The sequence below is a fragment of the Xylanibacter rarus genome (assembly GCF_001275135.1).
Lineage (GTDB): Bacteria > Bacteroidota > Bacteroidia > Bacteroidales > Bacteroidaceae > Prevotella > Prevotella rara.
Genome location: NZ_LFQU01000004.1, coordinates 1 through 57671, shown reverse-complemented (window position 1 = coordinate 57671; position 57671 = coordinate 1). Strand labels below are relative to the sequence as shown.

General features: G+C 52.1%; 37 protein-coding genes, 1 tRNA gene and 1 pseudogene (1 of these 39 running past the window's edge). 28 read left to right on the top strand and 11 right to left on the bottom strand.

What is annotated here, in order from left to right:
• The 3 genes from ACU52_RS03650 to ACU52_RS03640 form a co-directional block, all read right to left on the bottom strand.
• A protein-coding gene (locus ACU52_RS03650; RefSeq protein ID WP_147630753.1) for a choice-of-anchor J domain-containing protein crosses the window boundary here: on the bottom strand, positions 1-3071 show its 5' portion. Its footprint begins 1075 nt before the window's first position; only the first 3071 of its 4146 coding nucleotides appear in the window; it begins with the start codon at positions 3069-3071; the stop codon falls past the left edge of the window.
• Positions 3072-3096: 25 nt separating this feature from the next.
• Positions 3097-5466 carry a C10 family peptidase gene (locus tag ACU52_RS03645; protein ID WP_082335152.1) on the bottom strand — a complete coding sequence of 790 codons (2370 nt, stop codon included), beginning with the start codon at positions 5464-5466 and terminating at the stop codon, positions 3097-3099.
• A 236-nt stretch (positions 5467-5702) separates the two neighbouring features.
• Positions 5703-7223 carry a helix-turn-helix domain-containing protein gene (locus ACU52_RS03640; RefSeq protein WP_082335151.1) on the bottom strand — a complete coding sequence of 507 codons (1521 nt, stop codon included), beginning with the start codon at positions 7221-7223 and terminating at the stop codon, positions 5703-5705.
• Between the two features lie 553 nt (positions 7224-7776).
• Between ACU52_RS03640 and dapB the strand changes: the two genes are divergently transcribed.
• The 5 genes from dapB (at position 7777) to ACU52_RS03610 (ending at position 13253) form a co-directional block, all read left to right on the top strand.
• Positions 7777-8532 carry a 4-hydroxy-tetrahydrodipicolinate reductase gene (dapB, locus tag ACU52_RS03635; protein ID WP_053397850.1) on the top strand — a complete coding sequence of 252 codons (756 nt, stop codon included), beginning with the start codon at positions 7777-7779 and terminating at the stop codon, positions 8530-8532.
• A gap of 220 nt (positions 8533-8752) precedes the next feature.
• Positions 8753-10189, top strand: coding sequence for a signal peptidase I (gene lepB / locus ACU52_RS03630; RefSeq protein WP_021856023.1), 1437 nt, complete (start codon positions 8753-8755; stop codon positions 10187-10189).
• Between the two features lie 210 nt (positions 10190-10399).
• Entirely contained in the window at positions 10400-11104 is a 705-nt protein-coding gene (gene lepB, locus ACU52_RS03625) for a signal peptidase I (RefSeq protein WP_053397795.1), read from the top strand.
• Positions 11105-11245: 141 nt separating this feature from the next.
• Positions 11246-11899: a WbqC family protein gene (locus ACU52_RS03620; protein WP_053397794.1), complete on the top strand. Its 654-nt coding sequence runs from the start codon at positions 11246-11248 to the stop codon at positions 11897-11899.
• A gap of 802 nt (positions 11900-12701) precedes the next feature.
• Positions 12702-13253, top strand: a complete 552-nt coding sequence (locus ACU52_RS03610) for a DUF3332 domain-containing protein (protein ID WP_021856020.1) — start codon at positions 12702-12704, stop codon at positions 13251-13253.
• 103 nt (positions 13254-13356) lie between these two features.
• Here ACU52_RS03610 and ACU52_RS03605 read toward each other — a convergent pair whose 3' ends face one another.
• From ACU52_RS03605 to ACU52_RS03585, 5 genes are all read right to left on the bottom strand, one after another.
• Positions 13357-13791 carry a Fur family transcriptional regulator gene (locus ACU52_RS03605; RefSeq protein ID WP_053397792.1) on the bottom strand — a complete coding sequence of 145 codons (435 nt, stop codon included), beginning with the start codon at positions 13789-13791 and terminating at the stop codon, positions 13357-13359.
• A gap of 40 nt (positions 13792-13831) precedes the next feature.
• On the bottom strand, positions 13832-15733 hold the full coding sequence (locus ACU52_RS03600) for a heavy metal translocating P-type ATPase (protein ID WP_053397791.1): 1902 nt from the start codon (positions 15731-15733) through the stop codon (positions 13832-13834).
• Between the two features lie 137 nt (positions 15734-15870).
• Positions 15871-16248, bottom strand: a complete 378-nt coding sequence (locus ACU52_RS03595; protein ID WP_021856017.1) for a desulfoferrodoxin — start codon at positions 16246-16248, stop codon at positions 15871-15873.
• Between the two features lie 441 nt (positions 16249-16689).
• Positions 16690-17664, bottom strand: coding sequence for a hypothetical protein (locus ACU52_RS03590; RefSeq protein ID WP_147630752.1), 975 nt, complete (start codon positions 17662-17664; stop codon positions 16690-16692).
• A gap of 309 nt (positions 17665-17973) precedes the next feature.
• The gene (locus tag ACU52_RS03585; protein ID WP_053397789.1) at positions 17974-18798 is read right to left on the bottom strand and encodes an alpha/beta hydrolase; all 825 of its coding nucleotides are present in this window, start codon (positions 18796-18798) and stop codon (positions 17974-17976) included.
• A 131-nt stretch (positions 18799-18929) separates the two neighbouring features.
• Here ACU52_RS03585 and ACU52_RS03580 point away from each other — a divergent pair, with 131 nt between their 5' ends.
• The 8 genes and pseudogenes from ACU52_RS03580 (at position 18930) to ACU52_RS03545 (ending at position 28200) form a co-directional block, all read left to right on the top strand.
• Positions 18930-20360 (top strand): sialate O-acetylesterase, encoded by a 1431-nt coding sequence (locus tag ACU52_RS03580; RefSeq protein WP_053397788.1) that lies wholly within the window; start codon positions 18930-18932, stop codon positions 20358-20360.
• A 66-nt stretch (positions 20361-20426) separates the two neighbouring features.
• The gene (locus ACU52_RS03575; protein ID WP_021856013.1) at positions 20427-20957 is read left to right on the top strand and encodes an NUDIX hydrolase; all 531 of its coding nucleotides are present in this window, start codon (positions 20427-20429) and stop codon (positions 20955-20957) included.
• A gap of 367 nt (positions 20958-21324) precedes the next feature.
• The gene (gene topA / locus ACU52_RS03570; protein ID WP_053397787.1) at positions 21325-23631 is read left to right on the top strand and encodes a type I DNA topoisomerase; all 2307 of its coding nucleotides are present in this window, start codon (positions 21325-21327) and stop codon (positions 23629-23631) included.
• A 5-nt stretch (positions 23632-23636) separates the two neighbouring features.
• On the top strand, positions 23637-24164 hold the full coding sequence (locus ACU52_RS03565; protein ID WP_021856010.1) for a shikimate kinase: 528 nt from the start codon (positions 23637-23639) through the stop codon (positions 24162-24164).
• Positions 24165-24178: 14 nt separating this feature from the next.
• Positions 24179-26070: pseudogene (gene speA, locus ACU52_RS03560) on the top strand (biosynthetic arginine decarboxylase).
• Between the two features lie 108 nt (positions 26071-26178).
• Complete coding sequence (argB, locus tag ACU52_RS03555; RefSeq protein WP_053397849.1) at positions 26179-26952, top strand: acetylglutamate kinase; 774 nt, start codon at positions 26179-26181, stop codon at positions 26950-26952.
• Positions 26953-27230: 278 nt separating this feature from the next.
• Entirely contained in the window at positions 27231-27743 is a 513-nt protein-coding gene (locus ACU52_RS03550; protein ID WP_021856007.1) for an RNA polymerase sigma factor, read from the top strand.
• Positions 27733-28200, top strand: coding sequence for a hypothetical protein (locus ACU52_RS03545; RefSeq protein WP_053397786.1), 468 nt, complete (start codon positions 27733-27735; stop codon positions 28198-28200). The genes ACU52_RS03550 and ACU52_RS03545 overlap by 11 nt, the downstream gene beginning before the upstream one ends.
• 439 nt (positions 28201-28639) lie before the next feature.
• Here ACU52_RS03545 and ACU52_RS03540 read toward each other — a convergent pair whose 3' ends face one another.
• Together ACU52_RS03540 and pnp are read right to left on the bottom strand one after the other, a co-directional pair.
• On the bottom strand, positions 28640-29284 hold the full coding sequence (locus ACU52_RS03540; RefSeq protein ID WP_053397785.1) for a DKNYY domain-containing protein: 645 nt from the start codon (positions 29282-29284) through the stop codon (positions 28640-28642).
• Positions 29285-29739: 455 nt separating this feature from the next.
• A complete protein-coding gene (gene pnp / locus ACU52_RS03535) occupies positions 29740-32061 on the bottom strand; it encodes a polyribonucleotide nucleotidyltransferase (protein ID WP_021856004.1) in 2322 nt (773 codons plus the stop codon).
• A 483-nt stretch (positions 32062-32544) separates the two neighbouring features.
• Here pnp and ACU52_RS03530 point away from each other — a divergent pair, with 483 nt between their 5' ends.
• From ACU52_RS03530 to ACU52_RS03520, 3 genes are all read left to right on the top strand, one after another.
• A complete protein-coding gene (locus ACU52_RS03530) occupies positions 32545-33747 on the top strand; it encodes a clostripain-related cysteine peptidase (RefSeq protein ID WP_053397784.1) in 1203 nt (400 codons plus the stop codon).
• 143 nt (positions 33748-33890) lie between these two features.
• Positions 33891-35957, top strand: a complete 2067-nt coding sequence (gene metG / locus ACU52_RS03525; RefSeq protein ID WP_394330566.1) for a methionine--tRNA ligase — start codon at positions 33891-33893, stop codon at positions 35955-35957.
• 271 nt (positions 35958-36228) lie between these two features.
• Positions 36229-36597, top strand: coding sequence for a YbaN family protein (locus ACU52_RS03520; protein WP_053397848.1), 369 nt, complete (start codon positions 36229-36231; stop codon positions 36595-36597).
• A 196-nt stretch (positions 36598-36793) separates the two neighbouring features.
• Here ACU52_RS03520 and ACU52_RS03515 read toward each other — a convergent pair whose 3' ends face one another.
• Positions 36794-39289 carry a TonB-dependent receptor gene (locus ACU52_RS03515; RefSeq protein ID WP_053397782.1) on the bottom strand — a complete coding sequence of 832 codons (2496 nt, stop codon included), beginning with the start codon at positions 39287-39289 and terminating at the stop codon, positions 36794-36796.
• Between the two features lie 106 nt (positions 39290-39395).
• Here ACU52_RS03515 and ACU52_RS03510 point away from each other — a divergent pair.
• The 12 genes from ACU52_RS03510 (at position 39396) to ACU52_RS03455 (ending at position 56867) form a co-directional block, all read left to right on the top strand.
• Positions 39396-39467, top strand: a tRNA-Arg gene (locus ACU52_RS03510).
• A 785-nt stretch (positions 39468-40252) separates the two neighbouring features.
• Positions 40253-42643: a TonB-dependent receptor gene (locus ACU52_RS03505; protein ID WP_394330565.1), complete on the top strand. Its 2391-nt coding sequence runs from the start codon at positions 40253-40255 to the stop codon at positions 42641-42643.
• Between the two features lie 59 nt (positions 42644-42702).
• Positions 42703-44136 carry a DUF4374 domain-containing protein gene (locus tag ACU52_RS03500; protein ID WP_053397781.1) on the top strand — a complete coding sequence of 478 codons (1434 nt, stop codon included), beginning with the start codon at positions 42703-42705 and terminating at the stop codon, positions 44134-44136.
• A 108-nt stretch (positions 44137-44244) separates the two neighbouring features.
• A complete protein-coding gene (locus ACU52_RS03495; RefSeq protein WP_053397780.1) occupies positions 44245-45402 on the top strand; it encodes a PepSY-associated TM helix domain-containing protein in 1158 nt (385 codons plus the stop codon).
• A gap of 804 nt (positions 45403-46206) precedes the next feature.
• Positions 46207-46584: a fluoride efflux transporter CrcB gene (crcB, locus tag ACU52_RS03490; RefSeq protein WP_021855995.1), complete on the top strand. Its 378-nt coding sequence runs from the start codon at positions 46207-46209 to the stop codon at positions 46582-46584.
• A 1-nt stretch (position 46585) separates the two neighbouring features.
• Positions 46586-47752 carry a TlpA disulfide reductase family protein gene (locus tag ACU52_RS03485; RefSeq protein ID WP_053397779.1) on the top strand — a complete coding sequence of 389 codons (1167 nt, stop codon included), beginning with the start codon at positions 46586-46588 and terminating at the stop codon, positions 47750-47752.
• A 193-nt stretch (positions 47753-47945) separates the two neighbouring features.
• A complete protein-coding gene (locus ACU52_RS03480; protein ID WP_053397846.1) occupies positions 47946-49160 on the top strand; it encodes an alkaline phosphatase family protein in 1215 nt (404 codons plus the stop codon).
• A gap of 245 nt (positions 49161-49405) precedes the next feature.
• Entirely contained in the window at positions 49406-50566 is a 1161-nt protein-coding gene (locus tag ACU52_RS03475) for a glycosyltransferase (RefSeq protein WP_053397778.1), read from the top strand.
• Between the two features lie 490 nt (positions 50567-51056).
• The gene (locus tag ACU52_RS03470) at positions 51057-52289 is read left to right on the top strand and encodes a nucleoside recognition domain-containing protein (RefSeq protein WP_053397777.1); all 1233 of its coding nucleotides are present in this window, start codon (positions 51057-51059) and stop codon (positions 52287-52289) included.
• Positions 52290-52350: 61 nt separating this feature from the next.
• Positions 52351-53850, top strand: a complete 1500-nt coding sequence (locus ACU52_RS03465) for an oligosaccharide flippase family protein (protein ID WP_053397776.1) — start codon at positions 52351-52353, stop codon at positions 53848-53850.
• A gap of 112 nt (positions 53851-53962) precedes the next feature.
• Positions 53963-56083 (top strand): S46 family peptidase, encoded by a 2121-nt coding sequence (locus ACU52_RS03460; RefSeq protein ID WP_021855989.1) that lies wholly within the window; start codon positions 53963-53965, stop codon positions 56081-56083.
• A gap of 367 nt (positions 56084-56450) precedes the next feature.
• Entirely contained in the window at positions 56451-56867 is a 417-nt protein-coding gene (locus ACU52_RS03455; protein WP_053397775.1) for a hypothetical protein, read from the top strand.
• Positions 56868-57671: the final 804 nt, after the last annotated feature.

Sequence of the window (57671 nt, the reverse complement as noted above, 5' to 3'; positions counted from 1 at the left end):
TGCAGAGCCTGAGTGTCTGTCCATTTAATCTCAGATCCGGGCACAACCCCTTCTTTACTGAAAACAGGCGTGGGGCTCTGGCCTCGGTAAATCTCAACCTTAAGATTCTCTGTAAGTTTGTTGCCGTGATAGTCAACGGCGGGAGCCTTAAACGAGATGTCGGCCATCAGATCGCCATTGGCATAAGCCTCAGACTTGAAGTCGGTGAACTCGAACGGAGATGAAGCCGACTTGAGATAAGTGAGCGAAACATCGTCTATCTCGGCATTAGGATAGGCATACATGCCCGAAGCCTGAATGTTGAAGCCGAAGCAGAACTTGCCGCCTTCGGTCGTAATAATATTATGACTCTCCTTTATCGGCATATATCCTTCGTTTAAAGTCATGTCACCAATATATTCGCTTTGTGCTTCTTTCTCTTGCTCTGTGCCCATAAACACCTTATAGGTGATGTCGCTTCCTTGCATAGACATGATATTCGAATTATAGCCAAGCTCATACACAGAATTGGCATCAAGCTTGAACATCGGTGTATAGAGCCATGCATCAAGCTTTGTCTCGTCGTCCATGAGGTAGGCATAAAACGTCATTTTCTTATTGTTTTCGTCATATGTCCATCCGTAATAAGGATTAGCCTCAAGGTCGATTCCGTCGAGAGTAGATTTATATAGCTCAGAAGCAGCGCGTGTGTCGAAGCTTTCAAGATATGGTGCTGTGTATATTCCTACAAAAGCAGAGTCGGAAACCACGCCGCCTTCGCCATATTCATTCTCTGCAACTACAGAATAGGTGTTGACGCCAACCTTGCTGACAGTGGCGTCTGTCCAGTTGAGCGCGGTATTGACAGCCGGAGAGTCGAATACATGTACCGGACTTGTGCTTCCGTTTCTGTAAACATTCACCTTGCTGATAGCTGAAAGCGGCTCATCATTAAGGTTCTTGTCAGGTGTTACAAAGCTTATTGTCGCAGCCATGGCATCGTCAGCATCAGGAGTAATCTTAAGTTCGCTGACAGGAGCCGGAGCCTTTGTCGCACCAATTTTTGTGACCGACACAGACTTGATCAGCATTAGCGAACCATTATTTTGTTTGTCGCTGAGATAGCGTATGCCTACATAATAGTCACCGTCTGCATCAATATTAAATTCAGCTTTATAGTCGGAATAAGTTTCATAAAGTTCCAGTCCCTCTTCCTTTTTAAACAGCTTAAATGTGGAAATATCCTCAGGATTAGTGCCGACGTACAATTCGAAGTCTTCAGGGTAGCCATTCATAAAAGTCTTCATGTTCATAGTAAAGCTATATCTTGCGCCTCCGTCCAGCTTTATGGCAGGCGTGATAAGCCAGTCGTCACCTTTAGATGTTTCAGATATTAAGTCTATACGCACGTCGCCGCTGTATCCGCTACGCCATGTGTTGCCGTCTTCGTTGGCGTCAATGACAGTGAAAAACTCTGTAAATACTGACGCATCGGCAAACGACTGCGAATAAGGTGTAGTGAAAGCATTGCCGCATATAATCTTGTTTGATTCAGAGTAGTTGCCTGATTTCCCGTTGTTAACGGCATAAACTCTGTAAGAATAGTTGCGCAAGTCCTGCGGTTCGTCTTCTGTAAAGGATGTTTCTTTGTAATTATCGGCCACAGTTACACTGTCCGGCATACGCACGATGGTGTAAGTAAGATTGTCATAATCGACATAACCGCCATTCAAGCCACCTTCGGGGGCAGTCCAGCTTATGGTGTTCTTACCTTCGGCTTTGTCGTATGTAAACGTTAAGTTGCCTACTGTCTTAGGTATGTCATAACCGGCGTATTGGTCGACATATGCCAGTGGAGAGAAGCCCTCGTCATTGCTTAGGTTAACGGCAACGTAATGGTTGCCCTCTGTCAGCGACACCGGTATCGACACTCTGCTGCCTGCTTGTGCCTCTTCAGTCTTGATAATCTCACCGTCGAGCCACACATAAAGCACCGCATTGCCGAGCTGTTTTCCGTCAAACGTAGTCGTAGGTACCTCGAACGATATTGTTCCTTCAAGTCCTCCGTCCTTATCGTAAGTCATCTTCAAGTCGTTTGCCTGTGCCGGAGCACCGTCCGGGGCTTCGTTGTCGAGAGACCACAGGGCCACAAACTGCTCGTTGTTCTTGAAGTCGAGAATCTTCTTCGTATCTGCCGTTGCCGGGTCAACAGAATATAGTGAGCTGCCGTCAGATGTCTGTGCTGCCCACAAGAACATGCCAGTGCGGCCGTCGTACATCATGTTCTGTACATATAGAATAGGCGTAATGCCGGTATATCCCACCAATGACGGCCGGGCAGTCTTGCGGTCTATCTTGTAAAGATCACCGTAGCCGTTGATGAAATACATCTCTCCACTGGGCACGGCAGCAAGCGTTACAACGTTATATCGGCCTCGGAAAGAGGCTATCTTGTCCATTTCGTCATAGTCAGGATTATATACGCACCAGTCAAGTCCGCTCAAGTCATCTTTATACTGAAATGAATATATCCTGTTGTCCATAGGATTATATGCCATCGCAGACGACAGCAAGCCATAGCTCTTCTTGTCTGTGCCATAGGCGATGTTCTTCATCTCTGTCCAATTCTCGGTGTCAATGGTGATATATCTTGCGCCATTCAACATGCCCATTATAGACATTGCCGTGATGCCTACAAATCTATTGTGAGAATAAGCGCCTGTAAGGAAGTTATAGCCGAAGTTGGTTATATATCCCGTTGTCTGAGGCGACTCATTCATTTCAAACGAATACAATCCATACGGAACATCTGTAATGGAAGTGTTGGCCCACTCCGTGCTGTTTATTAAGGCTCCGTAGATTGTCCGTCCGTAAAAAGCATCAGTATCTGCAGCCGCATTCTTTCGGTCTGTCTTAAGTATCTTGGACATCTTTCCGGCTACTTTTGGTTCTGTCGGAACAAGCTTGAGCTCTATAGGTCCGGGCTTTCTGTTGTCGTTGACTGCTCTTTCAGAAATCTGTGCCTCCGCAAATGCTGTATGTGAAAGCATCGCGGCAATGGCTAAAAACTTAAATAATATGTTTTTATTCATATCTGATATATTGTTAAATCCTTATTTATTTTACAATCTTTACAGTTCGGCTACCCTGTCGGAGAATATAAATGCCTTCGGGAAGAGAGTTGACATCTGTGTTTGGAAGTCTTACACCGTTGATGTCATATATTGTAACAGGTTCGTTGCTGCCAGCCTCAATGCCGTTGACAGATGTAGTGGCATCAAGCTTAAACTGACAAACAGACATCTCGATAGGGCTCATGAAAGAGTATGTATTACCGTCGTAAAGCATCAGGCAGGCTGTGTATGTCTTGCCGGGAACGCCATTTTCAAATTGACCTCCGAACGAAACGCTCTTTGTTTCGCCTTCTGTCAGGAACAGATACTGTGGCTCAAGGCTGCCCATCTGCAGCGCTCCGCTCTCGTTGAAAAGGAAAAGACATAGCCATCCGCCAAATACGCCATCGCTGCACTTTACCTCTGCCGTGATGTCCATCGACATACGGTCTACACAAGTGTTGTCGGCGAATGACAGCTGTGATGCCGGTTCAACCACGGCAGCTTCTGCCGGAGCGGGCTTTACGGTGATGTCGCTGAACGAAGCTATGCGTCTGTTGTCGTCATCTACAATAGTCAGACTGTAGACTCCTTCACTGAGATTGTATGCAGATACAAGTGAAAGGTCGATGCTTGCGCCCGGTTTGAGGTCGATTTTATACGGATTGCCGTCTGTTACACTGCGTTTGGTGTCTTTATCGACAATAGAAACCATTACTTCTCCAAGATAGTCAACGTCTCCGTTGTTTGTTATTGTGGCCTTAACTTCAGCGGGTATGCCCGAATAAACTTCAGAAGGAACAGTCATGTCGGTTGCATCCAGGTTAAAATAGTTTGGATATGAGAAGTGCTGCTTGCCGTTCTCAACGTTTACATAGATATAATTTGCATAGCCTACGTATTCGCTTCTGATGCGGTCCCAGTTGCCCTTGCCGCCCTGTACACGGCATACGGGGTATAAAGTGTATGTGCCGTCATTGAGAGTTCCGAGCGAGATGTTGTCAAACTGCGGGCCTACTATCTGATAGCCTACGGGCAAACGGACGTTCATACCTGTGTCGATAACCTTCAGAGTGTTTCCTGTTGCATCTGTCAGCATAAGTCCGTAGGTGTAGTTTGCGTCTTGCCAGCCTGCGTTGGCAATCATTCCGCATAGCCTGAAATTGAGAGTTGCGCCGTTGTCTACGGTTTCTTCAGAGGCTACAAGGCCTTCGGTAGATATCAGCTCGATGTCTGTCTCGCTGTCGGCCTGAGGACGCTGTATACCTGTAATTATATATTGATCGTAGTTGAATCCTCCTGTTGAACCGCCAATTCCCTGTGATGACGGCTCAAGGGCTGACGTGCGGAAGTAGCCGTTGCTCATGCCTCCCCATCCCCAGTTGACGTGAATGAGGCCGTTGCGGTCGTATCCGTCGAACACGAAAGCATGTCCTCCGGCAGAAGAACGGCCGAGGGCAACTATCGGGCGGCCGTTGTCTATCTCGTTGATTATGATGTCGTCCCATTCGGCACAGCCGTAGTTTGTGCGTGTACGATAGGCAATGCCTTTGTCATAATTGAAGTATGTGTAGAGTGCAAACGGCACCGATTCGCTGGTTGCGCCGCTTGATATAGAGTATTCCATGTCTACTGCGATACCGCAATGCAGCATAAGCTGTGCAACAGCCTCGCGGCTTGCATCGCTGCTGCTGTCGTCGTATTTGGGAAGCATGTCGTTCCAGGCATACGAAGTGCTGCCAAAATCGGCTGTAAGTGAGCCGCCGTTGAGTATAGAAGGCATATATGTATGAGAGCCTTTGCCTTGTTCAGGCCACTTATGATAGTACATCACCTGAGCCATGGCTGTGGCCACGCATCCAGTTGCGCATCTCGAATTGAGGTCGTATACGGGACACATGTCGTTGTATGGAGAGTCCTGATTCCATTGTATGTCGCCGAGCAGGGGCTTGACTTCCTTGTCCAGGATGTTATTTTCTTCGGCTGTGGCCGTAGTCTTGCTGTTTCTTATATATGTAATTTGGTCAATGTATCCGGTAAACCAGTTTTTAATATGTGCCGGAAGCTTGTCATAGTCAAATGTTCCGGTGTCGCTGTATCCTAGAATCGTGCTGGCTCTGTCGTCGGCCGACACGATAACGAAGCCGTTTGCTGCGTCATTGTTAAACACATAAAAGCATTTTTTGCCATCTGTGTTTGCTGCTGTGTAAGCCAACTTCAATGGTTTCAGCACTGAGGGGGCGATTCTGTTGGGTCCTGCCGGACTCTTTAAGAAATTCTCCGCGATTTTCTGTGCCTGAGCTTGCGTTACATCCTTGGCCGCGGATGTCAGCGCAAACAATGCACTTAAAAGAAGAAGAGTAATTGTTTTCATAATGTTACTGTTAATTGGTTTCACGCTCACAAATATAGATAAAATGAAATAAAAGTGGGTTAAAAAGTAACAGTCAAGTATTTCTAATTCTTAAATTAGAAAGTAAAAGTCCATGAAATGGGCGTTTTCTTACGCTGAATCAAATTTCTTTTATTGGAAAGTTGATTCAACGGATATGTGTATCAGGCATGTTGCCTGAATGTGAAAAATGCAATGAAAATGTATTTCCGGAATGTTCAGATGCTGCTTTTTGAAATCTTCTGGTAAAGTGAAGGAGTCATTCCGGTCATTTTTTTGAAAGCTGCGATAAAGTTAGAGGCTGACTTGTAGCCAACGCTTTCGGATATTCCTTGTATGCTGTAGTTGCCGTAATGTTCGTTGTCCATCATTCGCTTCATTGCAACCTTTATGCGGTATTCGTTTACAAAGGAGCGGAAGTTCTTGCCGAAAGTTGAGTTTATGGTCTGTGATACATAGTTGGTGTTCGACTCTGTCATCCTTGCAAGTGTCTGCAGGTTGAAGTACGGGTTACAGAATGTCTCCTCGTCTTCCATGACCAAAAGTATTTTCTGCAGAAGGTCATCGTGTCCTGTGGCCGTGGCAGCCTTGTCGTCGTGTTCCTCCGCACCGTCTGAAGTTGTTTTATGTTCTTTCCGTTCCATGCTCATGCGGTATCTGCGTTCAGCTTCAAGCAGTTCGCTGTTGCGTCTGAACAGCTCCACATTAGCTGTGTGTAACTTTTGTCGCTGTCGGTATACCACAACAACGGCAAGCACGGCGATGACTACAATCATGACTAGCATCAGCAGCATTGCCTGCTGCTGTGAATTGGTTCTTTCCAGATTGTTTATGGTGTTGGTAGTGCGTTTCTTTTCGTTGGTCTGATAATTCGTCTTAATCTTTGAAAATTCATTGAGATTAAGCAGTGAGTCGGCATATCTGAAATATTCACTCTGGTAGTGTAGGGCGCGTTCTTTATCTCCCATCTTTGTATATATGCGCATAAGCCCTTTGTAGCAGTCAACATAAAGAAAGGCATGGTTGGTTACATGAGCCAGTGAGTCGTATTTATGAAGATATACTAAAGCTTCGGTTAAATTGCCTTTGTTTTCGTAACATTGGTATATTTCCGAATATGCATATATTTTCATTTCTTCCGGCAGCTTATATTTATCCACGATGTTTAATACCTTTTTCATCCACAAAGCTTTGGTGCTGTCGTCTTTGCGGTTGCCGGCAATAAAGCCCTTGTTGAAACAGTAGAAGTATGCTATCTTTCCGCGGTTTATGCCTTTAAGCTGTCTTATCTTGTTGTTGGTGTATTCTGCATAGTTGATGTCACCTATTTCGCAACTGGCTCCGACCATGTTATTCAGAAATTTGAATTGCATCTCAGAGTTGCCTGCGTCAACGCTGAGAGAATAGCCTTTTTTGTAAATTTCGAGTGCTTGTGCATAATCAGAATACAGCGAATAAATACCTCCTACGTTGTAGTATGCGTCCGTAAGGCGTATGGTGTCATGACTCTTCATCTGCTCTTGCGCCTGTATGTATTTCAGAAAGGCAGACAGAGAGCTGTTATATTCATTCTTGTTGAATTCGGCCTTTGCTTTATTATACAGTGCGCCTGTATTGTCTTTGCTGTATGCCTGTGTGGCTGGTGTGGCAAAATAAAGACATAATAACAGGATGGAGGTATTTAAGATGTTTTTTATGGGCAGCATCGGAGTAAGTAAATATTGATGTGCAAATATCATAAATTTTTTATTATCTGACAAAATAAAGATATGATATTTACTAAAACTGTTCAATTATTTCTAATAAGTGATATTGTGGTGCTTTGATGAGCGGCAGCGTATCGTTGCTTGTTTCTTTATGTCGTCTGTATATGGAGATGACGGCTTTTGCTTCATGAATGGTGTATGTGCAAAGTAAGTAAATCATCCGCATTTTCCAAAAGACGGCATATTGCATTGCAAAAGGTGCCCTTTTACACGCTGAAAGGCCACCTTTTAGAAGCTAAAAGACGGCCTTTTGCAACGCGCTGAGCCACAGTGTGTTACAAAGGCGGATGCCGTTGGCGTGCGTTCTGCCTTCATTATGGCCGCCGGCCGCCGGCGTTGCGTGCCCTGTGCTGCTGTTTCGGCCTTGTCCGTAGGCCCGTGCCGGGGACTTATATCGGCGCAAGTGGCGGTGTGGCAGCGTGTTGCGCGCATAAAAATAAGTTATGCAGAATTAAAAAAACTCTTTTATTTTGTTTTCTCTCTGACTTATGTTATCTTTGCAGATGATTTAAATCGCGATTTAATTATGAAAATAGCTCTTATCGGCTATGGCAAGATGGGCAAGATGATTGAGCAGATAGCCCTTGGCCGTGGCCACCAAATTGTAAGTATAATCGACATCGACAACCAGCAGGACTTCGACAGCGAGGCCTTTGCCTCGGCTGATGTTGCCATCGAGTTCACCAATCCTACTGCCGCCTACGGCAACTATCTTATGGCCTTTGCGCACAACGTCAAGGTGGTGTCGGGCTCTACGGGATGGATGAAAGACCACGGCGACGATGTCAGAAAGATGTGCGCCGAGGGCGGACAGACCCTCTTCTGGGCCTCTAACTTCAGTATAGGCGTGGCCATATTCTCGGCCGTCAACCGCTATCTGGCAAAGATAATGAACGGATTTCCGCAGTATTCGGTTACAATGGAGGAGACTCACCACGTGCATAAGCTCGACGCTCCGAGCGGCACGGCAATAACTCTTGCCGAGGAGATAATAGACAATATCGACCGCAAGGACAGCTGGGTGAAGGGCACTCTGACGGCTCCCGACGGCCATATAGAAGGCTCTGCCGACTGCGCCGACAACGAGTTGCGCATCGACTCGGTGCGCCGCGGCGAGGTGCCGGGCATACACACCATTGCATACGACAGCGAGGCCGACTGCATAACCATCACTCACGATGCCCATTCGCGCAAGGGCTTTGCCCTGGGAGCAGTGCTCGCAGCCGAATATACGGCACAGCACAGCGGACTGCTGACGATAAGTGATATGTTTAAGTTTTAAACTTTAGGAGTTAAAGTAGTTAAAGAAGTTATCGCAGGCTGTGCCTGCTAAGTAGTTAAAGTCATTAGCCTTGAAGGCTTTTTGCACGTGTGCAATGTGTATGTGATTATTTATACCAATAATAATCCTCAAGGGTAATGACTTTAACTCCTAAGCCGTACTTGTACGGCGATAACTACTTTTAACTCCTTTAACTACTAAACAATAAATATTTACACCAATGATTGACAAAGAAAAGAAAAAACTTAATATGAAGGTGCAATGGACCAAGTTTGCCGTTGTAACCCTGTTGTATCTCATTTTCCTCTACTGGCTTGAGAGCTGGCTCGGACTTATCGTCGTTCCGTTTATCTTCGACGTCTACATAACAAAGAAGATACGCTGGCAGTGGTGGAAAGACTCAGAGCGCCCCGTGCGCTTCATCATGTCGTGGGTAGATGCCTTGGTGTTCGCCCTCGTGGCCGTCTATTTCATCAACCTGTTCTTCTTCCAGAACTATGTCATACCTTCTTCGTCGCTCGAGAAGTCGCTTCTCACCGGCGACTACCTCTTCGTGAGCAAGGTAAGCTATGGTCCGCGCATACCGCAGACGCCCCTCACCATGCCGCTCACACAGCACACGCTGCCCGTGTTCGGCTGCAAGTCGTATATCGAATGGCCGCAGTGGGACTATCGCCGAGCAAAAGGCCTGGGCAAGGTTGAACTCAACGACATCGTGGTGTTCAACTATCCGGCAGGCGATACGCTCGTGTCTAACCCGCAGTATCAGGCTGCCGACTACTATCAGATGTGCTATTCTTACGGCAGTCAGCTGATAATGGACCATCCAGACATGTCGAAACTCACTCCGCAGCAGCAGCGCGACTGGTACAACAGAGTGTATAACATCGGACGAAACTACATCCTCGACAACCATCCTGAGTTCGGTTCGATAATCTCAAGGCCCGTTGACCGCCGCGAAAACTATGTTAAGCGCTGCGTGGGTCTGCCCGGACAGACGCTCCAGATAAAGGACCGCATAGTGTATCTCGACGGCAAACCCAACAAGGAACCCGACAATGTGCAGTATACATACAACGTGAAGCTCAACCAGCCGCTGCCCGACGACCTCATGCACGAGCTGGGAATAAGCATGGAAGACCTTACGAGTCTTAACCAGAACGGATACATGCCGCTGACCAAGAAGGCCGCAACGGCACTGGCAAAGCGCCGCGACCTCGTGGCAAGCATAGCCCTTAACACCGAGGCTACCGTGGGAGACATCTATCCGCTGAACGCTTACACGGGATGGACACGCGACAACTATGGTCCGGTATGGATTCCGCAGAAGGGCAAGACCATAACTCTCAACATGAAGAACATTGCCGTTTACGAGCGTCCTATACGTGTGTATGAGGGCAATCAGCTTGAAGTTAAGAACGGAAAGATATACATCAACGGCAAGCAGACAGACAAGTATACGTTCAAGATGGACTATTACTGGATGATGGGCGACAACCGCCACAACTCGGCCGACTCGCGTTACTGGGGCTTTGTGCCTGAAGACCACATCGTGGGCAAGCCTATCTTCATCTGGTGGAGCAGCGATCCCGACCGCAGCGGATTCTCAAAGGTGCGCTGGAGCCGCCTGTTCCGTTTTGTTGATAACATAAAGTAAAAGCAATATATTAAGGACTTTGAACTGAGAAAGGAAGTAGGGCGCCGGCCGTAAGGCCCGTTTGCACGGCGCAGGCAGCGTCTTGACGCGCCACGGCATCTGCCGAATAGGCAAATAACAAGGCCGTAAAGAGAGGCCGGCAAGCATCCGCCCGACGGGTCTGCGCCTTACTTCTTCACTCTTGCTTCATAACTCTTAATCCTAAGGACTATGAGAAGTGCGCTCAAGTTTGTGATGGCGTTGATAGTCACAATCTTGTTGATGTTGGCTTTCCGCGCTTTGGTGTTTACCGTTTACACGGTCAGCGGCTCAGGGCTAGAACCCTGCTTTGTCAGTGGCGACCGCGTGTTGGTAAACAGGTGGAGCTATGGCCTGCGCACGGGCGGCGGTCCTTACTTCAGATACACGCGCTGGATGCCATCGCCCGTTGAGCGCGGCGACCTCGTGGCCTTCAACTGTCCGGCCGACTCTTCCGTTCCATTCACAAGTCTTCCTGTAAGCGCCTGCTATTGCACTGGCGTGCCCGGCGACACCGTCATGGCCGACGGCGTCAGACTGATGGTGCCCGGCAGAGACCACATTGTAAAGGTGAGCGAAAGCAATATGCGCCTGCTCTGCTTTCTGTATAACAGATACGAGGGGCGCAACGCTGAGATTGCAGACGGCCGCCTTATCGTGGACGGAGCAGAGACACGCTGCGCAGCCTTCGGCAACGACTACTACTGGTTCAGTTCGGGCCGTCCCTCAGAACCATACGACTCGCGCTTCTTCGGCTTTGTTCCCGAGACACACATCATCGGCAAGGTGTCGGTGCTGCTCTATTCTGTCGACCCTTCGCTGCCGTTCTACGAGTGTCTGCGCCCCGGACGCAACATGCAGCTCATAAGAAAGCCCAGACCTCTTGGCGCAAAATAACTGTACTGCCGGGCTTAATTCAGCCGTCTGCGGCGCTCTTGGCCGCCATTCTTATGACGGCAGACAGCCGCGTTGAGGCGTTGAAATGGCGTATTAAGATAACAGCAAACATTTAAAGAAACAACAAATCCACCCCATATCATGTCAGAAGCACTGCTTTCATCGGCCTATTTCGGCCCCGTACAATGGTATCAGAAACTCAACCGATACGACAAAGTCAGGGTTGAGGCTTACGACAGTTTCATCAAACAGACCTACCGCAACCGCTGCGTGATAGCCACCGCCAACGGCCTGCAGGCTCTTACGGTGCCCGTGGAGCGCACCGCCGACGGCCAACGGCCCGATGAACAGGGACAGGTGCCAAAGTGTCTCATGAAGGATGTGCGCATAAGCAACCACGGCAACTGGCGCCACATACACTGGAACGCGCTGATGAGCGCCTACGGCGAGTCGCCGTTCTTTGAGTATTATGCCGACGACATCAGGCCGTTTTTTGAGAAGGAGTGGACCTTCCTTTACGATTTCAACGCTGAGATATGCGCCAAAATGTGCGAACTCATCGACATAGAGCCTCATGTGGAGCCTACTGCGGGCTACATGTTCAGCGACGAGGCCGAAGGCATGGGCATCGACGACTACCGCGACGCCATACGCCCTAAGCACAGCATGCCCGACCCGATGTTCGCTCCCAGGAGATATTATCAGGTGTATGAGCAGCGCCACGGCTTTCAGCCTAACCTCAGCATACTCGACCTGCTGTTCAACATGGGCACCGAGAGCGTGCTCTATCTGTAGACATAACGGCTCAATGAGGCCCAGTCCGGCGGCCTGATTGAGCCTATTTTCTTGCCGTTTCATCGTGCCAACACGCCCGGAACCGCTGCCGGCTTTCGATTTTTTAACTCTTGCGCTTTCGCGTTTCTTTACAAAATAAATTTCCGTTACAGACATTCCGCTGTCCGTTTTATAACCCTCCGCACAGCCGTTTATGGCCGTTTTTTCCCCATTTCACCGCCATTTACGGCCAAATCTGCCATGTTTTGCGCCCCGTTTCACTGCTTTTTGCCATGCAGTTGGCCGTATATTGGCGTGTAAAAGACCGTCTTTTGCATGACGAAAGGCCACCTTTTGCACGGCAGCTGCATTGCTTCTGATGCAACGTAAGGCGTAAATGGCATGCTGTCAGGTGGTTACGCATTTAGCACAAAAACGCCCGTTTTTCCGTTCTGACCGCGCTTTCGTGCCCGGCATGGCCGTTCTGAGAGCCTTAACCGGATTTGCGACTCATGTTGCTTTAACACAGTTTAACCCGCTGCCAGCCTTGGCCGGTCAGCCGTCGGCGGCATGTCGCCCGTCGTTCAGAAACATTCTCACCGGGCAGCGGTGCCGAATGGCGGCGGCAGACGGCATGAGAGGCTGTGCAGCTGCGCACGGTGCGGCGTGTAAACCCTTTGTAAACAAATACAGCAAGAACATTTTTCGTAGATTAAAATGACTAATTTTTCGGTTTTTCATATTTTTTATTACTACATATCCACGTTTTTTAAATTATTGTATTAGATTTGTAACCTGTTAATTCATTTAAACTAAGAAAACCATGTACAACAAAACATTAAAATCTTTTCTTCTTATCATGATCGCCTCAGTGGTCATGAGTTCTTGCATAGGTTCGTTCGGCCTGTTCAACAAAGTGCTCGACTGGAACAAGGATGCCACGGGCAACAAGTTCCTCAACGAACTTATCTTCATCGTCATTTCGCCCGCCTACGTGCTGTGCGGAACGGCCGACTTGCTTGTCCTTAACACCATCGAGTTCTGGTCAGGCTCAAATCCTCTGGCCGAGAATGTAGGCAAGACGGAGAGCATCATGGGCAGCGACGGCAAGCTGTATGCCGTTACCACGCTCAAGGACGGATACGAGATAAAGGATGCCGACGGCAATGTGATGAACTTTACATATAACGAGAAGGACAACACTTGGGCCGTTGAGAAAGACGGAACCACAACCGTGCTGCTCAAGATGAAGGGCAACGACACTGCGCAGATATATCTGCCGGGCGGCAAGACCATGGACGTCACGCTCGACAAGCAGGGCCTTTATGAGGCAAGAATGGCTGTCAACGAGGGCGTTTACTTCGCTGCAAGATAACAACGGGGCGGCGCTGCCGCTGTAAATACGCATTAAGGGCGGAAAGATGCGTGCCTGCGCGGCATGCGGTCTTTCCGCCCTTAACTGTTGTTATGTCCTCGGCCTATTTGCGCCCGAGCTTCTCTGCACATTCAGGACACAGGCCCTTTATCACGTAGTTGATGCTGTTGAGCACGAAACCGCCCGGCAGGCTCACCACGGGCACGTGTATGCGCTTCAGGCAGAACGTGCGCTGGCAGTTCTCGCAGTAGAAGTGTGTGTGCTCGTCTTCCACTCCGCAGTCGCAGTCGTCGCTGCATACGTTGTATTTAAGGCTGCCGCTTCCGTCGTCCACCACATGTATGAGGCGGTTTATCAGAAACACCGACAGAGTGCGCGATATGGTGCTCTTGTCTACCGTCGGCAGCAGTTTCTCGAGCTGCGGCAGCGACACCGTCTCGTCGCCCCTGAACATCGCCCGCAGAATCAGCAGGCGTGTGGCCGTCGGCTTTATGCCGCGGTGCTTCAGTTTGTCTATATAGTATTGTTCAGATGCCATTTCGGTGCAAAAATAACTCTATTTGTCCGAAAAGCAAAATTTAGTGGCCATTATTTCTGTTTGCGCCGCTGCGCTCTCCGGCCGCTCTGCCGAAGAATATCCTTGTGGCGTTGAGCACGGCCAGCAGGGCCACGCCCACGTCGGCAAACACAGCACCCCAGAGGTTTGCCATGCCCACAAGTCCGAGCAGCATCACTGCCACCTTTATGCCGATGGCCATCACTATGTTCTGCCTTACCACGCTTACGGTGCGCTTGCCGGCCCTTATCGCCTCAGCCACCTTCGACGGATGGTCGGTCTGGATGACCACGTCTGCCGTCTCGACGGCCATGTCTGAGCCCATCGCACCCATGGCAATGCCCACGTTGCTCAGTGCAAGCACAGGCGCGTCGTTGATGCCGTCGCCAACGAAAGCCACGTTGCGGCCCTCGCGCTGCAGCTGTTCTATATGCCTTACCTTGCCCTCCGGCATCAGGTCGCCATATCCCTTGTCCACCTTAGTCTCGGTTGCCACCTTGTCCACGAGCGCCTGTTTGTCGCCCGAAAGTATGTCCATGCGGCTTATTCCGCACTCTCTGAGCCTTCTGACGGCCTCTGCCGCGTCGTCCTTAAGCGTGTCGGCAAGTAGTATGTAGCCCTCATATCGGCCGTTCTTGGCGCATGCCACGATGGTCTCGGGCACGCTCTTCAGCTCCTCCGGATAGCTTACGTTCTCGCGGTCGAGCAGCCTCAGTGTTCCGGCAAGCCATCTGTCGCCGCCTGCCGTGGCCGTCATGCCGTAGCCGGGCAGGTCTTTCACGTCGCTCACCTCTGCCGTCCTGTCGCCTGCATAGGCTGTTATTGCCTTGGCAATGGGGTGGTTGCTGCTGCGCTCCATTGCCGCCACGGTGGCCAGCAGCTTGCCGGTGTCGTTGCCGCAGACCTTAGTTACGGAGAACACTCCGCGCGTCAGCGTGCCCGTCTTGTCGAACACCACGGTGTCGATATGCGTTACGGCGTCGAGCCAGTTGCCGCCCTTGAACAGTATGCCGTGCCTTGATGCCGCGCCGATGCCTGCGAAATAGCTCAGCGGTATGCTTATGACGAGGGCGCAGGGGCACGATATAACGAGGAATATCAGTGCGCGGTAGAACCATGTGCTGAAGTCGTAGACGAAGCCGGTGCCTGCTGCCGACCAGATGTAAGGCACGATGACGGTGAGTGCTGCCAGCGCTATTACGGCAGGGGTGTATATCCTTGCAAATTTGCGTATGAAGAGTTCGGCAGGCGCCTTGCGCTCCGATGCCTCCTCGACCATCTTCAGTATGCGTGCCACGGCGCTCTCGCTCTCGGGCCGTGTAACCTTTATCCGCGCCACGCTCTCCGTGGCTATCATGCCGGCAAGCACTTCGTGGCCGTTCTCAATGGTGCGGGGCATGCTCTCGCCGGTAAGCGCAGCTGTGTTGAATGCAGCGTCGCCGCTTGTCAGTATGCCGTCGAGCGGCACGCGTTCGCCCGGCTTAACCTCGATGATTTCGCCCGGAATGACGTTTTCGGGCTTGTCGGCCACCTTATGATTGCCCCTTACTATGACTGCCATCTTGGGGTGAAACTCCATCAGGCTGCGTATGTTGTCGCGCGCCTTGTCGACGGCCATGTCCTGAAGTGTCTCGCCCACGCAGTAGAACAGCATCACTGCCACTGCCTCGGGATATTCGCCTATGATGAAGGCGCCTATCGACGCTATTGTCATGAGCATGAACTCGCTGAACACTTCCTTCTTCATTGCGCACTCCCATGCCTCGCGCATCACGCCGAGTCCTACGGGCAGGAACGCCAGGATGAACCATGCCAGGCGCACAATGCCGTTGTTGAAGATTACGGCTCCTCCTTCGGTGAAGCATATTCCGGCCATGAGCATGAAGAAGGAGATTATCGGTTTCTGAAATTTCTTGGTTACCATGTCCTTTGTCTTTAGTTTGTCTTTTTACTGATGCAAAGGTAGCCGATATGCGATGCAACCCGGTTGCAAAGTTGGGGTAACAACGAAAAGAGGCCCGACAGCGAGTGTCGGGCCTCCGTGTGAGCATGATATTGTGATTATTTAGATCTCCAATGTCCGTGCAGGTTGCAGTATTCGCGTGCGTACACGTTCTTGCAGTCGGTGTAGAACACAGCCTCCGGCTTCTCGCCCGGCTTGAGGTGCTTGCGCTGAACCTTGTCGCATTCAACCAGTTCGATCCACTCGATGTAGTGGTTTTCGAGCATCGGGTGCTCAACTTCGCCCACTTTAACTCTGTAGCCGCCCTCGATAGGCTCTACAACGGGTACGTGCTTCTCTGTAGCAGCGTCAACGGTGTTCTCTGTAAGCAGCTCCATGGGCTGTCCGCAGCACGACAGTGTGCCTCCTGCCTCGTGCATAACTTCTACTATGTTGCCGCATACGGCACAGCGGTAAACTTCTTTCAACTTTGTCATGATAATACTCTTTTTTAGTTGTTTAAAACTCTTGTTCGTAAGATACGGATAGTTTCTGTATCTGATACAAAGTAACTAAAAATATCTGAGAATCCGTTTCTTTTTTCGCCATATTTTTGTTTTACCGGCGTTTTTTATGGTTAAAACACTTATTAATTCTTATTTTAACTATACCCGTGCCTCATTCTGCATGCTGTCATGCCTGTTTTCGTATGCCCGAAAACAACCTGTATTCTGCCGCCTTTCATGCTGTGGGGATATGGCCTGCGTGCAGCCGTTTTCCGAAAGGTGGCCTTTCGCCTTCTGAAAGACCACATATTGCACGCTAAAAGGCCACCTTTTAGAAGCTAAAAGATGGCCTTTCGTAAGTCGTTGAATATCAGGCTTGTCGGCGGCTTGCCCGTCGTGGCTGTTCCGGTTGCCGCCGGAGCGTCTTCTGCCTTATGTCTCTGCCATATACAGCTTGAGCTCTTCGGGCGTCATCCTGCGGTAGATGCAGTAGAGTTCCGTGGGCCCTTCGCCGTTGTTTCCCTGCAGTCTTCTGATTATTCTCATTTCGTGGTCGTTGAGAGTGATTATCCTGAAGCCCCTGTCGGCATCGGCGGCAAGCTGGAAACTGTTGGCCCTGTACGTGTATCTGATGCTCTCGCTGGCCGTTGCCGCAGCCTCGCCCTGCTGCGTCATCCATGTTATGGTGTCGGTGGCGATGAAGCAGCTGTATGCCATGTCTTGCCCGTTGTCGCTGTATATGTTGGCTACGTCGTATCTTCCGGCCATCTCCATCCTGTGCGCCTCGGTGCATTTCCATCCTCTTCCCACGGCGTAGCGGCTGAAATATTCGCTCGTTATCCTCATCTGTTCAGGCAGAGTGGGGTACTTGTCGTTGAGCGAGTCGAGGTCGTAGGGATGGTCCTTTATGCATTCTGCAAGTTCGGTGCTGCTCATTGCCCTGTATGTCGAGTAGACATAAATCTTCTTTCCGTTGCCGTCGATGGCCTGGTATTTTATCAGTTTCATCTCGTTCTCGTTGAGCGAGATTATCTTGAACATCTCTTTTCCGTCGGCCATGAGGCTGTTGGAGCCTTCGTCGTAGGTGTAGCTCCTCTTGCGGTATCCGCTTATAGGGTAGGCGTCGATGTACGAGTAGGTGGTTACGCTGTCGCCGCTGAACGAGTAATCCGAAGGACTTGCGCCCACCAGACCGCTCCAGTATTCTTCTTTCTCGAACGTTCCGTTGCTCTTTATCTCGTGCGACTCAACGTGCGTCCATCCCTTTCCGTTGAGAGTAGCGGTTACATATTCCGCCGTCATCTGCTGCGGTATGGGTATGTTGAAGTCTTCATCGTCGCTGCATGCGGTCAGGGCCGACATTGCGAATGCCAGCAAAAGCATCGTAAAGATATTCAGGTTTTTCATAAGCATTGTGTTGAAAGTAACATCTGCAAATATAATGTTTTTCTGTTTAGATTGTAGCTTATCTGACATAAAAAAGCGAAAAAATGTTTCGTTTTAACAAAATATCCGCCGTCTTGCCCCTCATTCCGCATCCCGCAGGCGCTTCAGGAGCGCTGCCGCCGGGGCATGCTGATGCCGCATATATGACGCAAAAGAGCCGGCGGACAGCCTGTGCACGGTCTGTTGTCGTGCTGCTGTCCGCCGGCTCCGTTATGTCTTGCGCCCCCGCTCATGCCTGCCGGCTCGCCGGGCCGCTGTGTCTGTCGGTTGTCAGAAGCTCCTGAGCCATGCCTTCAGCTCGAGCTGCATCTCGTTGTGATACTTGAAGCTGTCGCGGTTGCCCCATCCGTGGCCGCCCGATGGATATACATGGAGCGTGGCCGGCACGTCGTGGCGGTAGAGCTCAATGTAGTAGTTCACTCCGTTGGCCGGCAACACCACGCGGTCGTCGTCGCTCAGGGCTATGAATGCGCGCGGCGTCATGCGCGACACGTGCAGGTCGTTGCTGTAGCTGTTCTCGTCCTTTTTCCTTGCGTTGCTGCCCAGCAGGTTGTCGTGCGAGCCCTTGTGGGTAATGTCGGGCATCATGGTTATCACCGGATAGAACAGTATCTGGAAGTCGGGGCGCGCGTCCTTGGCTGCATGCGTGGCAACGGTAGATGCCAGATGGCCGCCTGCCGATGAGCCCATTATGCCCACGTCGTCGGGATTTATGTTCCAGTTGGCGGCGTTGCGGCGCACCAGTCTGATAGCCTCCTCGGCGTCAGATATGGGCACATCCTTCTCGCCGTGCGGCATTCTGTATTTCAGCACGATGGCAGCTATGCCCATGTTGTTGAAGAACGGTGCCCAGTCGTAGCCCTCATGGTTCATGGCCAGATGCTGGTAGCCGCCTCCGGGACATATCACCACGGCGCGTCCCGTGGCCGATTTCTTTTCAGGAAGAAACACCTTGACCTTTGCCGTGTCGCCCGCGTCGCTGCTCTTCACGGCCGGACCGTTGGGCCAAAGGTTTATTTCATAACTCTGTTGTGCGCTCATGTTGAGGCTCAATGCCAGCATCGCTGCCGCAAATAATAGTTTTTTCAGTGTCATTGTTGTAAGGAATGATTGTTAATGCCTTGTTTTTTGTTAATTTATTCAAGGCGTTTTTGCAAATATACTGATTTTTTTTGTAATATTGCAGTCTGTTTGATTATTATAACAAAATATAAAACAGACAGATTATGCGTAAACTATTTTTAATGATTTCAGCCCTGTTCCTGATGCACGCAGGCATGCAGGCAAAGGTCAGGCTGCCTCATGTCCTGGGCGACAACATGGTGATCCAGCAGGATGCCGACGTGCGCCTGTGGGGCAGTGCCAAGCCTAATTCTACGGTGAAGGTCAGCGTGTCGTGGAGCGGCGATGCCTATTCGGCAAAGGCCGACCGCAAGGGCGAATGGCAGCTGACGGTGAAGACGCCCAAGGCTGACAACAAGCCGCTCACCGTAAGGCTTGACGACGGCGACGGCGAGGTGGCCCTCAGCAACCTGCTTGCAGGCGAAGTGTGGGTATGTGCCGGACAGAGCAACATGGAGATGCCCATAAAGGGATTTGAAAACTGCCCCGTGGAGGGATATAACGACGTGGTGGCCGATGCGGTCAACTCATCGCTGGTGCGCTTCGTGAAGATACCGAGCGTGATGAGCATGACGCCGCTCAGCGACGCCAACTGCGAGTGGAAGGTGTGCAGCCCTGCAACGGTGGGCGACGCAAGTGCCACGGGCTACTTCTTCGCACGCAAGGTGAGCCGCATGCTCAACGTGCCCGTGGGCCTTATCATGGCCAACAAGGGCGGCTCGAAGGTGGAGAGCTGGCTGACAAAGGAGAACCTGAAGAAGTATACCGACGAGCCTGTTGACTCGCAGGCCATAGTGAAGAAGTATCCTGCCGACTATCACCGCGCCCTGATGTGGGGCAACGGCACGTTCAGTCCGATACTGAAGTACACCGTGAAAGGCATTCTCTTCTATCAGGGATGCTCTAACGTCGGCGACCCGGGCAACCAGTATTCAGACCGCCTTGCGCTGCTGGTAAGGCAGTGGCGCGACGCCTTCGGCTGCGGCGAGATACCGTTCTACTTTGTTCAGATAGCACCTTACGACTACGGAAACGTTGACGGCGACTGGGGCGCAAAGCTGCGCGAGCAGCAGGTAAGGGCGCACGACATAATACCCAACAGCGGCCTTGTGTGCACCAACGACTGCGTGTATCCGTGGGAGGCGCGCCAGATTCATCCCGCACAGAAGCAGAAGGTGGGCGAGCGCCTGGCTTTCCTCGCGCTGAACAAGACCTACGGACAGGAGACGATATTGTGCGAGAGCCCTGAGTTTAAGGAGCTTAAGATAGAGGGCGACACATGCTGCATAAGGCTGAAGAACGACTACGGAGGCGTAAGCCGTCTTGACGACATGCAGGGATTTGAGGTGGCCGGCGCCGACAAGGTGTTCCATCCAGCCAAGGCGAGCTACGACAACGCCAGGGGCATAGTAGTGACCTGTCCTGAGGTTAAGGCTCCCGTGGCCGTGCGCTACTGCTTCAAGAACTTCCAGCTGGGCAACGTGGCCAACATGGGCGGGCTGCCCCTGCTGCCTTTCCGCACTGACAATTGGTAAAAAGACTATATCAAGCTTCACGGCCCTGCGCGGCCGTGGAGCTTTTTTAATGTAAAACGCAGAGATATGAATCTATTGGAAAAGTTTGAGTATTGCCCCGTTTGCGGCAGCTCCCATTTCGAGAAAGACACGCAGAAGAGCAAGAAGTGCAGCAACTGCGGCTTTGAGTATTTCATGAATCCGGCGGCCGCCGTGGTGGCATTCATCACCAACGACAAGGGCGAGCTGCTGGTAGAGAAGCGCAACAACGAGCCTGCCAAGGGCACGCTCGACCTGCCCGGCGGATTTGCCGACGTGCTTGAGACGGCCGAGGAGAGCATCATGCGCGAGGTGAAGGAGGAAACCGGGCTCACCGTTACCGAGGCACGCTATCTGTTCAGCCTGCCGAACGTATACCGCTATTCGGGGCTCGACATACAGACGCTCGACATGTTCTTTGCCTGCAAGGTGGAAGACGCGTCGCAGCTCAAGGCCATGGACGACGCCGCCGAGTGTATGTGGATAGCCCCCGAGGACATCCACACAGAGCTGTTCGGCCTGCGCTCAGTGCGCCAGGGCCTTTATGAGTATCTCAACATTGACGGAAACAGACGCTGACGGCAGCACTGACGTCGGGATACGGCAGCCGCCCTTTGCAACATATTGAGTTTCAGTGTGTTGCAAAAGGCGGCTTTTTAGCTTCCAAAAGACCGTCTTTTACAAGGCGAAAGGCCACCTTTTGCAGTGCGTTTTGCCGTCTTTTGCAAAGCGTGCTGCCGGGGCCCTGCCTTCGTGCGCATATATGTAAACATATTTCATGCCTGAGATGCCCGCAGCCGCTATGCCGGGCGGTTTTACATATTGATACGTGTAAAATACTTAAAAGTTATGCAAAAAACTAAAAAAACAGAAAAATAGCCTATTATATAAGGTGTATGAAAAAGTTTTGCTTACATTTGCGCCCTAATTGAAAATATAAACCGTGATGCAGAAAAATCTTGTAATTGTCGAGAGTCCGGCAAAGGCCAAAACGATAGAAAAGTTTTTGGGCAAGGACTACAAAGTTATGTCAAGCTACGGACATATACGCGATTTGAAGAAAAAGCAACTCAGCATAGATATAGACACTCTTCAGCCCGACTATGAAATACCTGAGGAGAAGAAGAAACTCGTAACCGAGCTGAAGAACAACGCGCAGAACTCTGAGAAGGTGTGGCTCGCATCCGATGAGGACCGCGAGGGAGAAGCCATATCATGGCACCTCTGCGAGGTGCTCGGACTTGACGAGGAGAAGACCAACCGCATCGTGTTCCACGAGATAACAAAGCCCGCCATACTCGAGGCCATAAAGCATCCGCGCCACCTTGACATGAACCTTGTCAACGCGCAGCAGGCGCGCCGCGTGCTCGACCGCCTTGTGGGCTTCAAGCTTTCGCCCGTGCTCTGGCGCAAGGTCAAGCCGGCCCTGTCGGCAGGACGCGTGCAGAGCGTTGCCGTAAGACTCATCGTTGAGCGCGAGCGCGAGATACAGGCGTTCAAGAGCGAGCCTTATTTCCGCGTGAGCGCCATATTCGGCGTTGAGGCACCCGACGGCTCTATGTCGGAGCTGAAGGCCGAGCTCGACAAGCGCTTCAGCACGCACGACGAGGTGATGGCATTCTTAGAGAAGTGCAAGACAGCCGGATTCACCGTCAGTGCGATAACCAAGAAGCCGCTGAAGCGCACACCGGCGCCCCCGTTCACCACGTCAACCCTGCAGCAGGAGGCAGCCCGCAAGCTGGGCTTCACCGTGTCGCAGACCATGATGGTGGCGCAGCATCTGTATGAGAACGGACGCATAACCTACATGCGTACCGACTCTGTCAACCTGTCGTCGCTCTGCATCAACTCGAGCAAGGAGGAGATAATAAAGCTCTGGGGCGAGGACTACAGCAAGCCGCGCCAGTATCACACCCACTCTAAAGGCGCGCAGGAGGCACACGAGGCCATACGCCCCACATACATGGAGAACACCGAGATAGACGGCACGCAGCAGGAGAAGCGCCTCTACGAACTGATATGGAAGCGCACGGCAGCATGCCAGATGGCCGACGCGCAGATAGAGAAGACCACCGTGACGATAAGCATCGACGGAACGGAAGAGCAGTTTGTGGCAAACGGCGAGGTAGTCAAGTTCGACGGATTCCTGAAGGTTTACCGCGAGTCGTTCGACGATGACGACAATCAGGAGGAGACATCACACATACTGCCCCCGATGACCGAGGGACAGACGCTGCAGCGCCGCGAGGTTACGGCCACACAGCGCTTCAGCCAGGGACCACTGAGATACACCGAGGCAAGCCTCGTGCACAAGCTCGAGGAGCTGGGCATAGGCCGCCCGTCAACATACGCCCCGACCATAAGCACCATACAGCAGAGAGAGTATGTGCAGAAGGGCGACAAGAAAGGAGAGGAGAGACAGTATATCGTAGACGTGCTCCACGGCAACGTGGTGAGCGAGAAGACCAAGACGGAGACCGTGGGCAACGAGAAAGGCAAGCTGCTGCCCACAGACATCGGCATGGTGGTGAACGACTTCCTGCTGAAATACTTCCCGACAATCATGGACTACAACTTCACGGCCAAGGTGGAACAGCAGTTCGACACCATTGCCGAGGGCAAGTCGCAGTGGACATCCATGATAAAGAACTTCTACAAAGACTTCGAGCCTACAGTAGAGCAGACCATGAACACGCGCGAGGAGCACAAGGCCGGAGAGCGCGAGCTGGGCATCGACCCCGCAAGCGGCAAGCCCGTGTTCGTTAAGATTGGCCGCTTCGGTCCCGTCGTTCAGATAGGCAAGGCAGAGGACGAGGAGAAGCCGCGCTTCGCACAGATGCCGTCGGACAAGAGCATCGAGACCATAACTCTCGAAGAGGCGCTCGAGCTGTTCAAGCTGCCGCGCACGCTAGGCGAGTTCGAAGGCTCGCCCGTCATTATAGGCGCAGGCCGCTTCGGCCCCTACGTCATGCACGCCAAGAAGTATGTTTCGCTGCCCAAGAACGAGAATCCGCTGACCGTTACGCTCGCCACGGCCATACAGCTCATAGAGAGCAAGCGCCAGCAGGAGACGCAGCGCCACATCAAGGCCTTTGAAGAAGAGCCCAAGCTCGAGGTGATGAACGGCCGCTACGGCCCTTATCTGGCCTACGACGGCAAGAACTACCGCCTGCCGAAGAACCTTCATGACAAGGCCGCAGAGCTGTCGCTCGAGGAATGTATGGAAATCATAAACACATCAAAGAAGAAATAACGCCGATGACAAGAATCCTTATCATTGGATATATGGGTGCCGGCAAGACCACCCTGGGCAAGGTGCTGGCCAAAGACCTCGGCCTGCAGTTCTACGACCTCGACTGGTATATCGAGGGCCGCATGCACAAGACGGTGGCGCAGATATTTGCCGAGCGCGGCGAGGAAGGCTTCAGGACGATAGAGCGCAACATGCTCCATGAGGTGGCCGAGTTTGAGGACGTAGTGATAAGCTGCGGCGGAGGCACGCCCTGTTTCTACGACAACATGCAGTATATGAACGCGCAGGGCGACACAGTCTATCTGAAAGCCTCTCCCGAAGTGCTCAGCGCACACCTCAAGATGGGCAAGACGGAGCGCCCGCTCCTTAAGGGCAAGACTCCCGAAGAGCTGCGCGACTTCATCACCTGCCAGCTTGCCGCCCGCGAACAGTACTATACACAGGCCCGACACGTGTTCAACGTCGAGGTGCTTGACAGTTATGATAAAATACAAACATCCGTAACTAATCTGCGGACATTGCTTAATATTTAAATTTTACAGCCCTGATGAAAAAATGGACCATTGAAGACTCTAACGAGCTCTATAACATGAGCGGTTGGGGAACATCCTATTTTGGTATTAACGAAAAAGGCGACGTGTATGTCACTCCGTGCAAGGACGACACACAGATTGACCTTCACGACGTCATGGACGAACTCTCGCTGCGCGACATCACACCGCCAGTGCTGCTGCGTTTTCCCGACATTCTCGACAACAGAATCGAGAAGACATGGAGCTGCTTTAAAAAAGCTTCAGACGAATACGGGTTTACAGGAGAAAACTTCATTATATATCCCATCAAGGTTAACCAGATGCAGCCGGTCGTTGAGGAGATTATCAGCCACGGACGGAAGTTCAACCTCGGACTCGAGGCAGGCAGCAAGCCCGAGCTCCACGCTGTCATAGCCGTGCAGTGTCAGAGCGACTCGCTCATAATCTGCAACGGATACAAGGACCAGAGCTACATAGAGCTGGCTCTGCTGGCACAGAAGATGGGCAAGCGCATATTCATCGTGGTCGAGAAGCTCAACGAACTTGAGATTATAGCCAAGGCCGCCAAGAAGCTCAACGTAAGGCCTAACCTCGGCATACGCATCAAGCTTGCTTCGTCAGGAAGCGGCAAGTGGGAGGAGAGCGGCGGCGACGCAAGCAAGTTCGGACTGACAAGCTCTGAGCTGCTCAAGGCCCTCGAGATTCTCGAAAAGAGGAGATGAAAGACTGTCTGCGCCTTATCCACTTCCACATCGGCAGCCAGATAACAAAGATACGCCGCATACAGACAGCCCTTAGAGAGGCCTCGCAGTTCTATATACAGCTGCACAAGATGGGCTATAACGTTGACTTCGTTGACTGCGGAGGCGGACTTGGCGTCGACTACGACGGCACACGCTCGCCCAACAGCGAGAGCAGTGTCAACTACTCTATACAGGAATATGTCAACGACTGTATCTACACATTCGTTGAGGCTGCCAACCGCAACGGCATTCAGCATCCTAACATCATAACAGAGAGCGGCCGCTCGCTGTCGGCTCACCACTCAGTGCTCGTCATCGACGTGCTCGAGACGGCTTCATTGCCGGAGATGGACGACGAGTTTGAGCCGGGCGAGGCATCTCATCCGCTCGTAAAGGACCTATATGATATATGGGACAACCTTAACCCGCGCACCATGCTCGAAGACTGGCACGACGCCGAGCAGATACGCGACGAGGCGCTCGACCTGTTCAGTCACGGCATAGTAGACCTTCAGACACGCGCCGAGATAGAGCGTATGTACTGGAGCGTGTGCCGCGAAATCAACTCTCTGGCAAAGAGCCTGAAGCATACGCCCGAGGAACTGAAGAACCTCGACAAGATACTTGCCGACAAGTACTTCTGCAACTTCTCGCTCTTCCAGTCGCTGCCCGACGCCTGGGCTGTCGACCAGCTGTTCCCGATCGTGCCGCTGCAGAGGCTCAATGAGCGTCCAACACGCAGCGCAACGCTGCAGGACATCACTTGCGACAGCGACGGAAAGATAACCAACTTCGTCACCAACCGCAACATCTCGCACATTCTTCCGGTACACACCCTGCGCAAGAACGAGCCTTATTATCTCGGCGTGTTCCTCGTTGGAGCTTATCAGGAGATACTCGGCGACATGCACAACCTGTTCGGTGACACCAACGCCGCACACATAACGGTGAAGGACGGACGCTATCACATCGACCAGATATTCGACGGCGAGACCGTTGAGGAGGTGCTCAACTACGTTCAGTACAACCCGAAGAAACTGGTAAGGCAGCTTGAAGTATGGGTTACAAAGAGCGTCAAGCAAGGCAAGATTTCGCTCGAGGAGGGCAAGGAGTTCCTGTCTAACTATCGCTCAGGACTCTACGGATACACTTACCTCGAATAAAATAACAGAGCAGAGAGCCGATGCCATAGTGTCGGCTCTTGTTTTTATTACAGGCGCAGACGCTCACATGCCGTGCAGTAGGATGCGCCATTGCTGTAAGATAATATGATGAAAGAGAAGATAACAGTAGTGAAGGTAGGCGGAGCCGTTGTTGAAGACGAGGCTCGCCTTAGCCGTCTGCTCAGCGACTTCAGCGCCATTGAGGGCCGCAAGGTGCTCGTTCACGGCGGCGGTCGCCGCGCCACGGCCGTTGCCTCACGCCTCGGCATAGAGAGCAAGATGGTGAACGGTCGCCGCATAACCGACCGCGACATGCTCGAAGTGGTTACGATGGTCTACGGCGGACTGGTCAACAAGAACCTTGTTGCGCGCCTTCAGGCCAACGGCGTTGACGCCATCGGACTTACAGGTGCCGACATCGACGTGATACGCTCTCACAAGCGCCCCGTTAAGGACGTCGATTATGGCTTTGTAGGCGATGTTGACCGTGTGGACGGACATAAGCTCCGCACGCTCATAGAGGCAGGAATAACGCCCGTGATGGCGCCCCTGACGCACGACGGCAACGGCAACATACTAAACACTAATGCCGACACCATAGCCGCAGAGACGGCAAAGGCGCTGGCAGAACATTACGACGTAACGCTCATCTTCAGCTTCGAGAAGAAGGGAGTGCTCAGCAATCCCGACGACGAAGACAGCGTGATACCGCTTATAACCCGTGCCGACTTTGAGCGTTACGTGGCCGACGGCACCGTGGTAGGGGGCATGCTGCCCAAGCTCGAGAATGCCTTTGAAGCCATAAGTGCCGGAGTTTCGCGCGTCAACATCACCCTTGCCACCGCCATCGACGGCCGTCACGGCACGATGATAACGGAGTAGGGCATGCAGTCAGCACTGCTGATAAAGAAGATTTTGAGAGAAACAGAGCAACACTTAGCATAAAGTCATGCTATGATTTGCGAGACATTGAATTATGTCTGAATGCGCCCTGCAACAGCACCGGCAGCAGGGCATTGCGCACCACAAGGCAGTTTGCGGGCACATACCGCCCGGCAGAGACTGCAGTCTCTTAATAGCAAATAAACGTTAAAATAGAAAAAAGACCGCATCAGTTTGTAACTTTCGGTCTGTTGAATCGTCATTTAAATAGAGAGCAGATGAAAAATATCAGTTTCCGTAACGATGTTTTGCCGTTGAAGAACGTGCTCTACCGCCTCGCCTTGCGCATAACGCTCAACAAAGAGGAGGCTGAAGACATCGTACAGGACACGCTGATGAAGGTCTGGAACAGGCGCGACAGCTTGCAGAACGTTGACTCGATAGAGGCTTTCAGCCTTACGATATGCCGCAACTTGTCGCTCGACAGAATGAAAAGGGCCGGAAACGACAGCCAGCCGATAGGCGATGAGGAGATAGGCTCGGCCGATACGGCCTCTGATCCTTATGAAAGGATGATACAGAAAGACCGCGTCGAACTGGTGAAACGCATCGTTGACAGCCTGCCCGAGAAGCAAAGAAGCTGCATGCAGCTGCGCGACTTCGAAGGAAAAAGCTATAAAGAGATTGCTACTGTTCTCGGTCTGAGCGAGGAACAAGTGAAGGTTAACATCTTCAGAGCCCGCCAGGCGGTTAAACAAAAATATAAAGAATATGAAGGATATGGACTATAAATACATAGAACAGCTATTGGAACGCTACTGGAAGTGCGAGACAAGCCTCGAGGAGGAGCACATCCTGCGCACGTTCTTCAGACAGAAAGACGTGCCGGAGAGCCTTCGCCAGTACAGAGACTTGTTCTGCTATGAGCACGAGGAGAAGGAGACCGACGTGCTCGGAAGCGACTTCGACGCCAAGATGCTGGCTATGGTCGACGAGCCGGAACCCGTGAAGGCCGTTACGATAAGCCTCAGGCAGCGCTTCATGCCGCTGCTCAAGGCAGCCGCATCGGTGGCTATAGTCCTTGCATTGGGCAACGTGGCTCAGGTGATGTTCAACGAAGGCGGACAGCCCGAACCGGCTGTGGCAGGCTTCCAGAAGACTCACAACGGTCCTTCGGTGGCTATGAGCGACTCGGCAAAGACCGACTCGATGAAGCAGGCTTCGGCCGCAACCACCATCTTAAAGTAAGACATATTTCGATGCTTTCTCAATAAATCATGTTTAGTAAAACAAAAAACGAAACTGTGAAGTTTCAATTCTCTCAAATTTTTCATAACATACTAACGTAAAGAAAAGGAGCCGTTATCTGACAAGAGATAACGGCTCCAGTTGTTTTTACCAAAATCTGTCATTACATTGTATATCTTTCAATACTGCAATCAGACAGATGTCTTCGTCCGTCTGACAGTCATCTGTTGTCGCCCTGCCGTCTGTCTTTATCTTGACGCCGTCTGTTATAAATGCTGAAAAGCATGCGGCGAGAGGCTTAATGTAGAGTGGCAATCATGTAGAATGATAATGAGCGGTTTGCGAGAAATAAACGTTTCGTTGCTGACTTTGCGGCCGGCCTTTGCTGTTTGGTCTCTTTCCGGCCGCGCGTCGTTGTATTGATGCCCTTTTAGCAAGGCTATATCTTATTTCCCTTATAATACGTACTGAAGTTGTCTTTGGCGTATCCGTTGCCGAGAACGACGAAACTTGACGCCGTAGCCCCGTCAATTTTCTTCCCTTTGTAGAACACTCTGAAGCTGTCTTTGGCATATCCGCGGCCAAGCAGGGTGAAGCTCGACGCCGTGGCATCGTCGATTTTCTGTCCCTTGTAGAACACTCTGAAGCTGTCTTTTGTATATCCTTCGCCGAGCAGAGTGAAGCTCGACGCCGTTGCTCCGTCCATTTTCTTCCCCTTGTAGAACACCTTGAAGCTGTCTTTGGCATATCCGCAGCCGAGCAGAGTGAAGCTTGACGCCGTTGCGCCGTCTATCTTTTGTCCCTTGTAGAACACCCTGAAGTTGTCTTTGGCGTAGCCTTCGCCGATGACGCTGAAGCTTGATGCCGTGGCACCTTCAACCACCTGACCGCGGTAATACACCTTGAAGTTGCTTACAAGATAGTCGTTGTTGCTGTTATGATGCCTTCTTTTTGCGTGTGAGCCGTTGTCGCAGGCGTTGCAGTGATGTGTACCGCAGCAGTTGGATTGCGGGCACTGAGCGAACGAAACAGAGCCTGCGGCCAATGTAAGGATGAGTGTCAGGGTTGCTGTAAGTATCTTCATAATGTTAAGCTTTAAATGATTTCCCGTTTTATTTATATAGACGTATTTAGCGATGAAGGTTTATCTCGTTAATGTATTTTATGCTTTCATGCAGCCTTTGCTGCTTATTTAACCTAAACCGCCGTTAGAAATACATGCTTTCTTCTTGCCTGATAATAGCTGCTTTTATAGAAAATACCAGACCGTATGCCATGCGGCTGATCATAAGAACAATAGCTTGCTTGCTGCCTGAATGTGAAAATCTCTAACGCCCGGTTTGTGCTTGCTGCCTGCCGGCGCGTCTGTCATACATTGCCGGTGCGTGCTTATTAGGCCTTTATGCGGCGGTTTATGCCGCCGTGCAGCGCGTTTCGGCCATGCCTCCGAGCTTTTGTCAGCCTATGCAGATGATAATAAAAATGGCGGCAATGTGAAAGTTGCCGCCATTAATTATAGTCTTAATGAGATAATCTCAATTAGTCGTTGTTGTGGTCAAGACTGTCGTTGAAGTCTTTGGGCTCTCTCGGTGCCAAAGGATCGTGGAAGTCGTTGTTGTTGCTGCGGTGCTCAAAACGGCGCTGTTCGCGGTTGTTCTGGCGCTCTCCGCGCTCCGGTCTCTGACGGCGCTCGGGTCTCGGGCGGCGCTCGCGCTCAACATATCCTTCGGGTTTCGGTATCAGCACGCGGTGAGAAAGCTTATACTTGCCTGTCTTCTGGTCGATGTCCATCAGCTTGACGGTGATCTTGTCGCCCTCTTTCAGTCCGGCTTCCTCAACAGTCTCGAGGCGCTTCCAGTCTATTTCAGAGATGTGCAGCAGTCCGTCCTTGCCCGGCATGATTTCAACGAAGCATCCGTAAGGCATTACAGAGCGTATTGTTCCGTCGTAAACCTCGCCTACTTCGGGTATTGCCACGATGGCCTTTATCTTAGAGATGGCAGCAGTGATGCTCTCCTTGTTAGGCGCACTTACCTGCACTTTGCCCTTTCCGTCGATTTCGTCGATGGTGATAACGGCTCCAGACTCTTCCTGTATCTGCTGTATGATCTTTCCGCCCGGGCCTATTACGGCTCCGATGAACTCCTTCGGAATGTCGAATGCCTCTATGCGCGGTACCTGCGGCTTCAGTTCGGCGCGCGGTTCTGCTATAGTGTCGGTCAGCTTGCCGAGGATGTATTCGCGTCCGCGCTTAGCCTGCATAAGAGCCTTTTCGAGAATCTCGAAGCTCAGTCCGTCGCACTTGATATCCATCTGTGTTGCTGTCAGACCGTCTTTCGTACCGGTTGTCTTGAAGTCCATGTCGCCCAGGTGGTCTTCATCGCCGAGGATGTCGCTCAGCACGGCATACTTGTCTTCGCCCGGGTTCTTGATAAGACCCATTGCGATACCGCTCACGGGCTTCTTCATCGGAACGCCGGCGTCCATCAGTGCCAGTGTGCCTGCGCATACTGTAGCCATTGAAGAAGAGCCGTTGCTCTCAAGAATCTGTGACACGAGACGTACTGTGTAGGGGAATTCCTCAGGAATCTGGCCCTTGAGCGCACGCCATGCCAGGTGGCCGTGGCCTATCTCGCGGCGTCCTACGCCTCTCTGAGCCTTAGCCTCGCCCGTACAGAACGGCGGGAAGTTATAGTGGAGAAGGAAGCGCTGGTAGCTCTTGTTGAGCACGTCGTCAACCATCTTCTCGTCGAGTTTTGTTCCGAGAGTACATGTAGTGAGGCTCTGAGTCTCGCCACGTGTGAAGATAGAGCTTCCGTGAGGCATGGGCAGCGGGCTCACCTCGCACCATATCGGGCGTATCTCCTCGGTTGTACGGCCGTCGAGACGCTTGCCCTCGTCGAGGATGCAGCGGCGCATTGCGTCGCGCTCAACGTCGTGGTAGTAGCGGTCGATGAGAGCGTTCTTCTCCTCGAGCTCGTCTTCTGTCAGCTCGGTGTGTGCTGCGGCATAAGCCTCTGCAAAGTCGGTCTTGATCTTGTCGAAGGCCTCTTCGCGTGCCTTCTTGTCGTGGTCGCCGGCTTCAGCTATGGCGTAGCACTTGTCGTAGGTCTCTTTTCTGAGCTGTTCGCGCAGCTCCTCGTCGTTCACCTCGTGGCAGTATTCGCGCTTCACGTCGGTGCCGAGTTCCTTCATGAGCTCCTCCTGCAGAACGCACATGGGGCGTATAGCCTCCTGAGCGGCCTTGAGGGCTCCGAGCAGGTCTTGCTCTGAAACCTCGTTCATCTCGCCTTCAACCATCATGATGTTCTCCTTAGAGGCACCAACCATGATGTCCATGTCGGCGTTTTTCATCTGCTCGAATGTCGGATCAATAACGTATTCGCCGTTGATGCGTGCTACGCGCACTTCAGAGATAGGACATTCAAACGGAATATCTGAGCATGCCAGGGCACATGAGGCTGCGAAGCCTGCCAGTGCGTCGGGCTGGTCGACACCGTCGGCAGAGAAAAGAATTACATTAACGTAAACCTCTGCATGGAAGTCTGACGGGAAGAGGGGGCGCAACGCACGGTCTACCAAACGGCATGTAAGGATTTCGTTATCGGTTGCTTTGCCTTCGCGCTTGGTGAATCCGCCCGGGAAGCGTCCGGCTGCGGCATACTGTTCTCTGTACTCAACCTGCAAAGGCATAAAATCTGTTCCGGGAACTGCATCTTTTGCGGCACAAACAGTGGCCAGAAGGACGGTGTTGCCCATACGGAGCATACAAGAGCCGTCGGCCTGCTTTGCCACTTTCCCGGTTTCAATGCTGATGGTTCTGCCATCAGGCAGTGAAACTGTTTTCGTAATTACGTTCATCTAATAAAAAAACTTCTTGTTTTATAACATCTTCAAAAAAATCTCAACAAAGGTAGGTAAAAGTGCATAAATAAACGAATAAAAACCGAATTATTTTCTTTTTTTATGATTATGTGTGATGTTTTGACTTATGCCTGCTTGCAGGGCGTTTTCCAAAAGGTGGCCTTTTAGCCTCCGAAAGGGCACCTTTTGCACGCTGAAAGACCATCTTTTGCAGCCTGAAAGATGCCCTTTTGCAACGCGTTGATTGTCAGTGTGTTATGCCGCCTGTGCCTTGCCGTCTTACAGGCGGCCTGCCATTGCCTTGCGGCGGCTTGCCGGCAGGCACGGGAGCTGAGGTGGGGATAAACTAAAAAAATGGAGGTTAAAGTCCTGATAATCAAATTTTTTTATTAGTTTTGCAACCGTTGCGGCCGCTGCTGCCTGCTTGCGGCAGGATGACCGGCGGCGAGCCCGTTTATTTAACCCCAAAAACATCGAGATATGAAACAATATTCAGCCTTGCAGTTTATTCGCCGAGTTATGCTTATGATGCTTGTGGCATTGGCCCTGACGGGCTTGTCGTCGTGCCACGACGACGAAGACGCGCCGGAGGTTAAGCCCGAGCAGCGCACGCTGTTCATGTATTTCCCGTGGTCGACCAACCTGACCGACTACTTCTACGACAATATCCTTGCCATGGAAGAGGCCATCGCCAAGACCGGACTCGACAACGAGCGCGTGATAGTGTTCATATCAACAAGCTCATCAGAGGCCGAGATGTTCGAGATAACCTGCAACGGCGGAAAATGCACCCGCACCGAGCTGAAGACCTACGACAACCCCTCGCTCACCACGGCTGCCGGCATATCGGGCATACTAAGCGACATGAAGACCTTTGCCCCGGCCGACGTCTACGCCATGACCATAGGCTGCCACGGCATGGGATGGCTGCCCGTTGAGAGCAAATACAAGGCCAAGGGGCAGGCGCCTGCCTTCGTGCCGCATTACAGCGCCGACAAGGGCTACGCCATGACGCGCTACTTCGGCGGCGTTACGAGCGACGACCAGACAGACATATCAACGCTGGCCGACGCCATATCCGACGCCGGACTTAAGATGGAGTTCATACTCTTTGACGACTGCTACATGTCGTCGGTCGAGGTGGCTTACGACCTTCGCCACGTAACCGGCCACATCATAGCCTGCCCTACGGAGATAATGGCCTACGGAATGCCCTATGCCGAGATAGGCGCAAGCCTGCTCGGAGAGCCTGACTATAAGGCCATAGCCGACGGATTCTATGAATTTTATTCCAACTACGACTATCCCTACGGCACGCTCGGCATAACCGACTGCAGCCAGCTCGACGCCCTGGCAGAGATCATGAAACTGATAAACAGCCGCTACGAGTTCGACAGTCTGCAGCTCTACAGCCTGCAGCGCATGGACGGATACACGCCCGTGCTGTTCTTCGACTTCGGCGACTATGTTGAGCATCTTTGTCCCGACGAGGCTTTGCTCGCCGAGTTCAAGGCCCGCCTGGCTCGCGCCGTGCCCTATGCCGTGCACACAGAGCAGTATTATTCGTCATACAGGGGAGCCGTCGACATAAACACCTATTCGGGCATCACTACCTCGGAGCCGAGCACCCACTCGCTTGCCGCCGACGTGGTTGACACCAACTGGTATAAGGCCACCCACTGACACCGCCCGTGCCTGCCGCCGACGGCAGCCATGAGCCGCGCCGAAACAGTTGCGCAAGGCCTTCGAGGGGCTACATTCCACGAAAAAAGCGTTTTCGTTTTGTAGTCCGCCCGATTTATATTAACTTTGCCGTTCAAAAGGAAATAAAGTATTATTTACACTATATGGAAGATAAACATTTCAAGCGCACCACCGTAACCGCCGCCCTGCCTTACGCCAACGGCGGAGTGCACATCGGCCACCTGGCCGGAGTTTATGTGCCGGCAGACATCTATGTGCGCTATCTCAGACTTAAGAAACAAGACGTTAGATTCATCTGCGGAAGCGACGAGCACGGAGTGCCCATCACCATCCGCGCAAAAAAAGAAGGCATAACGCCGCAGCAGGTTGTAGACCGCTATCACGCAATGATAAAGAAGAGCTTTGCCGACCTCGGCATCTCGTTCGACATCTACAGCCGCACAACCTCTGACACACACTCAAAGGTTGCGTCAGACTTCTTCAAGAAGCTCTACGAAGAAGGCAAGCTCATCGAGAAAACCTCAATGCAGTATTACGACGAGGAGGCACATCAGTTCCTCGCCGACCGCTACATAACGGGCGAATGTCCTCACTGCCATAACCCGAAGGCCTATGGCGACCAGTGTGAGAAGTGCGGATCAGACCTCGACCCTACAGAACTCATCAATCCCAAGAGCGCCATCAGCGGCTCGCAGCCCGTGCTGAAGGAGACCAAAAACTGGTATCTGCCGCTCAATGAGTATCAGGACTGGCTCAAGCAGTGGATACTCGAGGGACACAAGGAGTGGCGCCCCAACGTCTACGGACAGTGCAAGTCATGGCTCGACCTCGACCTGCAGCCGCGCGCCATGACCCGCGACCTCGACTGGGGAATACCCGTCCCCGTCGACGGAGCAGAGGGCAAGGTGCTCTACGTATGGTTCGACGCCCCGATAGGCTACATCTCAAACACCCAGGAACTCATGCCCGAGGACTGGGAGAAGTGGTGGAAAGACCCCGAGACACGCCTCGTTCACTTCATCGGTAAGGACAACATCGTGTTCCACTGCATCGTGTTCCCCACAATGCTTAAGGCTCACGGAGGCTACATCCTGCCCGACAACGTACCTGCAAACGAGTTCCTCAACCTTGAGAACGACAAGATATCAACATCACGCAACTGGGCCGTATGGCTTCACGAATACCTCGAGGAGCTGCCCGGCAAGCAGGACGTGCTGCGCTATGTGCTGACAGCCAATGCGCCTGAGACAAAGGACAACAACTTCACATGGAAAGACTTCCAGGAGCGCAACAACAGCGAACTGGTGGGCATCTACGGCAACTTCGTAAACCGTGCGCTGCAGCTCACCAAGAAATACTGGAACGGCGTAGTGCCTGCCTGCGGCGAACTGCAGGACATCGACAAGCAGACCATCGAGGAGTTTAAGGACGTCAAGGCCAACGTTGAGCATCTGCTCGACAACTTCAAGTTCCGCGATGCCCTCAAGGAGGCCATGAACCTTGCACGCATCGGCAACAAGTACATAGCCGACTGCGAGCCTTGGAAGGTTGCAAAGACCGACATGAAGCGCGTGGAGACTATCCTCAACATATCTCTCCAGCTCGTTGCCAACCTGGCAATAGCCTTCGAGCCGTTCCTGCCTTTCAGCAGCGCAAAGCTCCGCAAGATGATAAACATCGAGCAGTTCGACTGGAATCAGCTTGGCTCTACCGACCTGCTCGAGGCCGGACATCAGCTTGCTGAGCCCGAACTGCTCTTCGAGAAGATTGAGGACGACGTCATAGAGTTCCAGCTCAAGAAGCTCGAGGAGACCAAGAAGGCCAACGAGGCTGCCAACTACAAGGCCAAGGAGATTAAGCCCAACATACCTTTCGAGGACTTTGAGAAGCTCGACATCCGCGTAGGTTTCATCAAGGCATGCGAGAAAGTGAAGAAAGCCGACAAGCTGCTCAAGTTCACTATCGACGACGGAAGCGGTCAGGACCGCACCATCGTCAGCGGCATTGCCAAGTTCTACAAGCCCGAAGATCTCGTGGGCAAGCGTGTCTGCTTCATCGCCAACCTTGCTCCGCGCAAGCTGAAGGGCATCGAGAGCCAGGGCATGATACTCTCTGCTGAGGACTTCGACGGCTCTCTGAGCGTCATTACAACCTCTGCCGACGTTAAGCCGGGCAGCCAGGTGTGCTGATGCATTGGGCATAACGCCGTGCGGGCGGCCATAGGGCACGCTGCGGCAGGGCTGACATTGCCTTACGGAAGACAACGTTATAGCATATAAAATATAACCGGATAATATAAAGACGCATGCTCCATGATGCTGGTGCATGCGTCTTTTATTTTTATGAATGCCGCCGCCGGAGGCCGCCAGTCATGCCTCTCAGGCGTCAATACATGCCCTGACATAACTTATTATGCCGCCGTTGTGCCGTTATTTCGTGCCGTGTTATTATCTTTGCGGCATGAAATATGTTTTCATGTTGATAGGTTCTGTGTCGCTGGTGCTGGGAGTTGCAGGCATATTTCTGCCCCTGCTGCCCACCACGCCCTTTCTTCTGCTTGCGGCGGCGATGTTCTTTCGCAGTTCGCCGCGTGCCTACAGATGGCTTCTCGGGCACAGATATCTCGGTCCGTACATACGCAGTTTCCGCGAGGACCGCAGCATACCGCTGCGCGCCAAGATAGTGGCTTTGTCGCTGCTGTGGCTCACGTCGCTTCATTGTGTGGTGCTGATATTCGACTCCTGGTGGCTGCGTGCCGCCATGCTTGCCGTTGCCCTGGGCGTGAGTTGCTATATCTTGTCGTTCAAGACGCGGCGTAATGCTGACTGAGGGCATTCCTTCAGTTGCCTTACTTGTTGCCTTCAGTCTTATTATGTAGGTGCTGAGCCATTGTTTCCGTTGTTTCTTTATCGGCGTAAATATATAAAATGCGACCGGCGTCGGTTCTATCCGTGATAGATTCTGACGGCCGGTCGCACTGCGATGTGTTGCGTTATAAATAACTTAAACTATTTATTGGTCTGGTCTATTCGTATCCGTTCTCCATTCCGTTCATGTTCTCAGAGCCTTCGTTGGCGCTGTTGTTGACCTTCTTCTTAGGTGCCTTTGCCTTCATATTACCGAAGTTCCATGTCAGCGAGAGGTTCACGGTGCGTCCGCTTCTCCAGTTTTTCTGATAGCGTGTGAAGGTGTCTGAGCTTGTGTAGTTCTCAAACTTGCGCGAGTTGAGCAGGTCGCGGCAGTTGATGGCGAGCGTCAGCTTCTTGTCGAGGAATGTCTTGCGCAGACCCAGGTCCATGCTGAAGTTGGCCTTGCGGTATCCCTGTGTGATCACCTGGCGTGCGCGGTAGCGTCCTGACAGCTGCAGAGATATGTCCCAGGGCAGCATCAGCGAAGCCTGCATGCGTGCGTTCCATGTAAAGTTGTTGTTGCTCTCGCCTGTAACGGTCTGGCCGTCCACGTCGTATGTAAAGCCGTCGAGCTTGTAGTAGTAGGCGTTTGCCGTGGTGGTGAGGTCGAGTATGCGGCATATTCTGTTCTTCAATACCAGTTCGAGACCGGTGCTCAGGCTGTTAGACACGTTCATGTAGGTCTGATACATCATGTTGTCCGTGCTGCTCTGATATTTTATCTGCTGTATGACGTCGCTTGTGGGACGATAGTATGCACTGACAAGCATTGAGTGAGCGTCCCATGTCTTCAGGTAGTTGAGCGAGAACGAGTTGCTGAACTCCGGGGTAAGTTCGGGGTTACCGAACGATATCATCGATGCGTCGCGTGTGTTCTTGAAGCTGTTGAGCTGGCCTCCCCACGGACGGCGCAGGCGGCGTGTATAGTTGAGCTGCAGCTGCTGTGTCTCGTCGAGCTGATAAGAGAGGAACACGCTCGGGAACAGTTCGAAGTAGTCTTTCTTGAACGGATTGTCGCGTTTCGATGGGTCGTGCTCCTGCTCGTAGGTGTAGCTTTCGGTGTTCACGCGCCAGTATTCGCCGCGCAGACCGGCCATTACGCCGAACTTGCCGAACTTCATCGTTGCCGTTGCATAGAGCGCGTGCAGGTCCATGTTGTAGATAAAGCGGTTATAGTAAGCCTCGTCTTCCACCTGGTTTACGCCGTCCCATGACGTGTCGTCGATAAAAGACTCCTGCGGAGAGTTCTCGCGGCTGAAGTTGCCTTGGTATCCTGCCTGAAGCATAATCTTGTCGGTTATGGGGTTCTCGTAGTCGAGTTTTACCTCCCACGACCTGTTGTTCATCAGCATCGGGCGGTTCTGGTAGTCGTATTCTGTGGGCAGCGGCTCGTCGATATACGTGGTGCTGTCCTGGTAGATGTTGCTCTGGTCCATCTTCCATCTGTTGAAGTCGACGGTGAAGTCGAGATAATGCTTGTCGGTAAAGTTGTGGCGGTAGTTGAATTCGCCGTAGTACATGTTCATGTCAGAGCTTCCCGACGAGCGGCGCAGCATGATGTAGCTGTCCTGCGGTGCGCCTATCGTACCATAGTGATACGGCGTTGTGCCTCCGTTCTTGTGTCCGCCGACCATTGTCATTCCGCTCAGTGTGAACTCGTCCTTGTCGGTTGCGCGGAAGGTTAGTCCGGCGCGTGCGAACATATTGTTGCCCATGCGGTCATTGTCGGCCGTGTACGACTGATATTCGTTTGTGTTGAGATACTCCTGATAGCTCATCGAGCCGCCGTCGTTGCTGCGGTGGCGGTAGCCCAGGCTTGCGTATCCCTCAAAGCGTCCGATGTTGAAGTTGATGTTGCCGTTCACGTTGGCGCTTCCGCGCGTGCTTCCTCCGGCCTGCACAGAGCCGTAGTATCCTGCCTGGCGGTTCTTCTTCAGTATGATGTTAATGATGCCGGCGCTTCCCTCGGCGCTGAATTTTGCCGACGGGTTGTCTATCACCTCTATTCTCTCGATGCTTTCAGAAGGCAGCTGCTGAAGGATTTCGGCGCGGTTGTCGCTTGTCAGTCCGCTTGCCTTTCCGTTGATCCACACCTCCACGCTGGTGTTGCCGCGCAGCGATATGTTGCCGTCTGTGTCTACCTCTACCGACGGGATGTTCTCCAGCACGTCTGTGGCGTCGCCTCCGGCATTGGTGATGTCCTGCGAAACGTCGAACGACTTACGGTCAACCTCGAGCCTCATTGTAGGCCTCTGTGCCGTCACCGTAACCTCTTCGAGCGTCTGGCTGTCGTCGTTCATGTAGATCTTCTTAAAGTTCATGTGCCTTTTGTTCTCAACTACGCTGAACGCTTTTTCAACCGTGGTGTAGCCTATGTAGGTAAGCTTCACGGTGTAGTTGCCATAGGGCAGCTTGTCGATGTAGAACAGGCCTTTCTCGTCTGAGATGGCACCTTTTACGAATTTTGATGTTGCACGGTTATACACAGCAACGTTGACGAAGGGCATAGCCTCTCCCGTCTGTGTATCCTCAACCTTTCCCCTTACGCTGCCTTGCGCATGGCATATGGCGGCGTATAATACTAACAGACTAAAAATAATAAGTTTCTTCATAACACCTATTGTGATGTTTCTAAGCGTGAAAAGTTTAATTGTTAATATGATTTTTCACATTTTATTTGGTTTTACGTCATAAACTGACTAACTTTGCAGTCGGATTGGTCTCATAGTTCAATGGATAGAACAAGTCTCTCCTAAAGATTAGATCCGAGTTCGATTCTCGGTGAGACCACTTTCAGAGCGGCATCCATGCGGTTGCCGCTTTTTGTTTTGCCGCCCTGCCGTATATGTGCATGCCGTAGCCGCTCTGGCCAGCGTGCCGTCAGGCAGCCGGGGCGTAGGCATGAGCGGCAGGCGAGGGCCTTGCGGCAGGTGCGTTGTGCCTCCGCTTTATATATACGCAACAGCCGCTGAATTGTGTCATAACATTATGATATTTTAACGTTGAGGCCGGTTTCAGCCTTTTGTTTTAACACATCGCGGAGCGCGTTTCGGCGTTTCACGGGGCCGTGTCTTGCCGCTCTAATGTCCGTTTTGTCATGTCCGTCATGCCGTTTATGGTCAGAAATTCCCCAAGCTCATCATTCTTTCATTGATTTTCGCCCCGTTTTTCAGTCAGAAAGGCATGCTCTTACGCTGCAAAAGGCATCCTTTTACGCCCTGAAAGCTATCCTTTCGCCTTGCAAAAGGTGGCCTTTCGCATTGCCGTTTCGTACCATTTGTCATGCCGTTTGCATAATGTGCTGATTAATAAGGTGTTATAAAACATGCCGTTTTTTCGTGTTTTTCATGCCAAAATACGTTCCGCTTTCAAAAATACGGCTGTCTTGGCATAGCCAATTAACTTATTTAACATCTTTTCGTTCCGTCGTCCTGAATACCCATAAATTATTATCCGCCCCGGCAAGTGTGTGCCTCTGCAGGGCCATAAAAATACCGATTTTTTGCTATTGCAGGCATTTTTATTTACAATTAACTTTGCAGCGGTTTTATTTATTAACGAAAATACTTGTCAAAGTGAAAGCAAAAGGCTTTAGATTAACGCTTATTTTAATTAATGTTCTTATATCGCTTACACTGCATGCGCAGACAGGCGGCAGCGGAACAATATCGGGAAAGATAGTAACAGACGGCAAGCAGGCAGTGGAATACGCCACGGTCAGGCTGAAGGGCACATCATACGGCGGCCATACAGACATGCAGGGCATATATCATATAACCGCCCCGGCAGGGCGCTACAGCCTTGTGGTGTCGGCCGTAGGATACAAGACCGTAGAGCAGACCGTCGCCATCGAGGCAGGCGTAAGGCAGAAGCTGAATGTCCGTATGAAGGAGGACGCCATACAGCTTGACGAGGTTTCGGTGGTGTCGGCAGGCGTAAGCAGAGTGAAAAACTCAGCCTACAACGCCGTGGCAGTTGACACCCGCGACATGCTCAACACCACCAAGACGCTGAGCGAGGCCCTCGCCAAGACGCCCGGACTAAAGCTCAGGGAGTCGGGCGGAGTAGGGTCGGACATGAACCTGATGCTCGACGGCTTCAGCGGCAAGCACGTAAAGATATTCATCGACGGCGTGCCGCAGGAAGGCGTGGGCAGCTCGTTCGGGCTGAACAACATACCCGTGAGCTTTGCCGACCGCATAGAGGTCTACAAGGGCGTGGTGCCCGTGGGCTTCGGCACCGATGCCATAGGCGGCGTTGTCAACATCGTAACCAACCGCAAGCGCCGCAGCTGGTTTCTTGACGCATCCTACTCGTATGGCTCATTCAATACACATAAGTCGTATATAAACTTCGGACAGACGTTCAAGAACGGCTTTACCTATGAGATAAACGCCTTTCAGAACTACTCCGACAACAGCTACCGCGTTGATGCTCCGGTGCTCGACTTCGGCTCGCAGAGCATCGACACAAAGACGCTCTACAGCGTAAAGCGCTTCAACGACACCTATCATAACGAGGCAGTGGTGGCAAAGTTCGGACTGACAGACAAGAGCTGGGCCGACAGGCTGATGTTCGGCTTCACCTATTCGCACATGTACAAGGAGATACAGACAGGCGTAAGACAGAAGACAGTGTACGGACAGAAACACCGCCACGGCTATTCGCTCATGCCGTCGATCGAGTATTCAAAGCGCGACCTCTTTGTCAAGGGGCTAAGCCTCGTGGCCACAGCCAACTATAACCGCAACTCAACCACCAACGTCGACACGGCAAGCTACCGCTACAACTGGCTCGGCGAGCGGCAGCGCACAAGTTCTCCGGGAGAGCAGTCGTATCTCTACTCGAGGGCAGACAACGACAACTGGAATGCCACTCTCAACATAACATACCGCATAGCGAGGATGCACACGCTGACATTCAACAACGTGTTCAATGCCTTTAGCCGCGACAACACGTCGCTTCTGTACGGACGAGAGGACAAAGACCCCATATCCAAGGACATGAGAAAGAACATAGCCGGACTCTCATACAGGCTCCTGCCTTCGGAAAAGTGGAACATCTCGCTCTTTGGCAAGTACTACCGCCAGTATGTGTCGGGGCCGGTGGCTGTCGACGAGAACGCAAGCAGCTATGTAAAAACCAGCCGTACGATAGACTCCTGGGGCTATGGCGCGGCCGGAACCTGTTTCATCGTTGACGGACTGCAGGCCAAGCTGTCGTATGAAAAGGCTTGCCGCCTGCCCACGATAGAGGAGATGTTCGGCGACGAAGACCTCGAGACGGGCAGCGTGCTCATACGTCCTGAGCGCAGCGACAACGTCAATCTCAGCCTCAGCTGGAGCAAGTCGTTCGGCAGTCACTCGCTTTACGTCGAGGGCGGACTGGTCTACCGCGACACGCGCGACTACATCCAGCGCAGCATTGCCGAGCTCAGCGGCAACCGCGAGGGTGCCTACTATGAGAACTACGGCAAGGTGAAGACAACCGGATTCAATCTTTCGGCACGCTACACCATGGGCCGCTGGCTCAGCATTGGCGGCAACTTCACCCGCATGGACGTGCGCGACAACGAGAAGATAATGGTGGGCAGCACCTCGGTGGCCAATCCCGTGTATAAGTCGCGCATGCCAAACGTGCCATGGCAGTTTGCCGATGCCGACGTAAACTTCTACTGGCACGACCTTCTGAAAGAAGGAAACATGCTCACAGTGACCTACGACAACCAGTATCTGCACAGCTTCTGTTACTATTCCGAAGGCGTGCAGGCCGTCAATCTGAGCGACTATATGGTGCCTACGCAGTTCTCCCACAACCTCACTCTTACCTACAGCATGTGCCGCGGACGCTACAACGTGTCGCTTGAGTGCCGCAACTTCACCAATGAGAAGCTCTACGACAACTTCAGTCTGCAAAAGGCGGGGCGCGCATTCTACGGCAAGGTGAGGATATATTTAGGCAGATGAGATGCCGGTTACACGAAGGATAAACGATAAAGTTAAACTAAATAATAAATTTAAGACAAATGAATAAGAACCGTTTCCTTGCCGGAATGCTGGCCATTGCTGCGTCCGGAGTTTTCTTTGCGTCATGTTCTGACGATGCCGCTGACGATGGCGGAGGTGCAGCTTCAGGCATTACGAACCCTTATGTGATAGCAACCACAGTCACAGGCTCTAACACCACGGCCAACATCCTCACCTCGGCAGCGTCGCTTGAGGGCGAGATAACGCCTTCGGGACTTGCCAACGACGGCGCCACCTACTGGGTGTTCCACGGCCGCAAGTATCTTTATGCGCTCAACTATCATCAGGGCGAGAGCGGCACAACCTACTCTTATGTGCGCAACAGCGCTACAGGTGCGCTTGAGCAGCGTGCCAAGGAGTATTACGTTACGCGCTTCACCACCTACGGCCTGTATGACAACTACATCATGACGACGTCGAGCGGCGACGGCAACGCGTCATGGGCCGACCCCGTTACGGGCTATCTGCCGCAGGCGTTCAAGGTGTCTTATCTCGATGTTGACAGCGAGACATTCGAGTCGAACACCGTTGCTACTGACGGCAACGATACTTCCGTGGCCGATGAAGACTATATCTGCGAGAACTTTCTGGGCAACGGCGAGTATGTAACTCTTGCCGGACTGGAGCAGGTGGGCAGCAAGATATACAGCGCAGCCGTGCCGATGGGACTGTCGCAGTATGGCTGCCAGCAGTTTACAGACGATGCCCGCACCCAGTATAAGTGGGTGCGCCCGGGCTATGAAGACCTTATCAAGACCGAGAGCGGCGGCACAAACAGCAGCGCTTACGACAAAGATGAACTGCAATGGACCCAGTGGCCCGACGAATGTTGGGTGGCTGTGTTTGCCGACAGGACGCTGAAGGAGAAGAAACTGATAAAGACCGACAAGATAAGTTATGCCTGCGGACGCAACAAGTCGCAGTATTATCAGATGGTATGGGCAACGGACGACGGCCGGTATGTCTACGTCATATCGCCCAGTTATGCCAAGACGATGGCCGATGCACGCCAGCAGACCACGCTGCCGGCAGGAGTGGTGCGCATAGACACGTCGACCGAGGACTTTGACGACTATTATTGCAACCTTGAGCAGCTGTCGCCCAACGGACTTCTGCGCAGTTGGTATATCGGCGGCGACAGCTTTCTGTTCCTTATGTATGATGCCCCGATAACCTCATCGGACAAGACTGCTAACCGCCTTGCCGTGTTCAATGCGTCGGCAAAGACTCTGACCGATGTCACGGGCCTGCCCTCTGACGTGTCAGGCTTCGGCTCAACGCCTTACATGGCCGACGGATATGCCTATGTGTCGGTGAACACCGGGTCGGGCTATCCTGCCATATGGAAGATTGATCCTGCCACAGGTGCGGCCACAAAGGGGCTCACCGTCAGCGGTGCAACCACAGTGACGGCCGTAGGACGCATTGACTGATCAGTGCTGATGATATGTCGCCGTCATGCAGGCGGAGGTCTGCCGGAGTGCATCTTAGCATGTTCCGGCAGATAATAATTTGACAGAAATGACGTTGAATAATAGTATATGAAAAAGATTTTCTTAAAGTTTCACTTGTGGCTTTCGGTGCCTTTCGGCATCATAGTCACGCTGATATGTTTCTCGGGCGCCATGCTTGTGTTTGAGCCCGAGGCCGTTAAGCTGCTTAGGCACGACATGCTGTATGTAGACAGACCTCAGCACACGGCGCTGCCGATAGAAAGTCTCGTGAGGAGCGTTGAGCAGACGCTGCCCGAAGACGTAAGGGTTACGGGCGTAACGATGTATGCCGACCCTGAGATGGCATGCAAGGTGAATCTCTCAAAGCCGCGCCGCGCTGCCGTGTATGTAGACCAGTATACGGGCGAGGTGAAGGGGCTGTATGAGCGGCCGGCGTTTTTCGAAACCATGCAGCGGCTTCACCGCTGGCTGTTAGACAACCGTGACGACAGCGGCGGAGTGTTCTGGGGCCGCACCGTTGTGGGCATATCCACCATTGTTTTTGTGCTGGTGCTGCTGTCGGGCGTGGTGATATGGTGGCCTAAGACGCGCCGCATGCTGCGCAACAGCCTGAAGATAACCGCATCGAAGGGCCGCCATCTGCTGTGGCGAGGTCTGCACGTGGCAGGCGGAATGTATGTCCTGCTGCTGTTGCTCGTCATGGCTCTTACCGGACTTACATGGTCGTTCCAGTGGTACAGCAAGGGCTTCTATGCCCTCTTCGGCGTCGGCGAGGTGCCCAAGAGCGGTGCCGTGGCATATGCCGAGCAGGCGAAGAAGGAAAAAAGCAAGGCGAAAGGAGACAGGAATAGGGCTGAAGGCGCGCGTGAAAAGGGCCGGAATGATGCTGCCGCGTGTGCCATGTGGCAGACTGCCTATGACGCCTTGCGCGCCCGCAACCCCGAATATGAGCAGATAACCGTGTCGGACGGTACGGCCGAGGTGGCTTTTGGCGGACTTGGCAACCAGCGTGCTGCCGACAAATATACGTTCGACAAGTCGACGGGCAGCATAACGTCGGCGTCGCCCTACGCCGATTCGGCAAGGTCGTCAAAGCTGCGCGGCTGGATAATGTCTGTCCACATGGGCACGTGGGGCGGTATGCTCACGCGCTTGCTGTGGTTCGTCGCCGCCCTGTTTGGCGCCACGCTGCCCCTTACGGGCTATTATCTGTGGATACGCCGCCTGCGCCGCCGTGTGCGATGATGATGTCTCGGATGGCGCAAACTGGGCGTATGTATTGAGTTAATGTAGGCGGCCGGACGGTTGGTTTATGCCGCGTCCTGATGTCATGGTATAGGCACGATTGTCCGGCGGACAGATATATATAAGATGAAAGGTGGTCTTTTGCATTCCAAAAGGCCACCTTTTGCCGTCTAAAAGGCCGTCTTTTGCCGTCTGAAAGATGACCTTTTATATTGTAAGCAATATGCTTTGTTTTGCTTAACGGTTTTCTTTTGTAGATATGTCGGCGGCAGATGCTGTAAGTATTAAGGCAAGTTTTGCTTACAGATTTTTGGCGTTTGCGGATTAGTCGGCCTCGTTTCCTGTCGTGCTTCATATTTTGATAATGTAAATATTGTCCCGTAAATAAAATAAAAGACTGTTCCACGTTCTTTTATTTTGTATTTCACTCAACTTGCATTAACTTTGAATAAGTTAAGCTTCGTCTCGGAAATAAAAACTAAAAGACTGTTTCACGTTCTTTATTTGTATTTCACTCAACTTGCATTAACTTTGAATAAGTTAAGCTTCGTCTACGGAAATAAAAATAAAAGACTGTTTCACGTTCTTTTATTTTGTATTTCACTCAACTTGCATTAACTTTGAATAAGTTAAGCTTCGTCTCGGAAATAAAAATAAAAGACTGTTTCACGTTCTTTTATTTTGTATTTCACTCAACTTGCATTAACTTTGAATAAGTTAAGCTTCGTCTCGGAAATAAAAATAAAAGACTGTTTCACGCCCTTTTATTTTGTATTTCACTCAACTTGCATTAACTTTGCAAGCATGTTGAAAAATATACTTTTAGTGGCCTTGGGCGGAGCCTGCGGCAGCGTGGCCCGCTATCTGCTGTCGAAGCTTGTGCAGGACAATGCACTGTCTAATTTCCCCTTCGGCACCATGACGGTCAACATTCTGGGATGCCTGCTGATAGGCATGGTCTACGGACTTGCGGAAAACAACATCAGTATAAGCCCTGCGCTGAAGCTTCTCCTCACGGTAGGCTTCTGCGGAGGATTCACCACGTTCAGCACGTTCATGAACGAGTCGCTCTCGCTCCTGCGTGCCGACAGCGCGGCCATGATGGCCCTTTATGTCGGCGGCAGCGTGGCGCTGGGACTGCTGGCCGTGTTTGCCGGATTGCAAATAATAAAACTAATATAAAATGAAGAAGACGTTTTCATCATTATGCTTGTGCACGCTGGCCCTCATGGCGGCCATGCTGACCTCCTGCAACAACAAGAAGTTTCATATAAACGGAACTGTCTCCGAGGCTAAAGACTCTGTGCTGTATCTTGAGAACATGAGTCTCGACGGACCGGTGGTGGTCGATTCGGTTAAGCTCGACGACAAAGGTGCCTTCAACTTCAGCGGAAAGGCTCCCGATGCTCCCGAGTTCTACAGGCTCAGAATAGCCGGACAGATAATCAACCTCAGCGTTGACTCAACCGAGACGGTTGACGTAAAGGCGTCGTATCCCTCTATGGCAACGGGATATACCGTTGACGGCTCGGCCGAATGTGCCACCATCAGAGAGCTCGCCCTGAAGCAGATAGACCTGCAGAACCGCGTGATAGCCGTACAGAACAACCCCAACCTGGGCTACGACCTTACGCGCGACAGCATCGGAAAGCTCGTGGCAGCATATAAGGAAGACATAAAGCGCAACTATATCTATAAGGCACCGATGCGCGCATCTTCGTATTTCGCCCTGTTCCAGACGCTCGGCAACATGCTGATATTCAACCCGCGCGAGAATGCCGACGACGTTAAGGTGTTTGCAGCGGTGGCAACAAGCTGGGACACTTATCATCCCGACGCCCTGAGAGGCAAGAACCTGCACAACATAGCCATAGAAGGCATGAAGAACGTGCGCATCATGCGCAACAAGATGGCAGCCCAGAACATCGACGCCAGCAAGGTGAACGTGTCTAACATCATAGACATCTCGCTGCTCGACAATCAGGGCAACCGCCGCAGCCTGACCGACCTGAAGGGCAAGGTGGTGATGCTCGACTTCCATGTCTTCGGCTCAAACGGCTCTACGAAGCGTATAATGGAGATGCGCGAGCTGTATAACAAATATCACGACCGCGGCTTCGAGATATATCAGGTGGCGTTCGATCCGGACGAACACTTCTGGAAAACGCAGACTGCCGCACTGCCCTGGATAAGCGTAAGAGACCCGCAGGGACTGCAGTCGCAGAACCTTGCCGCTTATAACGTGAGCAGCATACCAACCTTCTTCCTCATAGACCGCAACAACGAGGTGAAGAAGCGCGACTCGCAGATAACTGACATAGACGCCGAGATAAACGCCCTGCTTAACTGATATCAGAGGTAAGGCCAAGGCAAAAGAGTAAAGGCGGGTTCTATAAATTCGGAATAGACAGCATGACAGCAGCAAAGACAGTCATCGGAAGCCGGATTTATAGAACCCGCCTTAAATTATAACAGAGCGTTGAGGCTTTGCCCCCGCCTTGTGCATGATGACATTCAACATTTATAAATACGTGATAATAGAGATGAAGAACATTAGAAAAATTAGCTTGCTTACCTTCCTGCTGCTCGCATTTGCAGCCGTAAGGCTGTGCGCCGGGCGTCATTACACGGTGATAGTGTCGCTCGACGGATGCCGCTGGGACTATCCGATGATGTACGACACGCCGTTTCTCGACTCGCTCGGAAGCCGCGGCGTTAGCGCCGTTATGCGCCCGTCGTTCCCCTCGAAGACATTCCCCAACCACTATACGCTTGCCACAGGACTCGTGCCCGACCATCACGGAATAATAGCCAACAGGTTTTATGACGTGGCTTCGGGCCGCACCTACAGCATAAGCGACAAGGCAACGAGCAAGGACGGCTCGTTCTACGGAGGCGAACCGATATGGCTTACGGCAAAGCGGCAGGGCGTAAAGGTGGGCGTGGTCTACTGGCCAGGCTCTGATGTGGCCATCAAAGGCATGTATCCCGACTACTACAAGGACTATGCAAAGAAGCCTCTGCTGACATTTCCCGAACGACTTGACGAGGCAGAACGCCTGCTGACGCTGCCCGACAGCGTGCGCCCGCAGCTCGTGATGATATACTTTAACGAGCCAGACCACAGCGGACATTCGTACGGACCGGCATCAAAGCAGACGCGTAAGGCCGTCGAGGAGCTCGACTCGCTGATGTGTAGCCTGTACAAAAGGCTGCGCGCGCTGCCCTGCGGACAGGACATCAACTTCATTGTTACGTCCGACCACGGCATGGCATCCACGTCGCCCGAGCGCATAATACGCCTCTCAGAATATCTGAAACCCGAATGGTGTGAGCGCGTCATGGCAGACCTGCCCACGCTGATATTCCCCAATAAGGGGCACGAGGACGACATAATGAATGCCCTGAGGGGCGTGGCTCACATACGGACGTGGAAGAAGGATGAAGTGCCCGAGTGCTTCCATTACGGCACCAACCACAACATTGCGCCGATAGTGGTAATGCCTGACGTGGGCTGGGTGGTGTCGGAAGACGGCAGGGTGATACCCGGCAACCACGGATTCGACCCCTACAACTCAGAACTTAACGTGCCCTTCCGTGCCGAGGGGCCCGACTTCAAGCACGGATATGTGAAGACTGCCATGTTCGACAACACCTGCATATATCCTCTTCTGTCGCGTCTGCTGGGCATAGAGCCTGCCCCTTGCGACGGCAACATAGGCGACGTGGCGGATATGCTCGCGCCGGTTGGACAATAAAACCATATACATATATTCTTTGCGGAGGCAGTGCGGCGGCACGCCTCCGCTTTTTTTGTTCCGTCAGGTGCCGTGAATGTCAACCGTGAAGGACAGAATAAGCACGCAGAACGGGCGTTGAACGGCATTGAGACATCAAGTAACACAAAGGTAAACACATTGAAACGCTATTGTCAGACGATAGCAATGCCGGAGTAATCAGTGTTTTGTTACTTTGCGGCATAACAAGATAAAACATATAAAAGATGCTCGGAATTTTCAACGACTGCTTTCCGCCGATAATGGACGGGGTGTCTGTAACGGTGCAGAACTATGCGCGGTGGCTCAACCGCAAGTGCAACAACGTGTGTGTGGTGACGCCTTCGGTGCCCGGTACGGTGTATGATGAGGAGTTTCCCGTTTACAATTACTTCTCTCTGCCCATACCCATGCGCAAGCCTTACCGCATGGGCTTCCCGCGTGTCGACCTGCCTTTCCGCTCCCGTATAGGCAAAGTCGGCTTCTCGCTGGTGCATGCCCACAGTCCGTTTTCGTCGGGCAGGCTGGCGCTGAAGATTGCGCGCGAGCAGAACATCCCCATCGTTGCCACGTTCCACTCTAAATACCGGGCCGACTTTGAGCGCGCCATACCAAACAGGATGGTTGTCGACTATATGGTGAAAAACGTCGTCGACTTCTACAGTCAGGCCGATGAGGTGTGGATTCCGCAGGCATCTGTCGAGGAGACTCTGCGCGAATATGGCTACAAGGGCAGGGTGGAAGTGGTGGACAACGGCAACGACTTTGCCGCCGACACACGCACAGACCTGCTCAGAAGCGAAGGCCGCGCGATGCTCGGGGCAGGACGCTGCGAGCCGGTGCTGCTCTTCGTGGGGCAGCATATCTATGAGAAGAATCCGCAGCTCATCATCCGTTCGCTCGCCAACATGCGCGACCGCTCATGGCACATGTATTTCATTGGCACGGGATATGCCGCCGGCGAACTGCGGCAGATGGTGCAGTCAAAGGGACTTGACGACAGAGTGACGTTCCTCGGACAGATAACCGACCGCGAGAAGCTGAAGCGCTGTTATGCCGCTGCCGACGTGTTCCTTTTTCCGTCGCTCTACGACAACGCCCCGCTCGTGGTGCGCGAGGCGGCTGCCATGCACACGCCGTCGCTCATGGCGCAAGGCTCGACGGCTGCAAGCGTGATAAGAGACAACGTAAACGGCTTTTTGTGCAGTGCCGACGAGCAGGGCTTTACGGAGCGCCTGGTGCAGATTCTTGCCGACGATCGCCTGCGCCGTGCTGCCGGCGACAACGCACGCGCCACGCTGGCACGCTCATGGCAGGACATAGCCGACGAGGTCTACGACCGCTACATGCATCTCGTGCGCCGTCGCGGAGGCATGCTCTCGGCATGATTTCAAGGATGATTATACGGCCGTCTGCGTCGTGACGACGCCCGTGGCGGCATACATGATACAGCAAAAACCTTTATTTCTATACTATTTATGACACACATTCTAAGGCGTTGCCGGGCGGACAATGGTGCCGTCGGCAACGCCTTGTCAGTAAGATAGTTACAGACGGCTTTCCAAAAGACCGTCTTTTAGCCTCTGAAAGGTGCCCTTTCGGGCGCTGAAAGGGCATCTTTTGCAGCGCGAAACATGGCCTTTTGCAAAGCCGTCTGCGACATGATAAAAAATATTTACATATATCCCGGCTTTTCGTCCGTTCGGGCCATGCGCCCATCAGTTGTCGTTCTGTGATTCATGTGATGCGCCGTGGCGGCGCCGATGAAACCTCCATGTGGCAAAAAAGCCGCGCAGACGGACGAAAGAGCGTGAAAAAATGTATTAAAAGGCATAACTTTTTGCAAAGCCGGATAAAAATCTTATTTTTGCAGACTATATGGTACTGAATTATATTTGGATAGCATTTTTCGTGGTTGCCTTCGTCATAGCCTTGTTCAGGCTTGTGGTGATGGGCGACACCGAGGTGTTTCCCGAAATAATGAACTCCACGTTTGCCTCGTCCAAGACGGCCTTCGAGATATCCCTCGGCCTTACGGGCGTGCTGTCGCTGTGGCTCGGCATAATGAAGATAGGCGAGCGCGGCGGCGTGGTCAATGCGCTGGCAAGGGTGCTTAGTCCGGTGTTCACGCGCCTTTTTCCCGACATACCGAAGGGCCATCCCGTTACGGGCAGCATATTCATGAACATAGCCGCCAACATGCTCGGCCTCGACAATGCTGCCACTCCGCTCGGCCTCAAGGCCATGGAACAGATGCAGACGCTCAACACAAGGAAGGATACGGCAACGAATCCGATGATAATGTTCCTCGTGCTCAACACGTCGGGGCTAACCATCATCCCCGTTTCCATAATGGTCTACCGTGCCCAGATGGGCGCGGCACAGCCCACGGACATATTCATCCCCATACTCCTTGCCACGTTCTTCTCAACGCTGACGGGCATCATCGTCACCAGTATATACCAGCGCATCAACCTGCTTAACCGCGTGATGCTGCTCACTCTGGGCGGCCTTTGCGTTGCGGTGGCAGCCGTGATGTGGGGCTTCGGCAGGCTCGACAAGGAGCAGATGAACATCGTGAGCACGTCGGTGGCCAACATTCTGCTGTTCACCATCATCATAACATTCATCCTTGCAGGAGTCAGAAAGAAGGTGAACGTCTATGATGCGTTCATCGAAGGTGCCAAGGACGGCTTCTCGACGGCCGTGAGGATAATACCTTATCTGGTGGCAATACTCGTTGGAATCGGCGTTTTTCGCGCCTCGGGAGCCATGGATATGCTCATAGGCGGCATAAAATGGGTGGTTGAGGCCTGCGGTGGCAACACCGACTTTGTGGGCGCATTGCCCACGGCACTGATGAAACCGCTGTCGGGCAGCGGTGCGCGCGGCATGATGGTGGACGCCATGACAACCTACGGCGCCGACTCGTTCGTGGGCCGTCTGAGCTGCATCTTCCAGGGATCAACCGACACCACGTTCTATATCCTTGCCGTATATTTCGGCAGCGTGGGCGTAAGATACACCCGCCACGCCGTGGCCTGCGGTCTTCTGGCCGACCTTGCCGGCGTGATAGCGGCCATAGCCATATGCTATATGTTTTTCGGATGATGCCGCAGGGCAGTAAGAAGGGCATTAATATGATGTCAGAAAATATAACTTATTAGATATTATGAGTAATCTTAAAGGTCTTGCAAAAGACACGGCCATCTACGGACTGAGCAGCATCGTGGGCCGTTTTCTCAACTATCTGCTCGTGCCTCTCTACACCGCCAAACTCTCGGCGGCAAGCGGCGGCTACGGGGTTATAACCAACGTGTATGCCTATACGGCGCTGCTGCTCGTCATCCTTACCTACGGTATGGAGACAACCTTCTTCCGCTTTGCCAACAAAGAGGGCGAAAATCCGCAGAAAGTATACTCAACCACGCTCATGGCAGTAGGCTTCACGTCGCTCCTGTTCGTGGCATTGGTGCTGGCGTTCATAGGTCCCATTTCATCGGCTATGGGCTATGCAGAGCATCCCTCATATGTATGGGTTATGGCAATAGCCGTTGCGCTCGACGCGTTTCAGTGCATCCCGTTTGCATATCTGCGCTACAAGAAGCGCCCGATAAAGTTTGCCGCGCTCAAGCTCTTTAACATCGTGCTTACCATTGCACTCAACCTTGTGTTCTTCCTGCTGCTGCCCGCGCTCTACGAAAATGGCGGAAACGGCGGTTTCATCGGCAATATCTACAGTCCGGAGGTGGGCGTAGGCTATGTGTTCTACATCAACCTGTTCTGCTCAGCCTCGCTTATGTTCCTGCTTGTCAAGGAGCTTACGGGCTTCAAATACACCTTTGACCGCGCCCTCATGCGCCGCATGCTGTCTTACAGCTGGCCCATCCTGGTGCTCGGCATTGCCGGAATACTTAATCAGACGGCCGACAAGATACTCTTTCCCTATATCTACAAGAACGCCGATGCTCACTCGCAGCTCGGCATCTACGGCGCCGCCAGCAAGATAGCGATGATCATGGCCATGATAACTCAGGCGTTCCGCTATGCCTACGAGCCGTTCGTGTTCGGCAAGGCGAAGGACAAAGACAACCGCGAAACCTACGCCAAGGCCATGAAGTATTTTGTTGTCTTCACCCTTCTGGCATTCCTCGTAGTGATAGGATATATGGACATTCTGCGCCATCTCATCGGCCGCGACTACTGGAGCGGACTCAAGGTGGTGCCCATCGTGATGGCGGCAGAGATAATGATGGGCGTATATTTCAACCTGTCGTTCTGGTATAAACTCATCGACAAGACCATCTGGGGCGCCTGGTTCTCCGGGGCAGGCTGCCTGGTGCTCATCCTTGTCAATGTGATATTCGTGCCCCGCTTCGGCTACATTGCCTGTGCGTGGGGCGGATTTGCAGGCTACGGCACGGCCATGCTGCTCTCTTACTTCGTAGGACAGAAGCATTATCCGATAGCCTATCCCGTCAAAGACATCATGCTCTATGTGGGCGTGGCCCTCGTTATGTTCGTTGCCATGCGCTTTGCCAACGCCGATCTGCCCGTATGGGCTGCCCTTGGCGTCAACACACTGCTCATAGTGATGTTCATGGCAATGATCGTTAAGCGCGACTTCCCGCTCTCCGGGCTTCCCGTCGTCGGCAAATACTTCCGCAAGTAGCGTGCCGCACGGTGCCCCTTGCGCCGTCTGTGGCGATGCGGGACGTCAGTGACCGTAACAGATAATAATAATATAATCGACAATTATCCTTAATCCTTTTAAAACATACACAATGAAAAAAGCAAAAGCTCTATTACTTTCAGCGCTCATGGCGGCTGCCCCCATGGCTCATGCTGACGAAGGAATGTGGACGCTCTACAACCTGCCACAGGCTGTTTACGACCAGATGAAATCTTACGGTTTCAGTCTTCCTTACAACGACATTTATGGCAGCAAGGACGCCATCAAGAACTCTGTAGTGCTCTTTGGCGGCTTCTGCTCGGGCGTGGTTGTATCGCCCGACGGCCTTGTATTCACCAACCATCACTGCGGTTTTGAGGCAATACGCAGCCACTCTACCGTGGAGCACGACTACATGCTCAACGGCTTCTATGCCAAGAGCTATGAAGAAGAGCTTCCTAACGAAAACCTCTTCGTTAGTTTCATGGTTAAGCAAGAGGACGTAAGCCAGCGCCTCAAGGCTCTCGGCATCGACAAACTGTCTGACGAGGAGGCCACACAGCTCATCGACTCTGTTGCCGCCGCTATGACAGAAGAGGCACGTCAGGCCGACAAGGGTCTTCACGTGGAGATTGACCCGTACTATGAAGGCAACCAGTATTTTGCCACTACATACCGCATGTTTACCGACGTGCGCCTCGTTTTCACCGTACCTAAGTCTATGGGTAAGTTCGGTGGCGAGACAGACAACTGGATGTGGCCGCGCCAGACATGCGACTTCAGCGTGTTCCGTATATATGCCGACCCGAAGACTAACGGCCCGGCAGAATATTCTAAGGACAATGTGCCCTACAAGGCACCTCACTGGGCACAGGTTTCGCTCGACGGATACAAGGACGGCGACTTCGCAATGACTGTTGGTTATCCCGGCAGCACCGAGCGTTATCTCTCTTCTTACGGCATCAAGGAGATGCGCGACGCAGGCAATGCAACACGTGTGCAGGTGCGCGGCGTAAAGCAGGAGATAATGAAGCGCCACATGCAGGCCGACGAGGCTGTGCGCATCAAGTATGACTCTAAGTACGCACAGAGCGCCAACTACTGGAAAAACTCTATGGGCATGAACAAATGTATCGATTCTATCGGTATCATCGGCCAGAAACAGGCTTATGAGAAACTTATCCGCCAGTATCAGGAGAAGACAGGATACCTGCAGGGCAAGCTCGACTTCGACAAGATGGCCAAGCTCTACGGCGAGCGTTTCGACCGCATGCGTGCATTCTATTACTGGTATGAAACATTCAACGGAACATGCGAGCTGACATCACGCGCGCTCAAATACTGCAACGGCATGGAGGCCAAGGGCTCAGAGAAAGACTCGCTGAAGATGTACAACGAGTTTGAGGACAACAGCGACGCATGGGACGAGGCACTGGATAAAGAGGTGTTCTCTGTGCTGCTCCAGAACTACCGCGAGCACGTAGACAAGCAGTATCTGCCGTCGTTCTACACAACAATCGACAAGAAGTTCAAGGGCAACTGCAAGGCTTATGTTGACTATCTCTACAAGAAGTCTATCCTCATGAAGAAGGGCGCAAAGATCTACTTCAACAAGAAGGGTACAGAGAAAGACCCGGGCATACAGCTCGGACTGTCGCTCCAGAAGTATCTTGCCGACCAGAAGGAGGCTCTTGGAACACTCAGCGACTCGATAGCTCTGCAGGAGAAATATCTCTGCGCCGCACGTCTGCGCATGGAAGAGGATATGCCTCACTACAGCGACGCCAACATGACAATGCGCCTCAGCTACGGACGCGTTGGCGGATTCACCATGAACGGCTCGCCTTCAGGCTACTATACAACAGCCGAGAGCATCGTCAAGAAGATGAAGACCAGCGACAACTTCTCTGACTATTATGCAGAGCCTATCATGTCTGAACTCCTTTCAGCCAAGGACTTCGGCAAGTATCAGGACAAGACAACGGGCAAGATGCAGCTCTGCTTCCTGACAAACAACGACATCACCGGCGGTAACAGCGGCTCGCCTATGTTCAACGGCAAGGGCGAACTCATCGGTCTGGCCTTCGACGGCAACTGGGACAGCCTGTCAAGCGACATCTACTTCGAGAAGAACCTGGCACGCTGCATCGGTGTTGACATCCGCTATGTCATCTTCATGATGGACAAGTGGGGCCACGCTGACCGTCTGCTCAAGGAAATGAACGTAGAGTAATGCTCTCTGCGTAAATATAAAATACCGTTGTGATAACGGATTTGTCTTTCATATGATTTAGCTATGGCGCGCCGCTTTTGCGGCGCGCTTTTTTATGTCTTATGCCTGCGAGGCCTGGCCAGGGCCTTCTCGTGGTCTATGGGAGATATAAACCTTATTGTTACTATTGCGCATTGTGGCGGAGATAATAGGCCTTCAGACAGAAAAATCGCCGTTTCATCGCATCCGTGAAGCCTCTGTCGTGCGCCTGTTATGACCGTAAATGCCGCGCTGACGAAAATAATTTGCGCCTATAATGTTTTTTAGATGTTTTGAGAGAAGAGTTTGGCCGTAACTGATTAAATTTGCAGAAACAATATTTTAGCTTATGAAAAAACTTATTTTTGCGCTCTTCGTGAGCCTCGTTCCGCTGCTGTTGCCGGCGCAGACCGACTCAACATTCAACGTTACCCTGCACAACGACGAATATAAAATATACATAACGATGAATCTCTACGACAAGAACGTGGACGTGCCGGGGCAGGCCGTGCTGGGCAAGGTGGACGGATTCATCGCCTCTAAGCAGAGCACGGGCAAGTGGATTATCGTGTCGTCGCAGATTAAAAGCAAGAATGAGGCCGAGATAGAAGTAATCAACGACTACGGCAGCGAGGACTTCACGGCCGTGATAAAGCGCAACTCTGACGGCACCTACTCGTACACCAAGAAGGGCGGAAGCACGCTGAAGTTTGCCGTAAGAGGCAAATGGCAGAAGATTCCCGGCAGTGTCGAGTTCGTGAAATAGCCGATTTCATCGTATTTTCACCTTGATACATAACCATGTATTGTGCTTTACAGGAGCGCAATACATGGTTTTCGTTTCCCTGAACCTATTATAATAAAGCCGCGGGCTCACCCGGTGTGTGGCTTTGTCATTGCATGCACAAAATAAATAAAGCTATGTGTGGTCTGATGACAGATTTGTTCTAAACTGAAAAATGTTTACACTCTGCGTGTATAGAGTTTTCTGTAAAATAGAAATCCGATGTATAACAAACGTTAAAGAATGGCCTATATGTGTTCTGTTCTTTTAACTTTCGTTTATGCTTGATGCCCGATTTTGTGCCAAAATCATGATTTTTACATCATAAAACCATTGCTTTTGCATTGTGAAAGGCATGCTTTCGGATGGTAAACGGGCCGTTTTCGAGTGGTAAACGTGCCTGTTATGTTTTTTAACAAATGCGTTTTTCTTTATGAAAACACATAACATGCTGTATGTCAATAGTTTAACTTGAAAGCTGCATTTTGTGCATTTTTTAGTCCAAACCTCGATGTTGCGGAGAGTACGGGCATTCTGAGAGCGTCAAAATCAAAAAGTTTTCTGTTTGTCAGGACAAAACAAGAGTGTTGGCGACCATGATAAACCCAGACCGGTCATTAGGCCGTATATAGCTTTATATTTGTGCTTTTTGTCCGCTTTTCTTTACATAGCCCGCCATGTCTGCTAAATATTTAAAGAGAATCAGCTCAATATAAAGTAAGAAAACGGACAGAACAATAACTCCCGGTCTGTGCTAAATATACAGTAGGGATAAGGCCTTGATTA

Coding starts and splice junctions, on each gene's coding strand:
- ACU52_RS03645 (WP_082335152.1), bottom strand. CDS start 5,466: ATGAAAACAATTACTCTTCTTCTTTTAAGTGCATTGTTTGCGCTGACA.
- ACU52_RS03640 (WP_082335151.1), bottom strand. CDS start 7,223: ATGATATTTGCACATCAATATTTACTTACTCCGATGCTGCCCATAAAA.
- dapB (WP_053397850.1), top strand. CDS start 7,777: ATGAAAATAGCTCTTATCGGCTATGGCAAGATGGGCAAGATGATTGAG.
- lepB (WP_021856023.1), top strand. CDS start 8,753: ATGATTGACAAAGAAAAGAAAAAACTTAATATGAAGGTGCAATGGACC.
- lepB (WP_053397795.1), top strand. CDS start 10,400: ATGAGAAGTGCGCTCAAGTTTGTGATGGCGTTGATAGTCACAATCTTG.
- ACU52_RS03620 (WP_053397794.1), top strand. CDS start 11,246: ATGTCAGAAGCACTGCTTTCATCGGCCTATTTCGGCCCCGTACAATGG.
- ACU52_RS03610 (WP_021856020.1), top strand. CDS start 12,702: ATGTACAACAAAACATTAAAATCTTTTCTTCTTATCATGATCGCCTCA.
- ACU52_RS03605 (WP_053397792.1), bottom strand. CDS start 13,791: ATGGCATCTGAACAATACTATATAGACAAACTGAAGCACCGCGGCATA.
- ACU52_RS03600 (WP_053397791.1), bottom strand. CDS start 15,733: ATGGTAACCAAGAAATTTCAGAAACCGATAATCTCCTTCTTCATGCTC.
- ACU52_RS03595 (WP_021856017.1), bottom strand. CDS start 16,248: ATGACAAAGTTGAAAGAAGTTTACCGCTGTGCCGTATGCGGCAACATA.
- ACU52_RS03590 (WP_147630752.1), bottom strand. CDS start 17,664: ATGAAAAACCTGAATATCTTTACGATGCTTTTGCTGGCATTCGCAATG.
- ACU52_RS03585 (WP_053397789.1), bottom strand. CDS start 18,798: ATGACACTGAAAAAACTATTATTTGCGGCAGCGATGCTGGCATTGAGC.
- ACU52_RS03580 (WP_053397788.1), top strand. CDS start 18,930: ATGCGTAAACTATTTTTAATGATTTCAGCCCTGTTCCTGATGCACGCA.
- ACU52_RS03575 (WP_021856013.1), top strand. CDS start 20,427: ATGAATCTATTGGAAAAGTTTGAGTATTGCCCCGTTTGCGGCAGCTCC.
- topA (WP_053397787.1), top strand. CDS start 21,325: ATGCAGAAAAATCTTGTAATTGTCGAGAGTCCGGCAAAGGCCAAAACG.
- ACU52_RS03565 (WP_021856010.1), top strand. CDS start 23,637: ATGACAAGAATCCTTATCATTGGATATATGGGTGCCGGCAAGACCACC.
- argB (WP_053397849.1), top strand. CDS start 26,179: ATGAAAGAGAAGATAACAGTAGTGAAGGTAGGCGGAGCCGTTGTTGAA.
- ACU52_RS03550 (WP_021856007.1), top strand. CDS start 27,231: ATGAAAAATATCAGTTTCCGTAACGATGTTTTGCCGTTGAAGAACGTG.
- ACU52_RS03545 (WP_053397786.1), top strand. CDS start 27,733: ATGGACTATAAATACATAGAACAGCTATTGGAACGCTACTGGAAGTGC.
- ACU52_RS03540 (WP_053397785.1), bottom strand. CDS start 29,284: ATGAAGATACTTACAGCAACCCTGACACTCATCCTTACATTGGCCGCA.
- pnp (WP_021856004.1), bottom strand. CDS start 32,061: ATGAACGTAATTACGAAAACAGTTTCACTGCCTGATGGCAGAACCATC.
- ACU52_RS03530 (WP_053397784.1), top strand. CDS start 32,545: ATGAAACAATATTCAGCCTTGCAGTTTATTCGCCGAGTTATGCTTATG.
- ACU52_RS03520 (WP_053397848.1), top strand. CDS start 36,229: ATGAAATATGTTTTCATGTTGATAGGTTCTGTGTCGCTGGTGCTGGGA.
- ACU52_RS03515 (WP_053397782.1), bottom strand. CDS start 39,289: ATGAAGAAACTTATTATTTTTAGTCTGTTAGTATTATACGCCGCCATA.
- ACU52_RS03500 (WP_053397781.1), top strand. CDS start 42,703: ATGAATAAGAACCGTTTCCTTGCCGGAATGCTGGCCATTGCTGCGTCC.
- ACU52_RS03495 (WP_053397780.1), top strand. CDS start 44,245: ATGAAAAAGATTTTCTTAAAGTTTCACTTGTGGCTTTCGGTGCCTTTC.
- crcB (WP_021855995.1), top strand. CDS start 46,207: ATGTTGAAAAATATACTTTTAGTGGCCTTGGGCGGAGCCTGCGGCAGC.
- ACU52_RS03485 (WP_053397779.1), top strand. CDS start 46,586: ATGAAGAAGACGTTTTCATCATTATGCTTGTGCACGCTGGCCCTCATG.
- ACU52_RS03480 (WP_053397846.1), top strand. CDS start 47,946: ATGAAGAACATTAGAAAAATTAGCTTGCTTACCTTCCTGCTGCTCGCA.
- ACU52_RS03475 (WP_053397778.1), top strand. CDS start 49,406: ATGCTCGGAATTTTCAACGACTGCTTTCCGCCGATAATGGACGGGGTG.
- ACU52_RS03470 (WP_053397777.1), top strand. CDS start 51,057: ATGGTACTGAATTATATTTGGATAGCATTTTTCGTGGTTGCCTTCGTC.
- ACU52_RS03465 (WP_053397776.1), top strand. CDS start 52,351: ATGAGTAATCTTAAAGGTCTTGCAAAAGACACGGCCATCTACGGACTG.
- ACU52_RS03460 (WP_021855989.1), top strand. CDS start 53,963: ATGAAAAAAGCAAAAGCTCTATTACTTTCAGCGCTCATGGCGGCTGCC.
- ACU52_RS03455 (WP_053397775.1), top strand. CDS start 56,451: ATGAAAAAACTTATTTTTGCGCTCTTCGTGAGCCTCGTTCCGCTGCTG.